This window comes from Streptomyces sp. NBC_01261, assembly GCF_036226385.1.
Lineage (GTDB): Bacteria > Actinomycetota > Actinomycetes > Streptomycetales > Streptomycetaceae > Streptomyces.
The window spans coordinates 4,238,346-4,295,357 of record NZ_CP108463.1; the positions used below are offsets into that span (position 1 = coordinate 4,238,346).

Below are 57,012 nucleotides of genomic sequence, written 5' to 3' on the forward strand. Positions count from 1 at the left end.
GAGGTACCGATCCGGGAGGCCGCCCCGGAGCGTGGCGCGGGGGTCGGGTTGAGCGGACGTTCGGCTCATTTGGTCCTCGGAAGTTGAGTCACGTCGTGCTGGCTTGGGGGGGCGGGAGTTCACGTCTGTCCGAGGTGTGGATTTCTGCGTCATTGCGTCATCAGCGTCATTCAGGCTTCCGACCTGCGCCTTTGGGTGACGCAGCGGTGTCGGGGTGCGTCATTGGTGCGTCATGGGCTGCGTCATCCGCGACGTAGCCCATGACGCAGATGACGCAGGATGACGCAGAAGCCGTCGTCTGCGTCATGGCTGTAGTCGCTGGTCAGGTGCCGTTTCCTGGCTCGCATGACGCAGATGACGCAGCGTCTTCCCTCTTAGGAAAAGAAGAGGGATGTCTGCTGTAGTTCGGTGCCGCTCAGCGCGTGAAGAAGGGGCCGCTGCGCGGCGCGTCTTGTGGGGCGGCGGCTGCGCCGAACAGCAAGAGGAGCACGCCCCCGCGGGGGTGGTGCTCCTCTTGCTTGTCCGGGTGAGCGTGCGGGTCAGAGCATCCGCTGCTGGTGTGGGAGCGGGGTGGTCAGGCGGGTCATTTCGAGGTAGCGGCCTTCGCTGGTGCGGCCGGTGTCGATGAGGACGCCCCGGGCGGCGAGGGTCGGTTGAAGGCGCTTGAGACGGTCGGAGAGCACCTTGCCGGTGGTCGGCCACCCCTTGGGCAGGGGACGGCCGTCGTCGCCGCTGTAGAGGCGGCTGAGGCAGTGCAGCCGCTCAGTGGACGTCATGCGCTGCGCCGTGCCCGGCTCGATGGTGTCGGCGTGCCTGAGGACGGTCTGTGCCAGCAGGTCGCCCTCGATGACGTCGTCGTTCAGGTCGTCCAGGCTGGCCCGGTAGGCGGGCAGCGCTCCGAGTCCGGTCGCCGCGTCGAGCTGCGCGCAGAGGTGGGCGAAGTCGGCCATGCGCAGGTCGGTGGGGGTCTCCGCCGCCACTGCGCGGACCTTGACCGTGAGGTCCAGGAGCGAGCCGAGGACGATGGGGAGAGCCTCCGCGTAGTCCGTCCACAGTTCGGCTTCGGTGCGCCGGATGCGGGGGCGTTCCAGGCGCAGCGGCAAGAGACGTTCGGCGAGGTCGGGCCGGATGACGCCGACGTCGATCCCGGTCAGGAGCAGGGGGCGGCGGTAGCCGACGCGGAAGACGTCCCCGTCGGTGAACAGGGCCCGCTTGACGCTCTCGGCTCCGGTCACGATGCAGCACATCGCGTCCGACAGGTCGGGCGTCATGTGGGAGAGGTTGTCCAGGGCGGTGACCCATCCCGCTGCCACCGCTGCGATCAGGTTCTCTTCGTCCTTGGGTGCCCGGCGTAGGTCGCCGCTCATGCCCTCGATGATCCTCACGAGCATGCGTCCGCCGGTGGACTTACCTGCGCCCTGGGGGCCGGTGAGGAACGGCGCGGGGACGGGGACGGACGGTCCGAGGCAGCCGATCAGCCACGCGATGGCCAGGCATTCGGTCTCGGCGTTGGCGAAGTTGCACAGCCGCATCAGCAGGTCGATGCCCTTGCTGTTGGTGTCCTTGACGGGCAGGGGGAGTTCCCCGGTGAGCTGGGTCCGTCGCCAGCACACCTCGCGCGGGTCGGGGATGAGGATGTCCCAGCCGGTGGGGTGGATGCGCACGGACTGTCCGTCGTCGCGGCCCAGGTCCAGCCAGGTCGCCCCGTCGAATCCGGGAGCGACGCGGATGTGCACGGGCTGCACGTCCTCGGTCAGCGCGAGCGCTTCGATCAGGTCCAACGCCTCTTTCAGCGCGCTGCCGTTGAACGCGCCGCGTCCGTCGCGGTAGAGGCCGACCATGAGTTCCTGTCGGTGGCTGCCGGTGGTGCCCTGGGAACGGATCGGGCGGGCGACGGGCTGGCCGTTCTTCTGCGCGTACACGGTCCCGTCAGGCGTACGGAAGTACCGGAAGTGGGATTGCGCGTAGTCGGTGATGACCTCGCGGGCGGGGATCTTCTCGTCCTCGGACATGGTCACAGTCCCAACGTGGTCAGTGCATTGGCCCACGCGTCCGTGCAGTGCCGGGGCGATTCGCCCTTGGCCTGCGCGGCGGTGAACAACCGGGCGACGTGCACCTCGGTGAGGCAGCCGCACCGCCCGTGCGTGGACAGCACCGCGAGGAACGTCCGGTACACGGTGGCGTGCACCGCCTCACGGGCGCCGGTGATGCGCTGTTCCGCCATGGCGATGCCACGGTCCAGGTAGGTCGGTGTGCGGTGCGGGCACTCCCCGCCCCCGGCCGGGGCGGGCACAGTGACGGCCGTCGGTCGGACTGCGGTGGCCTTCTTCACGATGAGCGCGCGCACGGCGTCCGGCAGGGCGGTCATGGTGCCGGTGCCGAATCCGAGCCAGCGGGCGTAGGCCATGGTCGACTTGATGTCCACGCCAGGGCGAACGGCGTTGGCGGACTGCATCGCACCGAGGTAGAGCCAGTGTTCGCCCCGTGTGGTGGGCACGACTTGTGTGGGCGGCAGGTTCTCGCGGGCCCACGCGATCGCGTCGGCGTTGTCCAGGTCCACCGCCGTCAGCCCCGCCCCGCCCGGGTGGTAGGCGACCGCTTCGGCTTGCAGCCAGGCGCGGCGCCAGGGGCCGGAGGTGATGACGTGTGGGTCGGTGGTCGCGGCAGCCCACGCGTGGCAGACGCCAGGGCAGGCGCACGGGCCCGGGGTCTTCATGTTGGGTCGGCCGCCACAGGAGTTGTCAGCGCAGCGGCGGCAGTTGCCGAACGGCACCTTCCCGGCTCGTAGGGGCAGCGGGGGCAGGCCGGAAGCGGCCAGGTCGAGAGCGGTTTGCAGGTGCTCTCCCCGAAGGAGGGTTGGTTGAGTCATGCTGGAGACCTCCGCAGGTCTGTTGAGGACTGGAGACAAGGGCGGCCCGGCTTTGGCGAGACGGGGCCGCCCTTGACGTTCGCGGGAGTGCTCAGGCCGCTTGCTGGCCCGGCAGGAGACGGCCGTCGGGGGTCCGGTGCAGGGCTCCGCTCTCGGTGAGGGTCTTGATCTCGCGGGAGACGGTGCCCTTGTTGAGGCCGGTCGTGTCGACCACGTCCTTGGCGGTGCGGGCCCCGGACTGCACGGCAGCAAGCACCTTGTCCCGGTTGGTTGCCGCCCCGGCGGGTGCGGGCGTGTTCTTGACCAGGTGCAGCGGCGTGCGCGGAACCTGTCCGCCCGTGGACTGGGCCGGAGACCAGATCGACTTGGGCAGGGCGCGTACGCCTGCGTCGTCGAGGGTCCAGGTGCGGAGCATGCGCGGTCCGTAGCCCTTGAGGTAGCCGTGGCCTCGGTATTCGCGGCCGTCGGGGATCTGGTGCGGTGCGTAGTGCGCGCAGTCGTCGAGGGCGACCTGTGCCTGTGTCGTGCCGGCCACCCGCAGCGAGAACCGGGTGAGGAGGTTGGGTGCGATCAGCTTGTGCACGCCCGGCGCCCCGCCGTCGGTCAGCGGGTACTGCGTGGCCCACCACAGGACGACCCCGCGCGAGCGGCCGAGCGAGGACAGCTCGATCAGGCGCTGTAGCCGGTCTTTGTCCTTGGTGATCAGGGCGAGGATCACCTGTCCCTCGTCGACGACGACGGTGAGCTGCCGGCCGTCCCACACGCTGATGCCGCGCGTCTTCATGTCGGTCTTGCGGCGGGTCATCTCCGCGTGCGCCTGGTCCACGGCGTCGGTGATGTCGTCGCGTTCCACGGCGACACGGCAGACCGGCTCCCAGATGTTGGCCTCTTCGCCCTTGCCGTCGATGAGCAGCAGGTCGCCGCGCAGGTGGGCGGTGGCCATGAGGGGGCGGAACGACCAGGACTTGCCGGTGCCGGACGCGCCGGAGACCAGCAGCCGCTCGTCGAACGGGATCAGGACCTCATCGCCGGTCTCGGTGTCCAGACCGAGGTTCATCATCAGCGGGTCGGACGGGATGCGGTCCGCAGTCCACAGGGAGGGGACGCCCGCGGCTGCCGAGCGGGTGGCGAGGGTGAGGACGGCCCAGCCGCCGCGCGAGGCGGAGGTGATCCGTATGCGCAGCGCGGTGCGGGCACCGAGCAGCGCACGGACGGAGTCGGCCTTGTCCGCGAGCGTCTTGACCGTCCACGTGCCGTCCAGCCGGATCTCACAGCGGATGCCGCCCGGCTCCATCGCGGGAGGCGTGGTGACCGTGCCCGACAGACCACGGTCACCGGCGTGCTCGACCCAGTAGGAGGGGTCGAGGCGTTCCATGAGCTGACGCTCTTCCACCGACACCGACTCATCCACCGGCACCCGCAGCTTGCGCCGACCGAGCGCGAGAGCGGCCACGTTCGCCCCGATCAGCACGGCGGATGTGGTGGCCGGCCAGAGGGTGAGGTGCGCGGTGGACATGAGCGCGGACGCGATCGTGCTGGGCACGGCGTGCATCGAATGCGTTTGGATCGCGCGGGCCTTGAGGGTGGTGGGGTAGTTCACCCGCGCGGCCTTGAGCTTGGCGCGGGTGTCGCGCTCGTGGCTCAGGGCTGCCTTGGCCGCGACACGGGCAGCGCGGCGACCGGCCGCGAACGGATTGTTCGACGCGGCCCGCGCGGCGTGCTGCTGCGACTTGGCGGTGGCGTGCGTGGAGCGCGCGGCGTTGTGCTCCTTCTGCGCTGCCATGAGCGCCTTCAAGTGCTCGGGGGTGCGCAGCTTGTTGCGCCGCTCGGCTTCAAGGTCCCAGCGGGCCGCGAACGGAGCGCACACCGGGGCGAGTGAATCGAGTGCCGTGGTGGTGGTGGTGTTGGTGGTGGTCGACCATGCTTGCTTCCAGTCCACGTAAGGGTCCTCCAAGACCGTGGATGAGGGCCGGTGCGCCGTTGCGTGGCGTCACCGGCCCGTCGGGTTGCAGGGGGGTGGTGCTGTCGGTTGCGTCGACAGCACGGGTTGAACCCCCTGCAACCGCATCTGACCTGCGATGTTGCAGAGTTGAGCGGTGGGGAGGGGTGGGGGCTCTACGCGCCCGCGCGCGGGGAGCGGCGGAAAAACCAGCCGTGCAACCCCTTCACGGGGCCCTCAGCGACCGTTCACGGCCCGGGGGATGTGCACCCACACGCGAGAGGGGTCGAGGGCTGTGCGGGCCGCCTACGCCCTCCGCCCGTTTCAGGTTCGGGTGGGGGACGTTCAGTGCTTGGGGCGGGCGAGCTTGAGGGTGATGCCGCCGACACTGATGGGGCCGGTCGTCTGCGCGATGACGGTGACCGCGTGGGCGGCGGTGTCGAGCAGCGCGCACAGGGCGGCGACCAGTCCCCAGCAACCCATGGCGGCGGCTCCGGCGATGACGAGCGGGAACAGGTAGTGGCGCAGCGGGCGCCCGTCCTGGTCGGTGGCGTGGACGATGACGACGACCGGCTGCCCGGTGGCCTCGGCGCGGCGGTAGACGTCGGCGGGAATGTGCGGGGCGATGATCCCCGGCGGGTCACGATGTGCCATCAGGGCTCTCGCTTAGGTCAGTTGGAGTCGGCGCACGGCACGCACGCGCCGAGCGAGGCGAGGGAGGGCGAGGCGCCACCGATACACCGGCAGCGAGCCACTCACGTGCGCGGTAGCCATCAGCGGCCGGTACCGGCGAGATCGACCGGAACGCCGTTGACCGCGCCGCGCAGCTCGGCGTAGCGGGTCGAGACCCAGCCCACCGACCAGCCGCACAACTCTGCAGCCGTGCGCACCGACATGCCCTCCGCATGAGCGGCGGCAACGATCGCGCGGGCGTCATCCTCGGACAGCTTCTCCGTGGCGGGGCCGGCGGACAGCAGCGCGGCCCGTTCACGCGCGGCCCGCTCCTCCCGTTGGCTCTGTTCACGACGCTCTCGCTCAACGCGCTCGGTCTGCTCGCGTTGAGCGTGTTCGGCGGCTTCACGTTCACGGCGTTCACGCTCCCGCTCACGCTGTTCACGCTCACGGTCCGCGCGTTCACGCTGCTCGCGCTCGGCACGCTCCCGGGCCTCTTCCCGCTCGCGTTCCTCGCGCCGTGCGGCTGCTTCCCGCTCGGCCTGTTCACGGGCCATGAGGGCTTCGTGCTCTCGCTGTTCACGGGTGAGCGCCGCCGCGTGCTCGCGTTCCTCACGGGTCCGCCGTGCGGCCTCGTCGCGCCGCTCGATCGCGGCCTGTTCGCGGGCTTCCCGCTCGGCCTGCTCCTTGGCTTCCAGCGCCAGCACAGCGGCGGTGATCGCGCGCCGGTAGGCGAGTCCGGTCTCTGCCGTGACGATCAGCAGCAGCGGGGCGACCGCGTGCACGGCCACGCCCACCAGGTCGTTCTTCAGCGCGGAGTCGGCGACGTTGAGGGCGAGGGTCATACAGCCGGTCATCCACCGCAGCGCGATGGGCCACCGTCCGCCGTTGCCCCCGAGCCGGGCGAGCACCGCGTCGAGGCGGACCACGATGACCACGGCGGCATCCACCACCAGGGGCAGGATGGGTGCGGTCCAGGCCCACTGGGCGGGGGTGTGGGCGGAGGCGAGCGGGGTGACGGTGAGGATCGAGTAGAGCATCGCGCCCGCCACGATCAGCCACGTGCCGGCCGACAACGCCCGCTCCGCTGAACGGATGTGAGCGGCGTTCATACGCTCACCCCCGACCATGAACGCACCCGGATCGCGGCGATCAGTACGACCGGGGAGGCGGGGTCGTCGGGGGTCTCGCTGTCCTCGGTCCATTCCCACTCGGCGCCCGGTACCGGCTCGAAGCCGAGCAGGCTGAGCGCGTCCGTACGGTCCGTGAACGTCGGGACGGTGCGCGTGAACCGATAGTCGGGCCACCGCTCGGTGGTGTTCATCAAGGCCACGTACAGGCGCCAGTGGCCGGCGCTGACGGACATCTGGGCGGTGAACTCCCGCACGTCGTTCTGTCCGTTCACGCCGCACCGCCCCGGTGGGCGATCGCGGCCTGGCCCGCCAGTGCGGTCAGCAGTCGGCGGCGGGCCCGGCGGATACGCCGGACGTCCAGCTCGGTGAGGGTGCGGTTCATGGTGATGATCTGTGCGTCCAGGAGGTCGACGTCCGCGAGGATCGCGGGCATCTCCAGCTCGATGGCGTCCAGCTCGGCGTCCGTCGGGTCCATGAAGTCGGCGAACGCGGTAACAGCATCTTGAAGAGTGACGATGTGGTCCATTGGGTCGTGTGTCCTTCCACAGGTGAACGGCCCGAACAGCGGTCCCGGTGTTCGCGCACCGGGGCCGCGCGCCGTTGAAGTCGGGTTTCCGGCTCCCCTCAGCGCCGCTCGTGCGAGACGAGCAGCGGAGGCAACCGGCCGCAGAGAACTGCGGTGGATGAGTGGTCTCTTTCGGGGACGCGGCTGCCGGATCAGGTACAGCTCGCTAGGGCCCCGTTGTAGGCAGAGACCTGACCTTTCGGTCTGCCATCCGGACTGCCAAGGGATCGCCTGCCGTGAGGCAGACGACTGTCCGGTGCCCTCCCCCCGTCCACTGCGGGGCTCCTGGGTGTGCTGTTCTTGCAGGTCAAGCAGGCGGGACGCATCCTCCCTACGTCGCTTAGGGGGGGTTGCGCTCTTTCCTGATAGGTACCGTAAGCAAACGGGAGGGGTGCGCGCAACCCCCTCTAGCGATAGAGTTCGCTAGCCCCCCTAGACGAGGAGTGGAGAGCTGTGCACGACGACATGAAGCGGGTCTCTGAGATTGCGGCCCCGGTCGACCGGGCCAAAGCAGCGATCGACCTGATGGCGACCTATCAGGGATGGGTGCTTGAGCTGTCCCGCATCCGCCGCGAGGCCATCGAAGAAGCGCAGGCGTCCGGCATGACTCAGACCGAAATCGCCACGCAACTCGGGGTGAGTCGAGGTCGCGTAGGGCAGCTGGCGTCTGCCGGGCCGCCCCCGGAGCGCGCATTCTTCGGCACAAACCTGGTGACGGTGTCGCTCGGTGGCAAGCCCGAGGCAGGCAAGGGCCCTGACCAGAACCCGAGTGAGGTTGTGACCAGGGAAGACCTCAAAAACTTCGACCACCTGCGCAAGCTGCTGGGTGGGATGAAGCTTGAGGCCGAGTACGAGGTGATCCCGACGACGGGGATCGTCAACCTCAACCGCGACAACCACGTGGTCGTCTGTGGACCGCGACTGTCACCCATCGTCGCCCAGGTGCTCGAAGGGGACGACAACCTGCGCTTCGAGAAAGACCGAGCCTGGCACCTGGTGGACCAGAAAGCCGGCACGGAGTACCGATCGCCGATGGATGAAGACGGCACGGCCGGCGACTTCGGCTACCTGGGCCGACTCCCCCGACTGGACGGCCGTGGCACGTTCTTGTACATCGCCGGAATCCACGCCATAGGCGCCAACGGGGTCGTGCACTACCTGGAGAACAACCTCGCCGAGCTGTACCGGGAGGTTCGCACCCGCCGGTTCTCGACGCTCATTTCCTGTCGCTACGACCCCAAGACGCTCGACGTACAGGAGAGCCGCCGCGTCACCCCGCTGTACCGACACGAGGGATGATCATGCGCGTCTGTATGGACACACAGCCGGGGGGAGCCAACCCCAATGAGGACTGGGCGGCAGGGACACCCACGCTCGCTGTCGTGCTGGACGGACTTAGTACGGCAGGCCTCAGCACGGGATGCCGGCACGGCGTCCCGTGGTACGTCGCGCACCTCGGCGGTCAGCTTCTTGCGGCCCTCGCAGACCCGGACCGCCAACTCTCAGATGGTTTGGCGGATGCTCTCGAACGTGTTGCAGGGCTGCATCCCGAGTGCGACCTCAAGAATCCGGGGACGCCGTCCTCCACGGTCGCGGTCTTGCGGCATCGAGACAGCGACCTGGACCATCTCGTCCTCGCAGACTCCCCCATCGTGTTTGAGGGGCCGCAGGGCTACTCGGTGATCACTGATCTCCGGGTGGACGACATCTTGCCCGAGATGAGAGCTGAGGTTGAGCAGTACGAGACTCACACCTCGGAGCACAGGGAGGCCGTGCAACGATTCGTGCTCGCGCAGCGGCAAGTACGCAACACGGCAGAGGGGTACTGGGTGGCTGCGGCAGACCCAGAAGCAGCAGAGCACACCCTGACCGGCACTACATCACTCAGAGAAGTGCACGCTGCCGCCGTGATGTCTGACGGCGTATCAAGGCTCGTGAGCGAGTACGAGATGGCAACCTGGTCGGAAGCGTTCGCCACGCTCCGGGCCGGAGGTCCCCGTGAACTGATCGACACCGTACGCAGGGTTGAGGCCACGGACCCCACTGGGCGCCGGTGGCCGCGGTACAAGTCCGGGGATGATGCCGCAGTGTCCTTCTGCCAATGGTGACTTGACCAGCGAAAAGTGCACGACGTTCTGACATCAATGACCGATGTGGACGAGCACGAATTGCGTGACCGTTGACAAATGTGGACGATCACGTAATTCCCCAGGGGCTGTGGTCACGTAATTCCCCAGCCCCTGGTCTGGGTTCTGCGCACTGTAGTGATCTTGCTGAGCGGATTCTCCGGTGCTGAGCCTTCGGGCTCGGCGAAGAACCTCAGACGCGTGTGCGAGAGGTTTGTCGGATGCTGGAACCCGCCAGGTCCCCGGGCGTGAAGACAGCCGCGGCAATGCGGAGATGAGGCGGCAGCGCCGACCACAGCTCGTCGAGGAGGTCGCTGTGGGTCTCGGCAGTGGTGCGGATCTCCGTGAACGGGGCGCCGGTGGCGACCTCCTGCCCGGACGAGTGGTAGGTCGTCATGAGCACTCCCTCGCTGGGAGGCAGGTCGCTGATGTGCAGGGCGAGCCGGTTGGAGGCGGTGCGGTCCCCGGCGCTGTGCCGGGCGGCGCCGAACCAGGCTTGGCCGCCTTCGTTGTCCGCGATCACGGTCAGGCGGGAGGTGAAGATCGGCGGGTCGGGTTCGTAGTCCAGTCCGTCCAGGGCCAGGAGCGGAGCTTGTCCGGAGATGAGTCGGTCGGCCACGGTGGAGACCTGCTCTCCGTTGCCGAAGACCAGCCAGTTCGGACTCTGACGGGCGGCGACGTAGTGCCGGAGGCGGTCGTGTTCGCGCGCGTCGGAGGGAGTGACGATCAGTTCACCTCTGGAGGTGCGGTGCAGGGTGCGGGCCTGGGAGGCGGGGCTGCGCCCGGTGAGGAAGTAGGCGCCGAGCGTGGTGCCGTCGCCGGTTGTACACCACAGCACGCCGCGGCCAGGGTAGTCGTTGTCGGCCAGTACGTTTTTCAGCAAGTCCACTGTGGTTGCGCCCCTTTGCATGATTGCTTCGCGTCGCGAAGCCGGCGGTGATATCCAAGCGGATCAGGGCGCATCAAGCCCGCCCGTCGCATGGTGTCCCGATCCCCGCGTCTCGCGCGGGGATCGTTGCGGAGCCGGATCCCGAGCCTGCTCTAAAGGGAAGATCCGACAGCGGCTCAAACCACCCGAAACATAGAAATTTATGCTAGTTCGAGCGCGGTCACGGACACCATCAAGGGTCAGCGTCCCCTTGGGGAGTGGTGACCGCCAGGGTGGGGAATTACGTGACGCTGATCATGCACATCGTGGGGAATTACTTGACCGCTGACAACAAACGTGGAACGTCACGTATCGTGACCGCCCACACTGCGATGAACGTCGGATTTCTATACGGAGTTGTGTAAGCCGCGTACGACCAGCGGCACGGATAGCCCGGTCCGCCGAAAACTGGCCCTCTACCGCGTGGGTGGGCGGAAGGTGCCGATGCGTGAACCCAGGGGCCTCGTCTCGGCCGCATGGACGAAGGGAAGGGGCGCCGCCGGCGAAGGAAGTGGGGGAAGGGTCCACGGTAGGGCTGTGGTGAGCAGCGGGCCTGCCACGATGTCGGCGGTGAGGTGTCCGCCGATGCGGTCACCGACGGCTTCAAGGGCTCCGAGGACAGCTGGAACGCTGTGGTGGTCGGCCCGGTGGCGTTCGACCGTGTCCCAGAGCGGGTGGACGTCGGCAGCCTGCAGAGAGGATTCCTGTCCTGGTTCGAAGCGCTCGCGTGGCTGTCCGTCCACCCAGTGTTCCAGGGTGTGCAGCGCGTTGGCTCCGTGGTTGACGGCGACTGTCTGGGTGTCCTGGGAGAGTGCTGCGAGGACTGCAGGCATGATTCCTTGAACGCCAAGAGTCTCACAGCAGAAGGTCCATTCCCGGATGGATCCGACCCTGAGGATGGAGCTGTCCGGGCCCGGCTGGAGGAGTTCGTAAACCTGCGGGAAGGCGATGCTGCTGGCTTGGGAGGGGTCGGCTCCGTAGCGTCGGAGAACGGCCTCGGGGGTCACGCCGTGGGTGAAGGTGAGGCACATGCCCCCGTAGCCGCCACGCAGCATCCAGTCCCAGTTCGGGGACGACTCGGTCATCCGTACTCCTGTTAGTTCACTTCGGACCCGGCTGTCCCCGGGTTCTTCCCCGGGGACAGCCGGGTAAGGGACTCAGCTTGTGATTACGACCTCGTACTTCTCAAGATCGATGATGCGCTCCGTCTGGCTGTTACTGCCCACCTTGCCGCCGGCCGCCGAGTTTTGAGTCAGGGGCACGTGACCGCGAACGCATGGTTCATTGTGGGTGACCGCAGGGGCGTTGGGATCCTGGTAGAACTGCCAGACACCGTTCTGGAGCAGGGGAACGACGTCCGCGCACGCGGCGCCGTTTGTGCCTCCCTGGTAGGACGCAGCGAAGGGATACTCGTCGCAGCTGTCGTCGGGGACGTTGGCTGGAAGCGTCACGAAGGGCCTGGTCGCTCCCGCTCCGCATGTGTTCCTGCGGTTCGCTGTCTGTGTGGGTTCGTCGGCGAGACGTTGGATCGGGTTGGCTGTGGATCCCCAGTGGTCGATGAGGTTGGCTTCGGCCCAGCCGTAGGTAGCGGCAGCGGCGCCGTACGAGGACAACGGCAGAATGAGCTGAGCGCGGACGCTGGAGATGACACAGCCGGTGCTGGTGTTGCCGGCGAACATGGTGTCGCAGCGCACCTGACGGGGATTGCTCCAGATGGCGTCAATGTTGATGGGGGTGGTTCCGGGCTGATCCACCCGCAGGTCGTATTTGGTCGTGATGTCGCTGACCAGGCCCGCACCTGGCGTGGAGAGAAAGGTGACGTTGCCGGTTGCCGACTGGCCAAGTGTCAGCAGCCGACTGCCGGCCCACGGGTTGGGCACGGTGGCGGTGCACGCGGCGGTGCAACTGGCCGTGAGGGTCACTCCCAGCTCCTTAACCGTGCCCGTGGCCTCGGAGAAGGTGGCTGTCTGAGATTCCTGCCACTGGCCGCTGGACGCCGACAGGGTGGCGTTGGCACTGACCAACACGACTCCTGTGCCGAGGATTTCGCCTTCCTCGCTCCAGTTGGTGAGAGTGGCTTTGAAACTGTTAAGGCAGTAGCTGTGCCGATCGTAAGAATACGAAGCTGGTGTGGTGCTGCATGTCACGGCAGCCGGCTGCACGCTCGCCAGCTGACTGCCGTGCACCGGGTCGCTGCTGTCGGACGCCCCTGCCAGTTGGATGCACGCGGTGGCTGCTCCGGCCTTCCGAGCTGCTGAACCTGCGGGCAGCTGTGCGCAGTGCCTGGCCGACGACTTCAGGGCGCTCGTCAGGTGTGAGGCCGACTGCGGGGCGAGATCCTGCGGGTTGAAGGAGCCAAGCAGTCTTCCGTGGGCGGGAGGGGCGTCTGCGTGGGCTCCTGGCGCGGTCACGAGAGTTACGGCGGCTGCGGCAGCGAGGGATAAGAGGGCGGAGAGTATGCGATTTCTACGGACCTGCATGAAGATCCTTTCGGGTGACCTGGTTCGTGGCGCTGTCAACTTCCCGGGATGCGGCGTGATCGTATAAGCGACCTCGATCAACTCACCAGGCGCAGCGGACTCGTTGGCCTGATGTCACTCAGGTGATCAGCTGTTCAAGGAGAGTTGGCCGAGATGAATGCACGGTGCAGCGGCTGCTGGTGGCGAGGAGTCGGGAAACACCGCCGAGGATGCGGGCGACGGCGGATGCGGCTTCGTCCAATGGTTGCTGGGCGGCGCGGTTGACGACGGGGAGATGGCAAGTGGCCGTCATGATCAGTGCTCTGGAACTCGTCGGCGCCCGAGGTCAGAACGACAGCAGCTCTCTCCGCGCTGACGTGCACCCGATGACATGCACATCGATCCCGGGAAGCAACACGTCCTCGATCGCCACGGCCCCCGTACCTGGGCAATCCCCACGAGAAACGTTCCCGCAGGCGCACGACGATCAGGAGTTCACGGAATCACGGCCAGGACCAATTAAATGACCGTCGACAACAGAGTCGTGTCATCGGGGTTGTCCTGCATCAGGGCCTCGTCCACTCCGCAATCAGCACGCGCGCCAGAATGCGCACCAGCGCAGTGTCCGGCTCGACGAGGTCAGCATGCTCGCGGTGCGCCCACACATCTCGCCCCGGTCCGCTCATGCTCTCTTCGTGCCAGAGGTGAACTACGTCGTCAGGATCGGTGATCGGCTCGTCGCAGTAGCGGCAGAAGCGCAGAGTCATGACGTCCCTGCCACACGCGTGTGGCAGGGACAGGGACAGCGTCGTACCAGGACCAGGCTGGCCCCGTGTGGCAGTGGGATGTCCTTGGTCCGGCGGCATTCGTGGTGCAGTTCCTGGTAGCCGTCCTGCGCAGCCAGCGCGCACTCGGCGGAGCGCATCGAGGTGTCGTCGACGGCCGCAGTCACGGGCGCTCGCCGAGGTTCTCGTAGTGGTCGCACAAAGCCTTCAAGGTGCGTGCCAGGCGTCGGGCATAGCCGACTTCTACGCCGAATCTGCGGATCGGCTCGGCACTGAGCTTTCCCCGTGCCTCGCCTACACAGGCGAGCGCGCAGTACCGGGGGATGCTGTCCTTCTTCAACCGCCTGGCGGACTGCTCGACCTCGGGGATGAGCAACTCCAGATGGCCCCGAATCATCCGCGTCAACGTCTCTAGCTCATCAGCGGTTGGGGGCAGCTCCACGGAGTCTGGGTCCAGCAGAATTCCCACGGTCTCGCGCATGACGGTGATGTCAGGGCGATCGGCTTGCCGGCGCTCAGTGCCTTCGGATGCTGCGGTGGTGCGGTTCGCCATGTCGGCCCCTGCCCAGTCGGCCACGCCCGGGGACGTTCGCGTGGTCGCCGGGTCTCGTCGTGCCTCTCGAAGCTAGGAGTGCGATGGACGCCAATGCCAACAATGTGCAGATCTTTGCATTCATGCCAACCAGCCTTGTTGCTTGGCGAGTTCATCCTCTTGACCAGCTACGCCATCTGCCGGAGCGTGTCGCAAAGAACTGCACATCTCATGGATGGAGACAGTCATGTCGCTACGGTTCATCGGGATCGACCCCGACACCAAGACCGCGGACTCACCGACCGTGTGGGTCGACCAGGAGAAGGGCGAACTCGTCTTTCAGGGATGGAAGCCCGACCCTCAACTCGAAGCAGAGTGCGCCGCGTTCGAAGTACCAGGTCATGCCGTCGGCATTCCGGTGGACGAGGCCGTCGTCCGCGTCCCTGCCAGGATGGTGCACATGATCAGGGAGGCGTGCGATGTCCTCGATCGTTCCGACGATCGCTGAACTCATGGACGAGTGCACACACTCCGCTGTGCACCTCGAGATGCGAGACCACTACGGGGTGGCCGCAGAGGCTGATGACTTCCGGACATGGCTGGAGACCGGCCGTCTCGACACCGACCCCGGATCGCCGGACTGGGCACCCTGGGTGGACCTGGTCTCCCGTGCCGTGGCGCGCGGCGTCGTGGTGCGGCGCGCCCGGATCGTGTCCGAACCCGTCTCGGACTACATCCGCTACGAACACGCCTCCACCGGCGTCAACGTGCACGCCGGGGAACAGGTGCGCTGGTTGCCCCGCCGCAGCGCCTCGAACATCGCCCTGCCGGCCAACGACTTCTGGCTCTTCGACGACCAGGTGATCCGGTGGGGCTACTTCTCCGGCGACGGGGCCATGATCGGGCACGAGGTCTCTGAGGACCCCGCCGGCGCGAAGCTGTGCGCTGAGTCCTTCGAGGCCGTATGGGCGCGCGCGATCCCGCACGGCCAGTACCAGATCCACTGACCAGAAAGCACCGGCAGCCATCCCATGCCCGCGTCGCCCTCCTCCTCCGCCCAGGCCGCACGTGAAGCCGTCGCCCATCGGTTGCGCGACCTCCGCAAGGAAGCCGGCCTGACGGTCGTGCAGTTGGCTGCCGCGTGCGGCTGGCACTACTCCAAAACCTCACGCATCGAGAACGCCCTCACCGGGCCGTCCGCGAACGACATCCGACGCTGGTGCACCGCGACCGGGTCGGACGGACAAGCGCAGGATCTCGTCGTGCAGTCCATCAACGCGGAGTCGATGTACCGGCAATGGCGCGACCAGGTCCGCGCCGGACTGCGCCACATCCAGGACAGCAGGATGCAGGCGTCCCGCGAAACCCAGAACTTCCGGATCTACTCCTCCAGCATCGTCCCCGGGCTCTTGCAGACAGAGGGCTACGCGCTCGCCGTCCTCGGCATCGCCGCAGACATCCACGACCTAGACATCGACGACAGCGCGGAAGCTGCGCGCGCTCGGCTCGAACGCTCCCGCATCATCCACGAACACGGACACCGCTTCATCGTCGTGATCGAGGAGGCCGCCCTGCACTCCCAGGTGGCCGACCCTGACGCGATGGCAGCACAACTCGGCTACCTCCTCACCGCCGGCGCCCTCCCAGCCGTCTCCCTCGGCGTCATCCCCATGACCATCCGCCGGACACACTGGCCTGAAGAGACCTTTCACATCTACGACGACAAGCACGTCTCCGTCGAGCTGGTGTCCGCAGAGGTGAACGTCACCCAGCCCTCCGAGATCGCCCTGTACGTGAAGGCGTTCGAGCGGTTGCGCAGCATGGCCGTGTACGGCGCGGACGCTCGCGCTCTGATCGTGAAGGCCATCGAAGCCCTGCGCTGAGCCCAGACTTTGCCCAATTCTGTGTTCGATATCTACATCCAACCTTCGGTTGCCCCTTGTCGTCGTCCCTGCATCCGTAGGCCTTGCCGTTCCCCGAGCCGCATCCCCGGGTCCGTCTCTGCGGCATCTTAGGATCCAGGTCATGGCAGACATCCCCGACGAATTGATCAAGCTGGAACGTTCCTCCGAAGACGCCCGTCAACAACTCACCGGTCTTGATCGTGAGGAGTACGAGGCACAGTGGAAGGCGTGGCGTACGGCGGCCGAAGACTTCCAGGCCGCTGTGACCGCATACGCGACGCGCGACGACGTGACCATGTCGCGGTATGAAGTGGAGCAGGCGGCGAAGCGGGCTGTACGGCACCCCGAGCCTGCTGATGCCTGACCTACGAGCCGTCGGGCCAGCTCGCCGACGGCCGTCTGTTCGACCCGGGCGACCCATGCGCCCGGCATCTTGCGGACCGCTTCCGCCCTGAAGTCCGGTCGGTCTTTCAAGTCGTCGCTGCGCAGAGGCTCTCAGCCCAGCGAGTTACAACTTTCTCTACTGGTTCAAGGCGGCTCGCTCCGCTCCCCGCGCGCGGCCCGGCCCCCGGCCGGGCCTGCGCTCCTGTCTCCGCCCCGCTCCAGCCCGGCCGGCGCCCGGGCCGCGCTCGTAGTTATCGGCGGCCACCTGAGGCCAGGCGAAGGAGATGCGACGTGGTTGTATCCACCGCTCCTGGCCGCCACCTGAGCGCAGTCGTCGTGACCCCAGCATCGCGCTTTGCCAGGTCGGGCTACGGACTGCTCAACGCGCCAGAGGATCAAATCGGCAGCGGGGAGGACAGGTGATCGAGATCAATTTCCTCTGAGTTTCGGAACTTCTCGAAGGAAAAATCCTCCGTCGACATTACCTCAGACTCAATGGTTCCCCCTTCCACGGCGTTCAGCACCTGTGGAGTCGAGTTCGGGGGCGCCACACATAGCCCGGCCCAAGCCTCACTTAGCGCACTCCACAACCAGTACCTATCGGCGGTAGTCAGGGAGACATCAGTCTCCCGCTGTAGGAGCTCTGCAATCTCTCCATGTTTGCGCGCCAGACTGGATCCATCGGCGGCATATAGCCACGCGGAAATCTTCACAGAAGGCCGCGGAACATCAAGATTCGCCGGGAAAGATGGTAGAACCCCGGGTTCTAGCACAATGCAGAGAGTCAGAGGATAAGGGGCATTGTCCCAGTCAGCCTCGCATAGGAGACGAAGAGAGGCGACTTGCTGGAACGCCCAACCAATGGGACTCGAATCTTTCAGAGCTCTGCTTTCTGCGAGAGATTGCAGCGGACGCAGCCAGGGAACTACTTCGTCAGGAAAAGCAAACCTGCTGAAACGGCGCCCCACCCGCTGACCGAATTTGCGAATATCACCGATATCCTTGACACCTGCGATTCGCGCAGAATCAACGACTATCGATTTATCGATGGTCGCCACATACGTTAGATCCGCAAAAAAGCAGTCACCCAAAGCTGGAAGAGGCACCAAGTGCGGACGCCGTCCACTTCGGTTTGCCTTTGCATCATTGGTTGAAAGTTCCACCACGGGGGCCAGGTGAGCAGTCAAACGGTCCGGCAATACCAAGTCGCACGTCTGCGTGATCATCGCCGCGCCTAGTGGAGTCTCGATCCTGGCGACGACTCCCGGCGCCATTTCGCATGGAATACTTTCCACACGAAGAACATCACCTTGGCGGTACTCTCGAATGCGCTCCGCCCATACAGGTTTCGCTTTTACAGCCGTCTCCTGTTCGGGGGGACTAGCAGACAAATCCCCGGAAGACGACTCCACAGACTCCCCCAACCCTGACGGTCAGCCAGCTTCCGCACCCAGCAGTTCACTTGAAGTATAGCCAGTGCCCTGAAGAGGAGTGCCAGTCTTCCTGAACTGGGCCCGGAACTCCTCCATCGGGCTCAGTGCACCGGGCTCCGATGCATGTAGCCAAGTGCGCACCAAAGTTGGTTCACGTACCGGTGCAGAGCGCACTAGCTGAGCAAGACGCGTGATCATTTCGCTATGGCGGGCATTGATGCGACCACCTGAAGCCCAGAGATGCACTGAACGGCGACTCACGTTGAGGGCCTTACTCAACTGCTCCCACGTCAAGCCACTTTCATCGTGAATCATCTTCACGAGACCGGATGACTCAAGGGGCAAGTCGGCCTGACGTGTATCCGTCGAATCCGCTAGACCTTCCGCGCCGAGATCCGATGTAATCGGTGCGGTAGTTTGCTCCGTCAGCGATGTCGCGTTAGCTACCGAAACCCCAGCAAAGGTGGAGGTAGCCAAAGTCGCTGCACAAAGAAATCCCGCGACCCACAGGCGCGGCCTAGGAGGAGTGGCCACATCGAAAGATCCAATGTTGGCCTGAGACGGTTTTGAATCTGTACGAATCTGGTACAGCGAGTTTTCCTGACTGTACAATGTAGCGCTCATACATCGCCCCCAAAGTGAGTCAGGAATTCATCCTTCACGGCCCATCGGAAGAACCGATATGCCGATCCTGCCAACGATTCCGCTTTCATGCGCACTTGTTCAGAGTCGGCGCTCACTTCTTGCGCCTGATAGAAAGCATCTAGATCCAACACCCAACTACGCTGCTGCAACGCGGGGAGAGACGGGTCATACGAACCTCCTGGAGGCATCTCTCCCCACTGCACCAAGAGTCCAGTGGTCTCATCGATGGCAAACGCAGCCTGAGCTAGAGAATGCTGCAATTCTACGTTTCGCCCCAACTCGACTCCGGAAACCCCCAAAATCTCTGAGCGAATATATTTCGAGAGATCCTGAAGGACGGACTGATCCGTTACGCGATTAGTGTACCTATATCCCAGGCGAGTAAATGCGGGAACATATGTTACTTTTTTGAGCGCTTCCACTAGAACTGAAAGCTCGCCACAAAAAGCCGCGTTACCGCGATATGCGGTGGTTTCCAACGAGAGACTCCCGTTGGTAAGGGAAACCGTCGTCACACGATCCGGCGAGCGATAGCGCCAGACCGATGTCTGCCCCATCTGTGGGGACACCTGGCTTGGCCCAATGATCATGCTGAACTCCGTACCTTTTTCGAGGTACGGGTAGATATGACCGATTTCTTCAGCGAAGAGAGGGGCGGCGTTCGGGGCGTCGAGCGCGGCCAGCGGCTCGAATCGAAGCTGCACCAAGACGCGCGCCAACGGCGCATTCGACAGGGGCACGTCAACGCACGGGTCATCACCAAACGGAGTCTCGGGCTGGCGCGGAGTCATACTTCACACACTACTTCACACCCGATGTCGCGTCACCTAGGAGTCGTTCGCCTTAAGCCGCGTTTAGGATTTTTTAAGTTGCTGGAACATGCGGATACGACACCCAGTCGGCGACGAACAACCGGATCATCACAGCGTGTGAAAGATCCGTCGGCCCTGGTTGAGCCCTCACCCGAGTTTTGGGACGAAGCGGTCCTCGCGCAAGTCGCCCCCCATGCGCTTCCGCCGTAGCGTCTTGCTCTTGTCGACGATCGACAACGTGGCTGAGATCGGCGGGGGCCCAGCGAAGCACACGCGCGCGTACACAGTCGACTGACTCGCCATCGTGGCTGACTGTCGTCGATTGAGGCTCAGACACTCTGGCCCCCCCCTCCGCCAAGGAACGTGCGAGGCGAAGAGACCGTGCCATTCGAGTGCCAGGTCGTGCGGGGAACCACGGGGAGCAACGGTGACTCGTCACGGGTACGACCACGCTCCGCACCATTCCGCCGCAGGTCAGCACAGCATCCGCAGCCAAGGAACTCAAGCTTCCCAAGCTCAGAACTTCCGGGATGCGGAGGGCCGGCAGGCTCCAGCCACTTGAGGATGGACCTGATCTTGCTGCCAACTATCTCGTCTTGAATTCGACCCTTCCGGTGCTCATGCGGAAGTTCCCGTTCGAGTAGAGGGTGGGGCGGGCCTCGACGTGGTTGCCGCTGTACTTCTCGACGTGCCGGATCTGGGCACCGCCGGGAACGGTGAAGTCGATCAAGGCGATGGCGACCCAGTAGGACAAGTTGCGGTTGTTGAACAGTGGCACCGACACCGTGGAACCCCGCCCGTCGGTGACGACTGCCCGAGCACCGTAGGACTTGAACGAACCGGCCCCGTTTTCCACCGCGCTGTAGGCACAGAGAAGGACGTAGCCCTGGAGGTCGGGGCGACGGATCGTAATCGTCTCGCGGCCCGGCGCCCGAGCGTCGCCATCCAGGGCGATGTAGGGCGGCGCGAAGGGCGATCCCAGCTGGCGGTAGTAGACGACCTGATCTGACTTGTTTGGGCGCTTGCCAGGCAGAGTGACAAGACTTCCAGGGACATAGAGGGCGTACAGGTCGAGGTCGGCGCCAGCTTGTCTTCGGGCTGCGCTTCCGCCGTTCCATTCGAGTGTGGCCGTCACGACGAGGCTCGGGTCGTCCTTGCGCATGTCAATAGTCGCGTGGCCGGCCTTGGTGAGGGCGACTTTGCCCAGCGGGACGAGAGGGCGAGTCGGTGTCGTCGTCAGCGGGACTGGTGCACCCCCCGGTGAGGCATTCGGTGCGTAGGTGGGTCGTGGCGGCGCAGCAGTCGTGTTCCGGGCCTCGGCGGCAGTCGCCGCAGCCGGAGATTGCGCCATGGCCGGCCCGGGGTCATCCACAACGATGCCGAAGTCCGAGGCCAGACCCGCCAGTCCCGTGTCCCACCCCTGGCCTACTGCTCTTGCCTTCCAAACGCCTGCCCGTCGGTAGAGCTCAACGAGGATGACCACCGTCTCCCGATGCGTGAGCGGCGGCGGCGCAAACGTGATCCGTGCGCTCCCACACTCGACGACTGCATGAGGGGTGTTGCTCGCGTCGAAGTGAGTAGCCCTCAGCTCAGGGTCAATGCTGGCGACGATTGCAACACGGTCCACTGTCGCAGGGAGCGCGACCAGATTCGCGGCGATCGTCTGCCCGTTCAGTACGATCCCGTCCTGCGAGGAGTGGTTGTAGAAGACCAGATCGTCATCACTCCGCACCTTGCCGTCCTGCCCGAGCAGAACAGCAGATACGTCGATGCCCGTAGTGAGCGAGGAAAGGGTGACGCGGCAGACCGCTGCGGACAAGACAGCGTTGCCGCCTTTGGCAAGGGTGGTAGTCATGGGTGCCCTCTCACGATGGTGCGTACATCGTGGTGCCCTGAGTCAGTCCGTGTAGGACAAACAGTGATTTCCTGCGGTGAAACACCTCCAAGGTGATCATGTTCCTGAGAGGGCAAGGTGCGTCGGCGGTGCGGCCGCCCGTCTCAGTTTCCGTCTCATTCAGCCCCGTTCACGGCCGTTCAGGCCAGACCCGGAGCCGTCCCCAGTCCAGCACGCAGCCGCCCATGAACGCAGATGAACGCCTCCGAACGACACCTCAGCCCCCACCACCACAGTTGGAAAGCGTGTTGGAGGTGCACCGATTCATGGGCGGATTGGAGGCAGCTTCCGGCGCCTCCAACCGCGGCGACTGCTACGGACCGTGTCTCGGCCACACGCCACCAGGATGAAGCCGACCACGCTGATTGCAGCAGAGCAGGTGGCAAGGACATCGCCAAGCGGCTGGCGGTCTCCGGTCGAGGAACCTGCGGCGCGTATCAACTGCCCTACTCCGAGGGCCAGTACGCCCCAGCTCGCCAGGGTACTGGCGTGTCGGCGGTGTTGCCGCCAGACAAGCCACACGCCAAGAGCTAGGCAGATAGCACCGCTACTGCCGAAAGTGACTGCGCTGAACATTTCCCGCCTCCGGACGGAAGCGTACCGATCCAGGAGAGTTGAGGAGCCGATGTGTTGATGGCAACGACGACACAGAGACCGAAGCCACGAGCGTCAGCGATCAGCTCACAGGCGGCCGAAGCCAGTGCCCAACGAGTTGCCCGAACCTATGGACAGACGCTCAGACTGTGGTGCGAAGTCCGCGCACCACAACCGCACCAGATCCAGCGGGGAACAGCGGGGAACCACGGGGAAAGCAGCCCAGCCCGACGAGGCCGTACCCGAACCGTTCGCCCAGGTCAGCGCCCGGCCCAGCCCCAAATGCCCGCAGCTTCCCAAGCTGATGTCCGGAGACGAGCCGGGCATTGCCACGGCGGCCTCGCCGGGCCGTCTGTGGGCCGTCCGAGGCTGGCCGACAATGACCAGCAACGACCAACGACGGCCGCAACCACGCAGCTCGTCGGCGGAGTGGAGGGTAACCCCGCACCCCGCCAACGACCACGATCAATACCAGCGCTACTGAGCACCACGAGACGCCCGCACACGCCCCCAACCGGCCGCACGCGCCCTCTTGTTGACCCGTGCTTTACCTGCAACTCTGAGAGTCCCCCCACTTGTGAATTTGTGAATCCGGTAACTAGCGGGCCCACGGCCCGTGAACCACGCGGATTCCACTAGGAGGTGGCCTCAGCCCATGCTGCATCCAACGCCGCAACGCACACCGCGATCCACTCCACAGTCCACGCTGGTCCGCGACGCCATGAGCACGGTGGTCCTCACCATCGGCCCCGCCCACACCCTCCGCCAAGCGGCCGCCCTGATGGCCTCGCGCCGCGTCGGCGCGGCCGTGGTCCTCGATCCGGACGCCGGCGGCATCGGCATCCTCACCGAACGCGACATCCTCAACTCCCTCGGCCGGGGCCAGAACCCGGACACCGAGCGCGCCCACGCGCACACCACCACCGACGTCGTCTTCGCCACCCCGGCCTGGACCCTGGAGGACGCGGCCAGCGCGATGGCCCACGGCGGCTTCCGCCACCTCATCGTCCTCGACCGCGCCGAGCCCGCCGGCATCGTCTCGGTCCGCGACATCATCCGCTGCTGGGCACCGGCACGACAGCAGGTACCGGCCTGACGGCGGGCGGGGCCCAGCCGGAACCTGGGCCACAGCCCGAATCCGAGCCGGAATTCGACTTGGACTCGATCCAAGTCCAGCCACTCTCCAAAGTCACACCTATTCGGGAACTGGTCACCCTGCTGTTAAGCTGGGCCGCATGAGTGACCTTCTGGAGCGGCTGCGCGGACGCGGATGGCGGATGACCGCACAGCGGCGCGTCGTGGCCGAAGTCCTCGACGGCGACCACGTCCACCTGACCGCCGACGAGGTCCACTCCCGCGCCGTGACCAAGCTCCCCGAGATCTCCCGGGCGACGGTCTACAACACGCTGGGCGAGCTGGTCTCGCTCGGCGAGGTCCTCGAAGTCTCCACCGACAAGCGGGCCAAGCGCTACGACCCGAACGCGCACCGCCCGCACCACCACCTGGTCTGCGCCCAGTGCGGCCAGATCCGCGACGTCCACCCGGGCGGCAACCCCCTCGCCGACCTCCCCGACTCGGAGCGCTTCGGCTTCACGGTCTCGGACGTAGAGGTGACGTACCGCGGGCTGTGCCCGAACTGCGCGAGCGCGTAGCAACTCCCTTCGCAGGCCCCGGCATCCGTGCGACACGGACGCCGGGGCTTTGTGATGCGTACGGGCTTCCCGAATCTGACGGTCCGTCATATCGTCGTGCGGCACCCCCCACCCGTACCGACAGACGCACCGCCCTCCGCAAGGAGCAACCGTGGGAGACCCGCACCCAAAACTCCACGCCACCCAACTGACCCGCGCCTTCGGCCGCCCCCCGCACCGGGTGGACGCCCTCGGCCCCCTCGAACTCACCGTCGCCCCCGGCGAGTTCGTCTGCCTGGTGGGCCCGTCGGGTTGCGGCAAGTCCACCCTCCTCCGCATAGCCGCGGGCCTGCTGCGCCCCACCACAGGCACCCTGGAGATCCGCACGTCGCCGCCATCCGATACGCGACTCCGCCGCGTGGCCCACCCGGCGGCCATGATCTTCCAGGACTACGGCATCTACGACTGGAAGTCGGTCAGGGCGAACGTCCGCTTCGGCCTGGACATCCAGCGCGTCCCGCGTCGCGAGGCGAACGCCCGCGCCACCGAGTGGCTGACCCGCCTGGGCCTCGCCGACTTCGCGCACGCCTACCCGGCGACCCTCTCGGGCGGCATGCGCCAGCGCGTCGCCATCGCCCGCGCACTCGCCGTAGAACCCGAACTCCTGCTGATGGACGAGCCGTTCGCGGCGCTGGACGCCCAGCTCCGCACCATCCTCCAGGACGAACTCCTCGATCTCACGCAGTCGTTGCGCACCACCACCCTCTTCATCACGCACAGCCTGGAGGAGGCGTTGGTCCTCGGCGACCGTGTCCTGGTGATGTCCGCCCGCCCGGGCCGGATCATCGCCGAACACCGCCCGCCGTTCCCTCGCCCGCGCACCGGTGACATCCGTGACGCCCCTGAATTCACCGCCCTGAAAAGCGAGTTGTGGGAGCTGCTCCGGAAGGAGGCGGTGCCGGCGTGACCACCATCGTCCCCGACCACCAGGAGTCGGTCCTGGTCCGCCGTCCCGGCCCCCACGAACTCGACCCCCTGCGCACCCACCGCCGCCGACGCGCCCTGGAACTCAACCTCGCCGCAGCCGTCCCCCTGGCCCTGATCCTCTGGTGGCAACTGGCCGCCACGCAGGGCTGGATAGACCCCCGCGTCTACCCGTCCCCCTCCACGATCCTCTCCGACGGCTGGTCCCGAGCCGCTGCGGGCGACCTGTGGCCGGACGTCTGGGCCACCACCAAACGCGTCCTCGGCGGCTACGCGATCGGCACGGCGACCGGCTACGCCCTGGGCCTCCTGATGGGCTCTCTGTCCCTGGTCCGGGCCGCCCTGGAACCACTGCTGGACGCCCTGTACGTCGTACCGAAACTGGCCCTTCTCCCCATCTTCCTGAACATGTTCGGCCTGGGAGAAGGCCCACAGATAGCCCTGGTCGCGACCACGGTCTTCTTCTTCGTCTGGATCTCGACGATGTCGGCGGTGGTGGCGATCCCCGCCGGCCACCGGGACGCGGGCCAGGTCTTCGGCGCCACGCCCTGGCAGATGTTCCGCCACGTCCTCCTCCCGGCCTCCCTCCCGTCGGTCCTGGTGGGCGCACGGATAGCGGCCGGCGTGGCGGTCCTGGTCATCGTCGCCTCGGAACAGATCGCGGCGACGAACGGCCTGGGCCACCTGATCTTCGACTCCCGTGCCCTGTTCGAGAACGACGTGATGTTCGTCGGCATCGTGTGCGTGGCGGTCCTGGGCGTCGTCTTCTCCGAACTGGTGCGTATTGCAGGCCGGTTGCTCACACCGTGGGCACCGAGGGACCGAGGACGGGGCCAGTCATGAGAAGGCGTGCGTACGGTACGGCGGTTGTCGTGGCGGCCCTGCTGGCGTCGGCGGGCTGCTCGTCCAAGTACGCGGGCGACAACGGGACTTCGGGCACGACCGCCGCGGGCCACCGCACGGTCACACCGGTGGACGGCTGCGGCAGGTTCTCCTGGACGGACCCGGCGGACCGCTCCCCCACCCGCGTCCCGGCCCGTTGCGAGCCCCTCGCCCCTTCCCCCCAACCCCTTCCCAAAACAAGGAAGTTGACGATCGTGACGGGAACGCTGAGCGCGGAGTACGTAGCCCCGCTCGAAGTAGCCGTCGACAAGGGCGAGTTCAAGAAGGAGGGCCTGGACGTAACACTCAAGGTCCTCCCGACTCCCGACGCACTGCCCCTGCTGGCCAAGGGAGACATAGACGCGATGTGGGCGGCCCCGGAGGCGGCCGTCATGAACGGCGTCAAGGGCGGCTTCGACATCAAGTGGGTGGCCGGCAACTTCTCCCCCGATCCCAAGTCGAAGAGTGGCCTCTGGGTGAAGCTGAAGAAGGGCGAGGCGGCGGCCGACATCAGGATGGCGGGCCGCAGGATGGGCACGATGATCGGCAAGGGCTCGGTGATCGCGTACCCCATGGAGAAGGCCCTGGCCACCCACGGTGGCGGCCTCGACAGGATCCAGTACCAGCAACTCGGCTCGGCCGACGTCCTCACCGCCCTCCAGAACGGCGGCGTCGACTCGGCCTGGCTCCTGGACCCGGTCTGGCGCAAGGTCGACGACAACCCCCGGTACGCCTTCCTGGGCGGCCAGCCGCCGGGCGAGCCCCTGGGAGGCATGCTGTACGGCCCCAGCCTCCTGAGCGACGACGTGGACGCCGGCGTGGCCCTCCTCCGCGCCTACATCCGCACGGTGAACACGTACTTCGCCGGCGACTACAAGGCGGACCCGTCCTTCGTCGCCTACCTGGCGAAACTCCTGAAGACGGACGAGTCGGTCCTGAAGTCGACCCCGTCACTGATCATGGACTGGGAGATCCGCGTGGGCACGACGACCCGACTTCAGTCGGCGTACCAGGCGGCGGGCGTATCGAAGGGCCCGGCACTCCCGGAATCCAGAACGGTGGACCGTTCCCTGTACGAGGAGGCGGTGGGCCACCAGCCGTAGAAACACCGAGGGCCGGAACCCTTTCGGATTCCGGCCCTCGGCCTTTAGTAGCGGGGACAGGATTTGAACCTGCGACCTCTGGGTTATGAGCCCAGCGAGCTACCGAGCTGCTCCACCCCGCGCCGTTGTGATTGCAACGCTACGTCAGACGACCGGACAGAAGCAAATCGTTTAACACCGCAGGCCGGAGCCACTCCGTGCGGACCGGCGAAATCAGCTGATGGGACGGGTAGGGGCGACGGGGGCGAGAACCTACGCCGTCAGCTCCTGCCGCAACGCATCCCGCAACCGAGCCGCCCGCTCGGAGACCTCCCGAGGCCCCAGCGTCACCGCCCGATCGGCCCACCGCTGCCCCTCGGCCAGCTCCCCCCGACGCGCGTACACCAGAGCCAGCCGCAACGCGGCCCGCCCATGCCCGGCATCCGCAGCCCGAGCCCACCACACAGCGGCCTCAGGCTCGCTGCCCTCCCGCGCGAGCAACAGCCCAAGATTGAACGCCCCGTTACGAGACCCGGCCTCGGCAGCCTCCCGGTACCACCGAGCCGCCTCGACGACATCGCCCCGCGCGGCGGCCAGCATCCCGACCCGGACCTGCGCCCGCCGATGCCCCTGGGAAGCCGCCCGCTCGTACCACTCCTCGCACTCGGTCTTCTCGTGCACCTGCTCACCCAGCTCGTGGGCGGGCGCAGGCGGGCGCCGAGCGTCAAGCACCGAGGCCAACCGGTAAGCGGCCTCCGCACTCCCCCCGCCGGCCGCGCACCGCAGATGCCGCTCGGCCTCCCGCTCGTCCCCGTCCCGCAGCCGGGCGATCCCGACCTGCAACGCCGCTTCCGTGTGCCCGGCGGCAGCGGCCCGCTCGTACCAGGGCAGCGCGACGCCTTCGTCGCCCCGCCCGGCGAAGAGAATCCCGAGGTTGAACGCGGCGTCCACGCTCCCGGCCTCGGCGGCCTTGGAGAACCACGGCTCGGCCCCGGTCGCGTCGCCGCCCTGGAGCAGCAGCACGGCCAGCGCGTTGGCGGCCTCCCGGTGCCCGGCGTAGGCGGCCCGCCGGTACCACTGCTCGGCCTGCGCGGTGCGCGCCTGCTCGGCGCAGAGGAGCCCGAGGTTGTACGCGCCGTTCACGTCCCCGGCGTCCATCGCGGCCCGGTACCACCGCTCGGCGGTCTGCGTCTCACCGCGCTCGGCGTGCAGCGCGCCCAGCGCGTTGGCCGCGTTGCCGTCACCGTCCTGGGCGGCCCGGAGCCACCACACGGCGGCGCTCTCGGTGTCGCCGGCGTCGCGCAGCAGGAACCCGAGCGCGCAGGCGGCCCGCGCCTCCCCGTCCTTCGCGGACGTCAGATACCAGCGCCCGGCCTCCTTGAGCTCGCCCCGCTTCTCCAGGATCGCCCCGAGCTGCAGCGCGGCCCGCTGATGCCCACGCGCGGCGGCCTGCCGGTACCACTGCTCGGCCTCGTCACCCGGGGCACCAGAGGCTCCTGGGGCCGGTGCGACACCGTTGTCGCCCTCAGCGCCACGCCCGTTCCCCACCGCGCGCCCGTCCCCGTACTCACGCTCGTCCTCGTGCGGCGCCTGCCGATCGAGCGCCCGCGCCAGCCGGTACGCGGCCTCACGGTGCCCGCGCTCGGCGGCCGACCGCATCCACCGCTCGGCAGCGGCGTCCCCGCGGTGCTCCAGCAGATCGGCGAGCGCGTACGCGCCCAGCGCGTGACCCTGTTCGGCGGACTGGCGCAGCCAGTACTCGGCAGCCGGCTCGTCACCGCGCTCGCGGTGGTACCGGCCGAGCGCGTGCGCGGCGGCAGCGGACCCCGCCACGGCCGCGATCCGCCACCAGCCGGCGGCGTCGTCGGTGTATCCGCGCTGGTGAAGGAGGACGCCGAGGTTGTTGGCCGCGGCCCGGTCACCCTCGGCGGTGGCGGCACGCAGCAGGGGCTCGGCTCCGTCGAGATCACCGCGGCGCAGCAGCATCGCTCCGAGGACACTCGTCGCCTCGACGTCGCCGGCCTGTGCGGCGAGCCGTGTGCGTGCCTCGTCGACAGCCTCCCCGTCACCGGACTCGTCCCGGTCGGAAGGCTGCACAAAACGCCCTGTATCCAACAGAGTTGCCTTGTCCCCCATAACGTCCATCGTCGCACCACCTGCAACCTGGGTACACCTGGTATACCGCAGCCAGTGAGGTCTCTACAGCGTTTTGTCGACATGCCCACAGAGAGACAACACAAACACGGTTTCGCCAAGTCCCCCCGGCGGCACGGCCGTCACCCTCGTCGGCACATGCGTTCGCACAGCGCGAAGGCCCGGATCCTTAGAGGATCCGGGCCTTCGCGATCAGTAGCGGGGACAGGATTTGAACCTGCGACCTCTGGGTTATGAGCCCAGCGAGCTACCGAGCTGCTCCACCCCGCGCCGTTGTGTTGCAACCGTACCACGGCGTGAGGTGGGCTTTTCCCTACCCGCTACTGGGGCTGCTGCTCGGACTCGGACTACTGGTGCTCTTGCCACTGCTGCCGCTGCCGGTCTTGCTCTTGTCGGCCGCGGCCTGCGCGTCCTCGGCCCGCTGCAGCGCGGACTGGAGATCCTTCTGCGCCTGCCCGTACGCCTCCCAGTCGCCCTTCTTCAACGCCTGTTGCCCGGCGTCGAAGGCCTTCTGGGCGTCGGTCAACGCAGCCTGGACCGTGGGGTTGCTGGACGTCGGTGGAGTGGTGGTGTCCGGTGGCGGGGTCGTGGTGCTCTCCGCCCCGAAGACCTTGTTCAACCCCTCGTCCAGGGTGTCCTCGAAGGCGGTCTTGTTGCCGTAGGCCACCAACACCTTGCGCAGGAGCGGGTACTTGAGTCCACCACCGCGTACGTAGACGGGCTCCACGTACAGCAGTCCCCCGTCGAGCGGCACCGTCAGCAGGTTGCCGTACTCGATGTCGGAGTCGCCGCCCTTGAGCAGCTTGATGGATTCGGCGATGTCCTGTTGGGAGTTGAAGGCGCTCTGCACCTGTTTAGGCCCGCCGACGGTCGTACTGGTCGGCAGCTTCAGGATTCTGATCTTGCCGTAGTCCGGTGTGCCGGCCTCCGAGTCGACGGCCATGAAGGCGCTGAGGTTGTCTCTGCCGTTCGGTGTGAACGTCGTCGTCAACGAGAAGGCCTGCGCGGACTGGTCCGGCATCTTCATGCTCAAGTAGTACGGCGGCACCGCACTGTTGGACTGGTTCGTCGGGTCGTTCGGGACCTGCCACACCTCGCTGCCGCTGAGGAACGTCTGCGCGTCCGTCACGTGGTAGCGGGTGAGGAGTTCGCGCTGGACCTTGAACAGGTCCTGCGGGTACCGGAGATGGGCCATCAGGGAGGACGAGATGTCCTTCTTGGGCTCGACCGTGTTCGGGAACGCCTTCATCCAGGTCTTCAGGACCGGGTCCTCGGTGTCCCACTGGTAGAGCTTGACGGCACCGGTGTACGCGTCGACGGTCGCCTTCACCGAGTTGCGGATGTAGTTGACCTGGTTCTGCTGGGCCACCACCGCGCGGTTGTTGTTCGTCGCCGTCAGCGAGTCGGCCGTGGTGTCGCCGAGGGTCGTACGCGAGGCGTACGGATATCCGTTGCTCGTCGTGTACGCGTCGACGATCCACTGGATATGGCCGTCCACGACCGCCGGGTAGGCGTCACCGTCGATGGTCAGCCAGGGCGCGACCGCCTCGACGCGCTCCTTGGGCGTGCGGTTGTACAGGATCCGCGAACCCTCGCCGATCGCACCGGAGTACAGGATCTGCGGCTCGTTGAACGCCACCGCGTACGCGGCCCGGTTGAGCGGGTTGGAGAGGTTGACCCCGCTCTTGCCGGTGTAGCTGGTGGTCTTCTCGCCGCTGTCGTCGGAGTAGTCGATCTCCTTCTGGGGACCGCCGACGATCGAGTACGTGGTGGTCTTCTCGCCGTAGTAGATCTGCTGCTTGTACGTCCCGAGGTCACCCGTGGACGGCAGATCGGACTCGGTGAAGACGGGGCGGCCCTCGGAGTCGACCTCGGTGCCCTTGGCGGCGACCACTCCGTAGCCGTGCGTGTAGCGGAAGTGGTCGTTGATCCAGTTGTTCTTCGGAATGCCGTTGAGGTTCAGCTCACGCAGACCGATGACCGTGTCCTGGTCCTTGCCGTCCTCGCTGTAGCGGTCGACATCCAGGTTGGTCGGGAACGCGTAGTAGTTCCTGATCTGCTGGAGCTGCTGGAACGTGGGCGACACGACGTTCGGGTCCACGATCCGGATGCTCGCCGTGGAGTCGACGTCCGCGCGCAGCTTGGTCTTGTCCTTCGTGGTGCTCGTCCCCGAGTACTCCGTGACCTTGGTGTCGTCGATGCCGTAGGCCTCGCGCGTCGCCTTGAGGTTCTTCTGGACGTACGGGGCTTCCTTGGCCTGCTCGTTCGGCTGGACCGTGAACTTCTGGACGATCGCCGGGTACAGGCCGCCGATGAGGATCGCGGAGAGCACCATCAGGCCGAAGCCGATGACGGGCAGCTGCCAGGTGCGACGCCACAGGGTGGCGAAGAACAGCAGCGCGCAGATGACGGCGATGCAGAAGAGGATCGTCTTGGCCGGCAGATACGCGTTCGCGTCGACGTATCTGAGGCCCGTCCAGTCGCCCGTCGCCTTGAAGTCGCTGGACTTCACGGCGAGTCCGTACCGGTCGAGCCAGTAGGCCACCGCCTTGAGCGCGACGAAGATGCCGAGCAGCACGGACAGGTGTCCGGTGGCCGCGGCCGTGGCGCGCGCGCCCGGGCTGGTGATGCGCAGGCCGCCGTACAGGTAGTGCGTCAGCGCGGCGGCGAGCAGCGAGAGGATCGCGGCGGCGAAGCCGAAGCCGAGCAGGAAGCGGTACCAGGGCAGGTCGAACGCGTAGAAGGACACGTCGAGGTGGAACTGCGGGTCCTTCTGGTGGAAGGGCACGCCGTTGACCCACATCAGCCAGACCCGCCACTGACTGGACGCCGAGGCGCCCGCGATCAGCCCCACCAGGGCGGTGATCGCCAGAAGCAGCCACTTCTTGTACGGCGCGATGCCCATCCGGTAGCGGTCGAGGCTCTGCTGCTCCATCGACATCGCGCTGAGCGGCGGGCGCAGGCGGTGCGCCAGCCAGATGTTCACGCCCACCGCGGCCGCCATCAGCAGGCCGAAGACGAAGAAGAGCCCGATCTTCGTCGAGAGGGTGGTGGTGAACACGGACGAGTAATGCACCGACCGGTACCAGAGCCAGTCCGTCCAGAAGCCCGCGAACATCGTGAACGCCATGCCGAGTACGGCAAGGACGCCCAGTGTCATGAGCAAAGTCCGGACGCGCCGGGACGGGCGGCCCACTCTGATCCGCGGCCCTGTCGGGCCTCCGCCGCGGTCCGGCATCTGGAAAGCCAAGGTGCGCACCTCGAAGTTCGCTGTTGGTCGCTGTCGTTGCGTCAGGTCCCCGGTTTCGCGGACCCTCCGTAGCCCCGCGTGATCGCGGGCCCACACCTATGCAACTTACTCACCGTTTACTCGGTTCCCGATTCCGGCCATGAACGAGGCAGGATTGTGACCATGTCCAACACTCCCATGGCAGCGAACCCCCTCACCCGGGCCGTACTAGAGATCGACGAGTACGCGTCCGGGCTCGGCTGGGACCAGTCCGCTCGCCTTTTCGCCCTGGTAGACACCGCGCGGCTGCGGGCCCAGGAACCCGGCCTCGCGGCCCAACTCGGCCTGCGGGACGAGCCCGAGACCACTGGTCTCACCCCGATCGAGCAGGAGGAGATTCCGGCCGGAAAGCCGCTGGACGAGTTCCTCGGCACGATCGCCTGGCCCGACGCGGTGGTCGGCTGCGCGCTCACCGTCGAGCGCCTGATGCTGCCGCCGTCCGCCGAGGCCTCCGTCCCGGAGGGCCTGAGCGAGAAGAAGCTCACCCAGTGGGTCGCCCAGCACCCGGACCGTCAGGAGGTCCGCATGACGGTCGCGGTCCTGCGCGACGGCACCCGCGACTCGGCCCTGCGCCTGCGCGAGAAGGACTCCCCCACGGAGGTCCTCACGGGCGGCGCCCTGGTCCCCGGCCTCGCGGAGGCCCTGTCGGCGACCTTCGAGGACTGACCTCGTCCGCTACGACTCCGGTTCCTTGCCTACGACTCCGGGGGCGCCCTCTGCTTGAGGGCGCCCCCGGAGTCGTAGCGAGGTCTTCTGAGTCGTACGCGAGGTCTTCTTAAGAAGAGGCTTGCTCAGCCCTTGGCACTGCACTTCGGCAGGTCGTCGGTCTTGCCGCTCTTGATCAGCTTCAGGGAGCTGATCGCGTCCTTGATGGTGTTGACCTTGACCAGCTTCAGGCCGCCCGGGGTGTCCTTGGCGGCCTCCGCGCAGTTGTCGGCGGGGGTCAGGAAGTACTGGGCGCCCTTGCTGCGCGCGCCGACCGTCTTCATCGAGATGCCGCCGATCGGGCCTACCTTGCCGGTGTCGTCGATCGTGCCGGTGCCCGCGACGAACTTGCCGCCGGTGAGGTCGCCCGGGGTGAGCTTGTCGTAGATACCGAGCGCGAACATCAGGCCGGCGCTGGGGCCGCCGACGTCGGCGAGCTTGATGTCGATGGTGAACGGGAAAGTGTGATCGGTTCCGGCGGAGATACCCACGATGGCGCGCTTCGTGCCGGTGTCGTCGGAGGTCGCCGTGGTGATCGTGATGTTCTTCGTCGTGGTCGCCGTCCTGTTCGCCTTCACGGCGGCGGCCTGCTCCTTGGCGGGCACGATCGTGAACACGACGTTCTCGCCGGGCTTGTGCTTGGTGACCAGCTTCGCGACGTCGTCGGGCTGCTTCACCGTCGTGCCGTCGACGGCCTTGATGACGTCACCGGCGTGCAGCTTGCCCTCGGACGGGGTGTCCTTGACGACCGTCGAGACGATCACCCAGGACTTCACCGGGACGCCCAGCTGCTCCAGGGCGGCGACCTTGGCGCTCTCCTGGGACTGGCTGAACTCCTCGGCGTTCTCCTGCGTCGACTGCTGCTCCGTCTTGCCGTCCGGGTACAGCGTGTCGTGCGGGACGATCTTGTCGTCGTGGGCGAGCCAGCCGTACACGGCCTCGATGAGGTTCATGTTGTAGTCGGCGCTGGTGACGCGGACCGTCGTCATGTTCAGGTGACCGGTCGTCGCGTAGGTCTTGCGCCCGGTGATCTGCAGCACCGGCTCGCCGTCGTGGTCCCCGAGCGTGTTCACCGTCGGGCCCGGCGACATCTCCGCGTACGGAACGTTGATGAGGACTCCCGCGCACAGGAGCGCGATCAGCATCAGGGTGGAGGCGAGCATCGTCGCGGTGCGGCGTGGCATGGCACGACAGTACGGGACGCGTCTGTCAGCGCACCGTCAGGGCCGCCTTCCGATCATGTGCCGGAGTGGGACTTCTCCATGGCCTCTCGGAACCGGGCATAGCCGTCCAGTTCCGGGCCGTCGCTCCGCGTCCTGCGGGTCCGGTTGGCCCAACTGCCCCACACGCCGGCACCTATCGCAGCCGCCAACGGAATCAACAACCAGGCGAGTGCCGCCATGCCGACCTCCCAACCCCGGATGAGTGACCTCAACTGACTGATCAGCAGATTAGCCAGCCCCACTGACAACGCTCATGCCCGGGGGGCGGTTACGCAACCGGAGGGCGGACGAGAAGCGCGTGATCGTGCGTCAACAGGCGCCGACCCACTCCTCGGTGCCGTCGGAGAACTTCTGGTGCTTCCAGATCGGCACCTCGTGCTTCAGGTCGTCGATCAGCTTCCGGCACGCTTCGAAGGCCTCGCCCCGGTGCGGACACGACACGCCGACGACGACCGCCAGGTCCCCGATGCCGAGATCCCCCACACGGTGGACGGCGGCCAGCGCCCGTACCGGATACTCCGCGACGACCTTTTCGGCGACGCGCCGCATCTCGGCCTCGGCGCTGGGGTGGCAGGAGTACCCCAGCTCGTCGACGTCGGTCCCGCCGTCGTGGTTGCGGACGGTCCCTACGAAGAGGGCGATCCCGCCGGCGGCGTCGTCCCCCACGGCCCGGAAGACCTCGTCCACGGAGAGCGGCGTCTCCCGGATCCCGATCAGCTTGATGGGATCCTGCGCGGCCTGCTCACCGGGATGGTCGATCGTGGGTGCCATGCCTCCATCGTGCCCCACCCCGCCGACGGCGAGGAATAGCACTTTCACCAGGCACACGCGCGTGGGGACTTGGAGCCTTCTACAGGGGCACGATGCCTGGGAGCCAGGCCGGGGTGTCCTGGACCGGCCTGCCCGTCAGATCCGCCGCCGGGCCTTCCGCGCCCGTCGTACGACCGCCGCCGCGCCCAGCAGCGCGACCGTCGCGCCCGCGGCACCCGCCGCCGTCGCGTCCTTGCGGCCGAGCCGTCGTCCGACGACCGTGTGCCGCCCGGAGACCTCCTCCAGCAGTTCCGCGAGCACTTCCTCGTTGGTCCACTGCGGCCGCCAGCCCGCGTCGTGCAGCCGGCTCCCGCTCACCACCCAGGGATACATCGTGTAGGCGAGGTCACCGGCCGGGGACGGGGTGAGCCCGATCCGGTGCAGGCGGGCCGCCGCGCCGAGCGCGACCGCGGAGGGCAGCTCCATGCGGCGGATGCCACTGAGCTCCTCGACCTCCTCCTGCTCCAGCCATCCGTCGCAGCCGACGGCCAGCTCGCCCTCGACCTTCTCCAGGACGGCGTACTCCAGGGCGCTGCACAGGTCCTCGACGTGGCAGAACTGCCAGGCGGGCCGCGACCCGGCGACCACCAGCAGCCGAGGTGACTCGAAGTACCTGGTCAGCGCGGTGTCGGTGCCGCCGACGAGCACTCCGGGACGGACGACGGTGACGTTGAGCCCGGGGTGCGCCCGGGGCGCGCGCCGTGCGAGCCGCTCGACCTCCAGCAGGTCGCCGACGCCGGTGGCCTCCGCGGTGGCACGCAGTTCGGCGTCCTCCGAGAGCGGCAGTTCGTTGTCGGGCAGCGCTCCGTAGACCATCGCCGAGGTGCACAGCACGACCCGGTGGACACCGGCGGCCGCGGCGGCGGTGAGCACGGTCTGCGTCCCCCGCACGTTGTACGCCGAACGGGCGGCCGGGTCGGTCTCCAGATCGAGATCGAGCGCCAGATGGACGACGACGTCCGCGCCGCGCAGCTTCTCCGCGATGGCCGGATCCCGTACGTCGAGGATGTGCCACTGCGCCGCGGCGCACTCACCGCGCCGCTCGTCGATGGCGATGACCTGCTTGATCTCCTCGGAGGCGGCGAGCCGCTCGGTCAGCAGCGCCCCGACCCCGGACGCGGCGCCGGTGACCGCGACGACGGGCCCGCGCACGGCGGGACTGGTTGAGTGGTTTCGCGCTGCGCGAACCTGCGGATCTGGGGAACTCACCGGGCGTCTCCAGCGGTTGTCTTCAGTACGGATGCGCGTGACGCGTCCGGACCAGGTGGCATCCATCCTGCCGCAGGCCGGGTCTCGGCGAAGCACCGAGGCTCGATCGGCCCGCGGTGTCTACGCTGGGTGGTGTTGAAGGGCAGTCGCGCCGTCGGAGAGAACCGGCGGCCTTAACAGCCGAGGAATCCCGTGAGTGACACCCCATTCGGATTCGGCCTTCCGCCGGAGGAGCCGGACGACGGCGACGAGGGCAAGAAGAAGGACCAGGAGAGCGGTGGTGGTCAGGGACCGGCCAACCCGTTCGGTTTTGGCGGCCTGCCAGGTGCCGGGGGCTTTGGCGGCCCGGGCGCGGACAATCCGCTCGCAGCCATGTTCGGCTCGCTGAACCCCAATGACCTGGGCGCCGCGTTCCAGCAGCTGGGCCAGATGCTCTCGTACGAGGGCGGCCCGGTGAACTGGGACATGGCCAAGCAGATCGCCCGCCAGACGGTCTCCCAGGGCACGCAGGACGGCGTCAAGGACGCGAGCATCGGCCCCGCCGACCGCAGCGCGGTCGAGGAGGCCGTCCGGCTCGCGGACCTGTGGCTGGACGACGCGACGTCGCTGCCGTCCGGCGCCGGCACTGCCGTGGCGTGGTCCCGCGCGGAGTGGGTCGAGGCGACCCTGCCCGCCTGGAAGGAGCTCGTGGACCCGGTCGCCGAGCGCGTCGGCGCGGCCATGGGTGACGTCCTGCCGGAGGAGATGCAGGCCATGGCGGGCCCGCTGATCGGCATGATGCGCTCGATGGGCGGCGCCATGTTCGGCACGCAGATCGGGCAGGCCGTGGGCGTCCTCGCGGGCGAGGTCGTCGGCTCGACCGACATCGGCCTGCCGCTCGGGCCGGTCGGCAAGGCCGCGCTGCTGCCGCTGAACATCCAGGCGTTCGGCAAGGACCTGGGCGTCCCGCAGGAGGAGGTGCGGCTCTACCTCGCCCTGCGCGAGGCGGCCCACCAGCGCCTGTTCGCGCACGTGCCGTGGCTGCGCTCGCACCTGTACGGCGCGGTCGACGGGTACGCGCGCGGGATCAAGGTCGACACCGCCAAGCTGGAGGACGTGGTCGGCCAGTTCGACCCGGCGAACCCGGAGCAGTTGCAGGACGCCCTCCAGCAGGGCATGTTCCAGCCGGAGGACACCCCGGAGCAGAAGGCCGCCCTGGCCCGTCTGGAGACGGCTCTGGCGCTCGTCGAGGGCTGGGTCGACGCGGTGGTCCACGCGGCCGCGAAGCCCCGTCTGACGTCCGCCGACGCGCTCCGCGAGACCCTGCGGCGCCGTCGCGCGACGGGCGGTCCCGCCGAGCAGACGTTCGCCACGCTGATCGGCCTGGAGCTGCGCCCGCGCCGGCTGCGCGACGCCTCCCGCCTGTGGGCCTCGCTCACGGACGCGCGCGGTGTCGACGGCCGGGACGGTCTGTGGGCCCACCCGGACATGCTGCCGACGGCCTCCGACCTGGACGACCCGGACGGCTTCGTGCACCGCGAGCAGATGGACTTCTCCGAGCTGGACAAGATGCTCGGCGAGGCGGCGAGCGGCACCGCGGAGAAGCCGAACCTGAAGAAGGACGAGGACTCCAAGGACGACGACACCGAGTGAGCCTGTACGACGACGCGGTCCTCGTACTCAAGAGCTACGAGGACCAGACGGACCTGCGCCAGGCCTACCTGGACCACCTGGCCGCCCACCCGGACGGCATGTGGAAGTCCTGCCACGCCGGGCACGTGACGGCGAGTGCCCTGGTGATCGACCCGGAGCAGGGCCGCGTGCTGCTGACCCTGCACAAGAAGCTGCGGATGTGGCTCCAGATGGGCGGCCACTGCGAGCCGGAGGACACCTCCCTGGAGGAGGCAGCCCTGCGCGAGGCCACGGAGGAGTCCGGCATCACCGGACTGACCCTGCTCCCGGGCGGCCCGGTCCGCCTGGACCGGCACCCGATCCCCCCGCCGTGCCACTGCCACTACGACGTCCAGTACGCGGTGCTGGCACCCCCCGGCGCCGTCCAGGAGATCAGCGACGAGTCCCTCGACCTGCGCTGGTTCCCCTACGACGAGGTACCGGCCGTGGCGGACGAGTCGGTCCTGCGGCTGCTGAAGGCGACGCGCGCCAGGCTCTGAGCGGGCGGGGTTTGGCAGGCGCCGAACGTGTAAGAGGCGCCCGCAGTTGCGGGCGCCCCTTACGTTGGTTTTCCGGACGGTCAGCTCCAGGCGTTGCCCTGGTTCTGGGCGTGTGCGCCGTGCTGGCCCATGCCGAACTGGGCGGCGACGCCCTGGCCGATCGCGGCGTTCTGCGGGGGCAGGAGTTCGCTGGGCTGGACGAGCGCGTAGCCGCTGCCCATGAAGCTCAGCTCCCAGCCCTCACCCGTGTTGCCGCGGCGCCGCCACACCCCGGAGGAGTGCGTCTGGGCCTGCATCTGGACGCGCAGGCCGGTGGACCAGGCGACGATCGCGTCGGCGTCGCAGTTGACGTACTTGTCGGGCGTGACCTGCATCATCAGGGGCGCGCCCGAGGTCATCAGGGCGACCTTGCCGCGGCCAGTGATGTTGAGCTGGTACTTCCCGGAGCCGGAGATGCCGTACTGGCTGTCCACGGCGATGACCTCGTGGTGCAGCGAGGAGTCCATCGCGAGGACGTAGCTGCTGTCGACGGTCAGGCCGTCCTGTTCCACATCCACTACGTGGACGTGCTGGGCGAGGTTGGCGAGGAAGACCGTGCCCTGCCCGTGGCAGCGCATCAGGCTGAGGCCCTCGCCGGTCGCCGCACGCGCGTAGGCCTGCTGGGTGTTCTGGTACTCGGCGTCGAACTCGACGAGCCCCTGGTAGGCGACCATGGTGCCCTTGCGGGCGAGGATGTCGTCGTGGCCCTCCAGGACGATGCGCAGCATCTGCTTGTTCTGGAGGCTGTAGCGATCCTGGGACTGCGAGTCGTTGAACGCGAAAAGCGGGCTCTGCATGGTGTCGTGTTCCCCCCTCAGCCCCGGAACCGGAGACGGTCGGTGCTGTCCTCGCTGGGCTGGACGACGACGATGCCCGTCCCGGAGAAGGCCATCTGGTAGGCCTCGCCGCTGCCGCGGCCGATCAGCGACTGCGCCTTGAAGCTGCGCTTGCCCTTCACCTTGAGGTTCGGGGACCAGGCGACGAGCGCGTCCGGGTCGACGTACGTCTCGTCCTCGCCGCCGCCGCAGTCGACGACGATCGGCTTGCCGCGGGAGGTCAGCGCGACCCAGCCCTGGCCGGTGATCTTGGTGTTCCACAGGCCCTGTCCGGCGAACTTTGCCAGCCCCTTGACCCGCTCCACGCCCCAGGTGAGGTGGGCGTCGAAGGCGAGCAGGTTGGTGGCGTTGACGGAGATCCCGTCGCCGTTGAGGTTGATCACGACGACGTCCGCGCCGTAGTCGGCGAGGTAGAGCAGTCCGTCGCCGGAGCACTTCATCAGGGGCGCGCCCTCTCCGGTCATCCAGTCGCGCGCGATCTGGCGCACGGCCGGCGGGTTGGGCTCGTACTGGATGAAGCCCTCGTAGGCGATCATCGAGCCCACGCGCGCGAAGAGGTCGCTTCCGGTCTGCATGGCGACCTTCAGCATGTTGTTGCCGTGGTTCTCCATGCGGGCGGAGACGGGTGCGGGGGCATAGCCCGCGAGCGGCTGGTTCATGACGGGCTCCCTCAGACCTCGTACGGCTGGACGACGATGAAGTTGCCGGGCGCGGCCCGGAACTGCAGGTTGACGCTCTCCCCGGTGTCGCCCGGATAGGCGTTGCGGCGCATCCGGACCTGGCTGGAGACGATCACCTGGGCGGCTGCGGACCAGGCGACGACCGCGTTGCAGTCGGCGAACGTGGTCGGCGTGACCGGCAGGACGACGGGCTCGCCGTGGGTCTTCACGACGACGGTGCCGGTCCCCTGGAACTGCATCGTGAACAGCGCGCCCCCGGGGATGCCGTGTCCCTCGATGCGCCGGACCTCGTACTGGAGGCTCTCGTCGAAGGCGAGGACGTTCTCGGCGGAGACGCAGATCGCGTCCCCCTGGAGCTCGACGGGGTGCAGGTTGGTCGAGTTCTCGGCGAGGAACACCTGGCCCTGGCCCGTGCAGCGCATCAGCTGCATCTCCTGGCCGGTCGCGTTGCCCACGATCCGGCCGGCGAATCCGGCGCCCTTGTAGCCGAAGTCGACCTTGCCCTGGTAGAGCACCATGCTGCCCTGGCGGGCCAGCACGGGCTGGCCGCCGATGCCGAGGTCGACGCGGACGAGCTTCTTGTTCTGCTGCGTCCAGCGCTGCCCGGTGGGCGTCTCCTTGAACTTCTCCAGCGCGGCCGACACACCGGCGCCCTGGGGAGATCCCTGGGGCACTCCGTAGCCGGCGGCCTGGCCGGGGATCTGCCCGAAGGGAGGCTGTTGCTGCCCGTAGCCGGGAGGCGCGGGCGGCTGGCCGTAGCCAGGGGGCGGAGTCGACTGGCCGTAGCCGGGCGGCGGGCCCGGCGCGTGCGGGGCCTGGGGCTGCGCGTATCCGGGCGGCGGAGGCGGGCTCTGGCCGGGGGCCTGCTGTCCGTACGGCGCCTGCGGCTGGCCGTAGGGCGCGGGCACGGGACCCGGGGGCGGCACGGTGCCCGCCCCGGGCGGGATCATGGGCGCGATGATGGTCGGCGCGGCATGCACGGAGGGCGAGGGCGGGGGTGTGTATCCCTGCGCGACGGGCTGGGGGGCGGGTGCCGGGGCCGCGGGGGCGCCGAACGCGGGCGGGGCGAAGCCGGGGGCGGCACCGGACTGCGGTGGCGCGGGCTGTGCCTGCTGCGGCTCGGGCGTCTCCTCCTCGGCGACCTCGCCGCCGAAGTTCTTCAGCAGCGCTTCCAGGCCACCGTCGAAGCCCTGGCCGACGGCCGCGAACCGCCAGACGTCCTTCAGGTAGAAGTCACCCAGCATCACGGCCCGCTCGGTGGTGAACTCCGAACCGTTGAACGAGTAGCGGGCCACCTCCTCACCGCCCGCGACGATCCGGACGTACCCGGGGGCGATCTGCGACATCTGCCCCGCGCCGTCGAGCGTCGCCGTGAACGCCAGCTTGTGGATCTGCGGCGGGATCTTGTCGAGCGTGACCCGGAAGGACTCCGAGTCGCCCGCCTGGGCACCCAGGAGCTGGATGGACTCCTCGGGGGACTTCGGCTGGTTGAAGAAGACGAAGTACCGGTCGTCCGAGAGCCGTTCCTCGGCGTCGAGGCCGAAGCAGCTGATGTCGAACGTCAGTCCGGGGCCCGTGATCTGCACACCTACGTACAGATCCGTGCCCGCGGTGAGGTCACTGATCTTGGCCTTGTGGCCGCGTTGGAATTCCCTGGCCATGCGTAACGACCGTCCCCCATCCCGATGCAAGTGAGTCGCGCCAGGCTAACGGCAATCACTGACACCGGAGGAAGTCGGTACAGACCCGGTACACAATCCCCCACAAGAGGGCCTCACTCGTCGCGGGCACCCGGCGGATGGGGCAGCCGCTCAGCCGCGACCACGCCTTCGAGGTAGCCCTTGGCCCGCTCGGTGCGCGGATACGCCTCCAGGAGCCGCCAGAACCGCGGCCCGTGTCCGGGCACCAGGAGATGCGCCAGCTCGTGCAGCAGCACGTAGTCGACGACGTACTCGGGCATTCCCTGCAGCCGGTGGGAGAGGCGGATGCTGCCCTCGGAGGGCGTGCAGGAGCCCCAGCGCGTGTTCTGGTTGGTCACCCAGCGCACGGAGGTGGGCCGGGCGCGGCCGTCGAAGTACTGGGCCGACAGTCGCTCGGCGCGCTCGGACAGCTCGGCGTCACCCAGCACGCGTTTGCTTTCCTGGGCGGCCAGCTTGTCGAGCATGACGGTGACCCAGCGCTTCTCCTCCGCCTCGGACATGCGGGCGGGGATGAGCACGACGGTGCGATCGCCCTCGCGGTACGCGGAGACAGTTCTGCGCCGACGCGCACTCCTGCGGACCTCGATCGCGCTCGCCCCCGAGCCGCTTGGCGGCTGGCTCGTCGTACTGCGCTGTGGTTTTCCGGCGCTGTGCAGTGGGTCGGCGGGCACGGCACGACGTTACCCTCTGCACACGCGGGAAGTCCCGACTCCGGGGCGGTTTCGGTATCGATCCGCCACCAAGCGTTTGATTTGTACGACGAATCCCACAGCCTGTGGACAACTTTCCGCACCCGACGCCCGGGCCGGGCAGGCTGGCATCGCAGGCGGAGCACCGACCGGTTCCGCCGGCACACGGGACGTACTTCCTAGGGCTACGGGGGCCTGTCATGCATCCGATGGTGAAGCCCGCGCTGCGGCGCGGCTGGCGCGATCTCCACACCGTGCAGTTCGGGATGACACCGGCGCACGCCATGACGTTGGGCCCGATGGACACGGCGACGGGCAGTTTCCTGGACCTGCTCAACGGCACACGCGGACTGCCCCTCCTGCGTGAGGAGGGACACCGGAGGGATCTGCCCGAGGGCCAGGTGGACCGGTTGGTGGAGGGGCTGACGCACGCGGGTCTGCTCGACGACGCGCGGGGTGGCGGGCCCGCGGCCGATGCCCTCCGTGCCAAGAAGGACGTCCTCGACCGGCTGCGCCCGGACCTCGCGTCGCTCTGTCTGATCACCGGCGAGCCGGGCGAGTCGATGGGCCGTCTGGCGGCGCGTCGCGAGCTGCGGGTGCAGGTGAGAGGCGCGGGCCGGGTGGGCGCGGTGCTGGCCGCGCTGTTGTCGGGCGCGGGGATCGGCGAGGTCGACGTGCGCGACGGCGGTCACACCGAGCCCTGGGACGTCGCTCCGGGCGGGCTGCCCGCGGAGGCGGTCGGTGAGCGCCGGGACGAGGCGGCGCGCCGCGCGGTTCGTCGGGCGGCGCCGGACCGCCCGCCTCGCCGGACCTCGCGGGCCACGGCGGAGGAGAGCGACCCGGGTTTCTCGCTGGTGATCCTCGCCCCGCGCGACGATGTCGCCGTGCACGCGCCCGACCCGGCCGCCGCCACCGGCCTGATCGTCTCGGGGACCCCTCATCTGTACGCCGGTGTGGTGGAGGGCACGGGAGTCGTGGGCCCGCTGGTCCTGCCCGGCGAGACGTCCTGTGCGGGCTGCCTGCACCACGCGCGCACCGACCGTGATCCGACCTGGCCGCGTCTGGTCGCGCAGTGGCGCTCCGGCAAACAGCCGCAGGTACGGCCGTGCGACCTGACGCTGGCCACGACCGTCGCCGGGCTGGCGGCCGCGCACGCGCTGACCTTCCTGGACGGGCGGTCGCCGTCGAGCGCGGGCGCTCGGTGGGAGGTCTCGCTGCCCGGTCTGGACTGGCACGCGCGACCGGTCTGGGCGCATTCCGCCTGCCCGTGCGGAGCCGCGGAGAAGGCTACGAAGAAAGGTAAGGAGGGACACACCTCTACGGACGAGGATCGACACGCGACAATGGCAGGGGACCGGCCGTCGAGGGATGTGCGCCGTAAGGCAGACTCGGCCCGGCCGGCCGGGACTTGGAGGGCGCATGTCTGATCTTCCCCGCAAGGCGGTCACCCGCACCGCCAAGCTCGCCGCGCTCCCGCTCGGCTTCGCCGGGAGAGCGACGTGGGGGCTCGGGAAACGGATCGTGGGCGAGTCCGCGGAGATCGTCGGCCGCGAGCTGCAACAGCGCACGGCGGAGCAGCTGTTCAAGGTGCTCGGCGAGCTCAAGGGCGGTGCGATGAAGTTCGGGCAGGCGCTGTCCGTCTTCGAGTCGGCGTTGCCCGAGGAGGTCGCCGGCCCCTACCGTGCCGCGCTGACCAAGCTCCAGGAGGCGGCGCCGCCGATGCCGACACGCACCGTGCACGGGGTGCTGACGGAGCGGCTCGGCGAGGACTGGCGGGAGCTGTTCCTGGAGTTCGAGGACAAGCCCGCGGCGGCCGCGTCGATCGGCCAGGTGCACCGGGCGGTGTGGCACGACGGCCGCGAGGTCGCGGTCAAGGTGCAGTACCCCGGCGCCGGCGAGGCCCTCCTCTCCGACCTGACCCAACTGAGCCGATTCGCCCGCCTGTTGGGCCCCCTCATCCCGGGGATGGACATCAAGCCCCTCATCGCGGAGCTCCGCGACCGGGTCTCCGAGGAGCTGGACTACGGCCTGGAGGCGCAGGCCCAGCAGGCGCACGCGGAGGAGTTCGAGGGCGACCCGGACGTCGTGGTGCCCGCCGTGGTCCACCAGTGCGACCAGGTCCTGGTCACGGAGTGGATCGACGGGATCCCGCTGTCCGAGGTGATCGCCGACGGCACCCAGGAGCAGCGCGACCGAGCAGGCCAGCTCCTGGCCCGCTTCCTCTTCTCCGGCCCGGCCCGCACGGGTCTCCTCCACGCGGACCCGCATCCGGGCAACTTCCGTCTGCTGCCCGCCGATCCGGACGGCAAGGGCGACTGGCGGCTGGGTGTCCTGGACTTCGGCACAGTCGACCGCCTTCCCGGTGGTCTGCCGACGCCCATCGGCGACTCGCTGCGCATGACGCTGGACGGCGACGCCGAGGGGGTCTACGAGCTGCTGCGCACGGAGGGCTTCGTCAAGGACTCGATAGAGCTGGACCCCGACGCCGTCCTCGACTATCTCGTGCCGATCATCGAGCCGGCGCAGGTCGACGCGTTCACCTTCAGCCGCGGCTGGATGCGCAGCCAGGCGGCCCGTATCGCCGATCCCCGGTCCCCCGCCCACCAGCTGGGCAAGCAGCTCAACCTGCCCCCGGCGTATCTCCTGATACACCGAGTGACATTGAGCACAATCGGCGTGCTGTGCCAGTTGGGCGCGACGGTACGGCTGCGCGACGAGCTGGAGGAGTGGCTGCCGGGGTTCGTACCGGAGGATCCGGACGAGTACGAGGAGTACCTGGACGAGGAGGACCCCGCGGCGGAGGCGTGAGCCGGGCCGCAGATGACGCGAGTCGGGCCGCTGACGGCGCGAGTCGGGCCGCTGACGGCGCGAGTCGGGTAGTGGGTGGTGCGAGTGCGGTCTACCACCAGGCCGAGTCGAGCCGTCCCTCGATCGCCCAGAGGTTCTCTCTGGCGCAGGAGTCGCAGAAGTAGTGCCGGGTTCCGTGCTCCAGGGAGCAGGTCCAGGTGGGCTGTGGGCCTTCGGACCGGGTGCCGCAGCGGGCGCACACGAGGAGTTGGGGCTTCGCGGTGGAGGCGCCGGTGTCGCTGCCTCCGGGAGGACTCGTCACGCGGTGACGATATCTCCGCGGCCGGGGATCGGCGGGCGGAACGCACCGCGGGGCCGGTCCGTTCGGACGGACCGGCCCCGCGGGGGAGCTTTCGCCTCCCGGGGTCGGGAGGCCACCGCTTCAGGTGTGATCGGTTACTGCATGACGGCCATGGCGAGCGCACGGCGGGCGCGCATCGAGGCGCGCTCGGCCCTGCGCTGCATCCGGCGGGCGGTCACCAGGCGCACGGCCCGGCGTTCCCGCTCGGCCTCGTGCAGGCGCTCGTGCATATGCGCACGAGCCAGAGCTTCTGGGATGAGTTGCATCTCTCGGGTCCTGTTCTGGCGCGACTCGGTCGCACCCGGGGTGGTGAAGTCTGGGATCGCGGAGCCCACGGGCTCGCTGGGAGTGGACGGCTTCATCGGGGCCTGCTTCTTGGGGTCGTGCGTGAGGGGGCGGTCGATCGTTCCGAGGGTGATGTTCATGCCGTGACCGGGTTCTTGCGCGGACGGCCACGCGGCCGCTTGCGGGCCACGACGACACCCTGGACGAAGAGCTCGCCACCCCAGACGCCCCAGGGCTCACGCCGCTCCTTGGCGCCGGCGAGGCAGGCCTCGATCAGCGGGCAGGTGCGGCAGAGGGACTTGGCGTACTCGACATCGGCCGGCGACTCGGCGAAGAAGACCTCCGGGTCGTAGGAACGGCAGGGGACGGGCACGCCCAGGTTCTCGATGGCGTCGTCGAGCGCGGTGAGCGTAGTGAGCGGAGTCAAGGTGGAGTCCTCCGTGAGGCCGGGCGGGGGGATCGTGTCGGAAGGCGGTACGGACGGGGCGTGCGCTTCGAGTTGCACGGTTGTTCTTCCTCGTCTGGTCGGTCCGGCCCTGTTGGGCCGGTTGTCGGCTTGGTACCGGGTTCTTTTCTTGTCCCGAGGCCCCTTCGCTCCGTCGTCCCCGTTCGGGGAAAACAGAAGGGCCGCGGATCCCGGATGGGGTTCCGCGGCCCTGAAGGCGCCGGCCTGATCGATCAGGCTGGATCACTCCAGGGTTCTGGCCCACGGAAGGCCCACATCTGGTGGTGCTGCGTCGTCTGCTTCCGGCTTCCGGCACCGGGCGCAAAGGCATAGGCCTGCGCCTGTGCCCCTACTGCTTCCAGTGCCTTGGTCGGTCGCTCATTGCGCTCACGGACGGGAAGGACCGCGAGAGACAGGGCGGACGTCGGACGGGCGGCAGAAATGCCGGACAGACCGGTGCCCAGGTTCGAAACGCCGAGGATGCACAGGGAGACGACCGAGGGATCGGTCATTTTCACGGTGCTGCTGGAGCGGGTGTTGATGCTGATCACTGGAATCGCCTCCTCTCGGCGTCTCGGGGGACCGGGGGTGAGACCGGTCCTTCGGTTAGGCAAGTACAGCACGGAATCAGGGCCTTCGAGAAGGCCCCCTGTTCCCGTGCCTAAGAACCTATGGGGATTGCTGGGGCATGCGCAAACTATTTTCTCGACGAGTTTGAATCAGTCCTCCGCGACACCCTCCGCAGGCTCCTGACCGCCGCAGATGGCCAGGACATCGGCCCCGTAGCGGTTGAGCTTGCGGACGCCGACGCCGGGGATCCGCGCGAGTTCGCCGTCGTCGTCGGGGACGGTCTCGGCGATCGCCATCAGCGTCTTGTCGGTGAAGACGCAGAAGGCGGGCTGACCGCTGCGCTGCGCCTGGATCTCCCGCCACTCACGCAACCGCTCGTAGAGGCCCTCGTCCATGTCCGAGGGGCAGTCCTCGCAGCGCATCAGCTTCATCTCACCGGCCTCGGTGAGGGTGCGGCCGCAGACCCGGCAGCGGGCCACCGTGCGCTGCGTCCGGCGCGGTACGGCCTTGGGCGTGCCCGCGTAGCCGCGCTCGATGCCTCCGGGGGCCATCGTGCCGGGTCTGCCCGCGGCGCCGGTGGAGCCGGGGCGCAGACCGTCCAGGAAGCGGCTGGGGCGGCGGTTGGGGCGGCCTCCGGGTGAGCGGGAGAGGGCCCAGGAGACGTGGAGCCGCTCTCTGGCGCGGGTGACGCCGACGTAGAGGAGGCGGCGCTCCTCCTCGATCTGTTCGTCGGTCTTCGCGTAGGTGATGGGCATCATGCCCTCGGCGACGCCGACCAGGAAGACGACGTCCCACTCCAGGCCCTTGGCCGAGTGCAGGGAGGCGAGGGTGACGCCCTGGACGGTCGGGGCGTGCTGGGCGTTGGCCCGCTCGTCGAGTTCGGCGACCAGGTCGGCGAGGGTGGCCCCGGGTTTCGCCGTGGTGAAGTCCTGGGCGAGGTTGACCAGGGCCGCCAGCGACTCCCAGCGCTCTCTGACGGCGCCGGAGCCGGCCGGGGGCTCGGTGGTCCAGCCCTCGCCCGAGAGGACGGCACGGACCTGGGAGGGCAGGTCGACGACGTCGTCCAGGAGGGAGTCGTTGCCGCCGAAGCGGGCCGCGCCGCGCAGGGCGATGCCGGCCTTGCGGACCTCGGGGCGGTCGAAGAACCGCTCGGCGCCGCGCAGTTGGTAGGGCACTCCGGCGTCGGCGAGGGCCTGTTCGTAGGTCTCGGACTGGGAGTTCGTACGGACCAGGATCGCGATCTCGCTCGCCGGGACGCCCGCGTCCATGAGGTCGCGGATGCGGCGGGCGGCGCCCTCGGCCTCGGCGGGCTCGTCGGTGTACTCGGCGTAGACAGGCTCGGGGCCCGCGGTGCGCTGGGAGATCAGTTCAAGCCGGTGGTCGGCGGCCCGGCCGCGGGCCTGGGAGAGCAGGCCGTTGGCGAGGTGGACGACCTGGGGTGTGGAGCGGTAGTCGCGGACCAGCTTGACGACGGTGGCGCCGGGGTGGCGGGTGCGGAAGTCGAGCAGATGGTCCGGCGTCGCTCCGGTGAAGGAGTAGATCGTCTGGCTGGCGTCGCCGACGACGCACAGGTTGTCGCGGTCGCCCAGCCACAGCTCCAGGAGGCGCTGCTGGAGCGGACTGACGTCCTGGTACTCGTCGACCACGAAGTGCTGGTACTGCGAGCGGACCTGTTCGGCGATGTCGTGCCGGTCCTGGAGGACGGCGACGGTCAGCAGCAGGACGTCCTCGAAGTCGATGACCGCGCGGTCGCGCTTGACGTCTTCGTAGGTGGCGTAGAGCTGGGCGATCTCGGCGGGGGCACGGGGGACGTCGCGGCCCGCCTTGGCCGCCGCGGCCGCGTAGTCGGAGGGCACGGTCTGGGTGACCTTGGACCACTCGATCTCGGCGGTGACGTCCCGCAGTTCGCCGCGGTCGAGGCGGATACGGCAGGCGGCCGCCGCGTCGGCGACGAGCTGGATCTTGCGGTCGACGAGCCGGGGGATGCTGCCGCCGATCGCTTTCGGCCAGAAGTACTGGAGCTGGCGCAGCGCGGCCGAGTGGAACGTCCGTGCCTGGACTCCGGTGGCGCCGAGCTGACGCAGCCGTCCGCGCATCTCGCCGGCGGCGCGGTTGGTGAAGGTGACGGCCAGCACGCTGGAGGACTGCAGGACCCCTGCGCGCACTCCGTAGGCGATCCGGTGGGTGATCGCCCGTGTCTTGCCCGTGCCGGCGCCCGCCAGCACGCACACCGGGCCGCGCAGGGCGGTGGCCACCTCGCGTTGCTCGGGGTCGAGTCCTTCGAGCACCGCGTCGGCCGAGTCCGGTACCTGCGGGAAGAGGGAGGAGTGCGTTGCTGCTGTCACACGGCCATGCTGCCAGGTCGCCGGAGGCACGTGAGTCGGTTGTCCACAGGGAGGCACCCGCGGTCGTACTAATGCGGCAGGCGTCACGTGCCGCGGGATACCCCCGGCGGGAATGGCGGGTGCGTCGCGTACGTTCACCTTTCCGCGAGGACCCATCCCCCGAGCTGTTGAGGAGCGCGAGAAGATGTCGGGCACTGTGACGATGTACAGCACCACGTGGTGCGGTTACTGCCGTCGGCTGAAGAGCCAGATGGACCGCGAGGGCATCGCGTACAACGAGATCAACATCGAGCAGGACCCGGCTTCGGCGGCGTTCGTCGAGAAGGCGAATGGCGGGAATCAGACGGTGCCGACCGTTCTGGTAATTCCCTCCCAGGGTGGCTCCGAGGTCGTCATGACGAACCCGAGCCTCGCCCAGGTGAAGCAGGCGCTCGGCGCCTGAACGACGGTCGACGCACACAGCTCCGAAGAGGGCGGCCCCTGATCTCAGGGGCCGCCCTCTTTGTCGTCCTCAGGCGCCGGACGGCCTCGCGTGCCACTCGCCAGCACATGGCCGAGTCCTCGACCGGCATGCCGACGGGGCCGAGTTTCCCGCCGTGCCGTAGCGCCAGGAACCGGCTCACGGGCACGGGTCGGACATCCGCACCCCACTGCCCGGAGTCGCCTCAGACGAAGGTGCGCGTCGGCAGCGGCTTGCCGTACCAGAGTTCGATCAGGCGGGCCGCGATCGAGATGCCGTACGGGGGCAGTACTTCTTCGGACTCGAAGGCCGCGCGCAGTTCCTCGCGGGAGAACCAGCGGGCTTCGTGGATCTCGTCGCCGTCGACGTTGATGTCGGTCGAGGTGGCGCGGGCCATGAAGCCGAGCATGAGGCTGGACGGGAAGGGCCAGGGCTGGCTGGCGACGTACTCGACGTGGCCGACGGTGATTCCGGCCTCCTCGAAGACCTCGCGGCGCACCGACTGCTCGATGGACTCGCCGGGCTCGACGAAGCCGGCGAGCGTCGAGAAGCGGCCCTCGGGCCAGTGGACCTGGCGGCCGAGCAGGATGCGGTCCTCCTCGTCGGTGACGGCCATGATCACCGCGGGGTCGGTGCGCGGGTAGTGCTCGGCGCCGCAGGCGGGGCAACGGCGGATGTGGCCGGCCGCGGCGATCACCGTGCGCTCGCCGCAGCGGGAGCAGAAGCGGTGCAGGCGCTGCCAGTTCTCCAGGGCGACCGCGTGCACCATGAGGCCCACGTCCCGGGGTGACAGCAGCAGGCCCGCCTCGCGCAGGCCGGCGGGTCGCGCCGACTGGTCGATACGGCCGGGCAGGGCGTCCTTCTGGAGGGCGAAGTAGCTGACGCCGTCGTCGTCGGTGCCCAGGAAGTAGCGGTGTGCCTCGGTGAGGGGGGCCTCGAAGGAGGGCGTCATGACGAGTTCGGTCTTGCCGTCGGGTGTCTCGTCGATGAGGACCTGGCCGCCGGAGACCACGAAGCAGCGGGTGGTGGGGTGGCTCCACGCCGCGGCGAGCCAGGCCTCGTCGAGCCGGTGGTGGGCGGCTCGGTCGATGCCGCTCGGGGCGGTGAGCGAGATGGGTCGGTCGGCTGTGTGGTCGGTCCAGGTGGTCACGGGTGCTTCCAACTCCCCCGGCAATGCGGATTGTTTCGGCGGGCGGTTCAGCGGGACGTACGGCAGGAGGCGACCGGGTCCGGCGGGGACGGGGTGTGCGGGGCGGTTCTTCCAGTGTGCCTCGCGCGCGGAGCCGTTCCGGATCGCGCGGATTCGTCAGGGCGCGCGGCGCCAGGTGTCGGCGAGGTCTCCCCACAGGTGGGCGGTGGTTTCGACGCCCTTCAGGAGGAGGTCGAGTTCGACCTTCTCGTTCGGGGCGTGCCAGCCGTCGGAGGGGACGGAGATGCCCAGGAAGAGGACGGGTGCCCCGAGGACTTCCTGGAGGTCGGCGGCCGGTCCCGAGCCGCCTTCGCGGGTGAAGAGGACCGGTTTCTCGAAGGCGCGGGCCATGGCGCGGACGACGGACTGCAGGGCCGGGTGGTCCAGGGGCGTCAGGCACGGGCGCGTGGCCGCGCTGAAGGTGATCTCCGTCCGGATTCCGTCGGGCACCTGCTGGGCGGCCCAGGCTCGGACGGCCTTCTCGATGTGGTCGGGGTCCTGGCCGGCGACCAGCCGGAAGGACAGCTTCACCATGGCCGAGGACGGGATGATCGTCTTGCTGCCCGGGCCCTGGTAGCCGCCGCCGATGCCGTTGACCTCGGCGGTGGGGCGGGCCCAGATGCGCTCCAGGGTGGTGTGTCCGGCCTCGCCGTGGGTGGCGTGCGACTTGGCGGTGCGCAGCCATTCCTTCTCGTCGAAGGGCAGCTCGGCGAGGAGTGCGCGCTCCTGGTCGGTGAGTTCGACGATGCCGTCGTAGAAGCCGGGGACGGCCACGCGTGCATGCTCGTCGTGCAGGGCGGCGACGAGGCGGGCGGCAGCGGTCGCCGGGTTGGGTACGGCGCCGCCGAAGGAGCCGGAGTGGATGTCCTGGTCGGGGCCGTGCAGCCGGATCTCGCACTCGGCGAGGCCACGCATGCCGGTGCACACCGTGGGGGTGCCCTCGGACCACATGCCGGTGTCGGAGACGATCACGGCGTCGGCGGCGAGCCGGTCGGCGTGCTCCTCGACGAGTGCCCGGAAGTGCGGGGAGCCGGACTCCTCCTCGCCCTCGATCAGGAGCTTCAGGTGGACGGCGGGGGCGGTGCGGCCGGTGGCGGCGAGGTGGGCGCGGACGCCGAGTGTGTGGAAGAACACCTGGCCCTTGTCGTCGGCCGCCCCGCGCGCGTAGAGGCGGTTCTCGCGGACGACGGGCTCGAAGGGCTCGCTGTCCCAGCCGTCCTCGCGGGCGGCGGGCTGGACGTCGTGATGGCCGTAGACGAGGACCGTGGGTGCCTCGGGGTCGTCGGAGGGCCAGGCGGCGAAGACGGCGGGGGCGCCCGGGGTCGGCCAGACCTCGACGGTCGGGAAGCCGGTCTCCCGGAGTGCGGCGGCGAGCCAGTCCGCGCTGCGCCGGACGTCGGGCGCGTGGTCGGGCTGCGCCGACACGGACGGGATGCGCAGCCACTCGGCGAGGTCGTCGAGGAAAACTGCGCGGTGCTGCTCGATGTACGTGCGGACCGCGCTGACGGCACTGTCAACGGTGTGGCTCATGGTCACGAGCCTATCGGCCCGCACTGACATCCTCGGTGGGCGGTTCCTCACAGTTTGCTTGCGCGCCCGGCTCCTCCAGCAACAGCCGCTCCAGCGCGGCCCGGTCCGGAAGGTTCTCCGGGCGTACGACCTCGCCGCCGCGCACGTACAGGAACGCGGCCGTGACCGTCTCCAGGGGCACGCCCTGCCGCTCGGCCCAGGCCAGCCGGTAGATGGCGAGCTGGAGCGGGTCGGCGGTACGGGTGCGGCTGGTCTTCCAGTCGAGGATCTCGTACGTCGCCTCGTCGCCGTCGCCCTGTTTGTAGACGGCGTCGATACGGCCCCGTACGACGCGGCCGGCGATCGCTAGCTGGAAGGGGGCCTCGACGCGGTAGGGCGTGCGCCGGGCGTACTCGGTGCGCTCGAAGGCTTCCTTGAGGGCCTCCAGGTCGCGTTCGTCGGCGATCTCTGCCTCGCTGCCGGGCAGTTCGTCCGGTTCCAGCATGGGCAGGGTCAGCTCTTCGAAGCGTGATTCCACCCAGGCGTGGAAGCGGGTGCCCCGGCGGGCGGCGGGTTGCGGCGGGCGGGGCAGCGGGCGCGCGAGTTCCTGCGCGAGGGCGTCCGGGTCGGCTGCCAGGAGCATCAGCTGGGTGGCCGTGAGGGAGGCCGGGAGAGGGACGTCGGTGACTCCCCGCCGGGCGCGCAGGAGTTCGCCGGTGAGGGCGTCGAGGTCGCGGTCCCAGGAGGCGATGGCGCGGGCCTCCTCGGGGGTGAGGCGCGTGCCGGGCGGTTCCGTGGGGTGCGGGCGTGCGCCCCCTGGCGCACTGGAGTGTTCGGCGGCGTGCGGGGCTGTCGCCTGGTGCGGGACGGTCGGGCGGTCCGTGGTCCAGGCGTCCCAGTCGGCGGGGTCGTCCTCCGGGAGGGCGTCTTCGGCCTGAACGTCCGTCTCGGGGAGCGATTCCTCGTAGGGAGGCTCCCCGAAGGGGCGCTCGTCGTCAGGCGGTTCGTCGTCCTCCGGGGGCGGGGGCCAGTCCGGGTCGTCGTGGGCGTTCGGGTCGTGGGTGGCCGCGGGGTGGCCCTCGTCGTGGGAGGCGAGGTACTCCAAGTGGTTCATGACCAGCTGGGCGGCTTTGTGGCGGTGGGCCATCGCCGCGTCGTCAAGTGGCAGCGGCCAGGCCTGGTCGGCGGTGGCCGTGTGCAGGGCGGGGTTCTCCTCGCCCTCCTCGGGCTGGTCCGCCCAGGCCTCGATCTCGCCGTATCCGGCCGCGCAGTGGTCGTACAGGGCTTGCAGGAAGTCGGAGGGGCCGCGGGGCTTCTTCTGGGTGGGGCCCCACCAGTGGCCGGAGCCGAGCAGCAGGGAGCGGGGGCGGGTGAAGGTGACGTAGCCGAGGCGGAGTTCCTCGGTGTGCTGGTGGTCCTTCATGTCCCCTTGGAAGGCCTTCAGGCCCTTGGCGTCCCAGGAGGCCACGTCGGGCAGGGTGGCGGTGTCGCCACGCAGCGCGTGCGGCAGGACCTTGCCCTGGGCGGTCCACTTCTCGCGGCCCTGGCTGCTGGGGAAGGTCCCGGTGACCAGGCCGGGGACGGCCACGACGTCCCACTCCAGGCCCTTGGACTTGTGCGCGGTGAGGACCTTGACGGTGTTCTCGCCACCGGGCAGGGCGTTGTCGAGGCCCTTCTCGTACTGGGCGGCGGTGCGCAGGAAGCCGAGGAACGCGAGCAGGGTCGCCTCGCCGTCGCCCGCGGCGAAGGAGGCGGCGACGTCCAGGAAGTTCGACAGGGTCTCGCGGCGGCGGGCGGCCAGGGCGTGCGGGGACGCCGCGAGTTCGACCTCCAGGCCGGTGACGGCGAGGACGCGGTGCAGGACGTCCATGAGGGGGTCGGACAGGGAGCGGCGCAGGTCGCGCAGTTCGGTGGCGAGGTGGGCGAAGCGCGCGCGCGCGTCCGGTGAGAAGGGCAGCCCGTCGTCGTCCCCGGTGCGGTCGGCACCGTAGAAAGGTGTCTCCAGGAACGTGTCGAGGGCGTCGGCGAGCGATATCACCTCGGAGGGGTCGACCCCCTCGACTGCCTCGGCGAGTCGGCGGTCCGGGTCGTCGTCGTCCCCCACGCGCGTGTGGGACACGAGGAACCGGGCGCGTCGGCCCAGGAGGGCGAGGTCGCGCGGGCCGATGCGCCAGCGCGGGCCGGTCAGCAGTCGGACCAGGGAGGCGTTGGCGCCCGGGTCCTGGAGGACCTCGCAGACGGCGACGAGGTCGGCGACCTCGGGCAGGTGCAGCAGCCCGGAGAGCCCGACGACCTCGACCGGGACGTCGCGGGCGACGAGGGCGCCCTGGATCTCGGCGAAGTCGGTGGCCGTGCGGCACAGGACGGCGATCTCGCCGGGCTCCTTCCCGGTCCGTACGAGGTGGGCGATGGAGTCGGCGAGCCAGTCGATCTCCTCGGTGTGGGTGGGCAGCAGCGCGCAGCGGACCGTGCCGTCGCGCTCGGCGCCGGGGGCCGGGCGGAGGGCCTCCACGCCCGCGTGCATGGCGCGCAGGGGTTCCGCGAGGTTGTTGGCAAGGTCGAGGAGGCGCCCGCCGCTGCGGCGGTTCTCGCTGAGCGACTGGCGGGCGGCGAGGCGGCCGTCGGCGTGCGCGAAGTGCTCCGGGAAGTCGTCGAGGTTGGCGACGGACGCGCCGCGCCAGCCGTAGATCGCCTGGCAGGGGTCGCCGACGGCGGTCACCGGGTGACCCGTGCCGGCGCCGAACAGGCCTGCCAGGAGGATGCGTTGGGCGACCGAGGTGTCCTGGTACTCGTCGAGCAGCACGACCCGGAACTCGTCGCGCAGGATGTCGCCGACCTCGGGGCGGGTGCGGGCCAGGGTCGCGGAGAGGGCGATCTGGTCACCGAAGTCGAGCAGGTCGCGCTCGCGTTTGGCGGTCCGGTAGCGGCTCACCAGCTCGCTGAGTTCACGCCGGGCGGCGGCCGCCTCGGGGACCTTGCGCAGCTCGGCGTTGCTGAGCTTGCGGCCCTCCAACGCGCGCAGCAGCTCGGCGTCGTAGGCGCGCAACTCCTCGGGGCGTACGAGGTGTTCGGACAGCTCGCCGTCGAGGGTGAGGAGGTCGCTGACGAGGTCCGGGAAGGAGCGTGTGAGCGCCGGGTAGGGGCCGGGGGCCTCACGTAGCACGCGCGCGGCGAGCTGGAAGCGGGTGGCGTCGGCGAGCAGCCGGGATGTCGGTTCGAGGCCGATGCGCAGGCCGTGGTCGGTCAGGAGACGGCCCGCGAAGGCGTGGTACGTCGAGATCACGGGCTCGCCCGGGGGGTTGTCCGGATCGATGACGTCGGGGTCGGTGACACCCGCCTTGATGAGCGCTTTGCGGACGCGCTCGGCGAGTTCACCGGCGGCCTTGTTGGTGAAGGTCAGGCCGAGAACCTGCTCGGGGGCGACCTGGCCGGTGCCGACCAGCCACACCACGCGGGCGGCCATCACCGTCGTCTTGCCCGACCCGGCTCCGGCCACGATCACCTGCGGGGCGGGCGGCGCGACGATGCAGGCCGTCTGCTCCGGGGTGAAGGGGATGCCGAGGAGCTCTTTGAGCTGATCGGGATCGGTGATACGGGCGGGCATGTCGGAGAGGCTAGCGGCGGCCACTGACAGTCGAGGACCAATCGCCCTCAGGGGTAGAAGAAGCGCAGGTCAACACATGTGGTGCGATAGGTCACGCGAGTTACTCGACGACGTGTCGTCCCTCGGGCCGCGCGCTGCACGAGGCCCGGAACGCGCAGTGCGCGCACTGCTGTCCGGCCGTGGGCGTGAACCGTTCGTCCAGGACCTTGCCCGCGGCCGTGGCCAGCAGTTCACCGGCCCACTCCCCCTCCAGGGGCTCCTGGGCCTGCACCTTGGGCAGGGTCTCGCCGCCGTCCCGTTGCGCGGCGCCCTGGCGCAGCTGGACGAGTTCGGCGCCGCCCGGTTCGGGGCGCACTCCGTCGAAGGCCTCGTCGACGGCGCCCTCGCGGACCGCGAGCTGGTAGACGGCGAGTTGGGGGTGTCGCTCCACCTCGCGGGCGGTCGGTGTGGCCTTGCCGGTCTTGAAGTCGACCACGTAGGCGCGTCCTTCGCCGTCCGACTCGACGCGGTCCATGGAGCCGCGGATGCGCACTTCGTAGTCGCCCGCTTCGAGGGTGACGTCGAAGTCGTGCTCGCTGGCGACCGGTGTACGGCCCGTACGGACACTGTTGGAGTCGACGTGCCACTTCAGGAAGCGTTCGAGCGCCACGCGCGCGTTGTCCTTCTCCTGTACCGACTTCCAGGGCGCGTCGAAGGCGAGCGCGTTCCACACGGTGTCGAGGCGCTCCATGAGGGCGTCGAGGTCGGCGGGCGTGCGTCCGGAGGCGACCTCGTCGGCGAGGACGTGCACCACGTTCCCGAAGCCCTGGGCGGCGGTCGAGGGCGCGTCGGCCTTCACCTCGCGGCCCAGGAACCATTGCAGGGCACAGGTGTTGGCGAGCTGGTCGAGGGCGCTTCCGGAGAGCACGACGGGCTGGTCGCGGTCGCGCAGCGGCACCTTGCTCTCGGTCGGGTCGTACATGCCCCACCAGCGGTACGGGTGCGCGGACGGGACCAGCGCGCGGCCCTCCTCGTCGGCGAGCGCGGCCAGCTTGGCCAGTCGGCGTGCGGCGGCCTCCCTGAGGGTCTCGGACACGCGCGGGTCGACGGTCGTGGCGCGCAGCTCGGCGACCAGTGCGGCGACCGACAGCGGGCGGCGCGGGCGGCCGGTGACGTCCTTGGGCTCGACGCCGAGTTCGGTGAGGAAGCGGGACGGCTGGTCGCCGTCGTCCGCGGGTGCCTTCACGGCGGTGACGACGAGGCGTTCACGCGCCCGTGTGGCGGCGACGTAGAACAGGCGGCGTTCCTCGGCGAGCAGGGCCCCCGGGGTGAGTGGTTCGGCGAGTCCGTCGCGGCCGATGCGGTCGGCCTCCAGGAGGGAGCCGCGTCGGCGCAGGTCCGGCCACAGGCCCTCCTGGACGCCTGCTACGACGACCAGGTTCCACTCCAGGCCCTTGGAGCGGTGTGCGGTCATCAGGCGTACGGCGTCGGGGCGTACGGCACGCCGGGTGAGCGTGTCGGCGGCGATGTCCTCGGCGTCGATCTCCTCCAGGAAGTTGAGGGCGCCCCGGCCCCCGGTGCGCTCCTCCGCACGGGCGGCGGTCGCGAACAGCGCGCAGACGGCGTCCAGGTCGCGGTCCGCGTTGCGTCCGGCCGCGCCGCCGCGCAGTGCGGCCCGCTCCAGGCGCCCGGGCCAGGGTGTGCCCTGCCAGAGGTCCCACAGCGCCTCCTCGGCCGTACC

The 57,012-nt window shown here is 68.7% G+C and carries 53 protein-coding genes and 2 tRNA genes (2 of these 55 running past the window's edge); 17 read left to right on the forward strand and 38 right to left on the reverse strand.

The window, feature by feature from the left end; translation table 11 throughout:
• From OG226_RS18235 to OG226_RS18270, 8 genes are all read right to left on the reverse strand, one after another.
• Window positions 1-69: the 5' end (the start) of a helix-turn-helix transcriptional regulator gene (locus OG226_RS18235; protein WP_329349470.1), read on the reverse strand. Its footprint begins 174 nt before the window's first position; 69 of the gene's 243 nt are visible here — the first part of the coding sequence; it begins with the start codon at window positions 67-69; the stop codon falls past the left edge of the window.
• Window positions 70-539: 470 nt separating this feature from the next.
• A complete protein-coding gene (locus tag OG226_RS18240; RefSeq protein WP_329353429.1) occupies window positions 540-2,012 on the reverse strand; it encodes an ATP-binding protein in 1,473 nt (490 codons plus the stop codon).
• 2 nt (window positions 2,013-2,014) lie between these two features.
• On the reverse strand, window positions 2,015-2,869 hold the full coding sequence (locus tag OG226_RS18245; RefSeq protein ID WP_329349471.1) for a DNA primase: 855 nt from the start codon (window positions 2,867-2,869) through the stop codon (window positions 2,015-2,017).
• Window positions 2,870-2,960: 91 nt separating this feature from the next.
• Window positions 2,961-4,808 carry a type IV secretory system conjugative DNA transfer family protein gene (locus tag OG226_RS18250; protein ID WP_329349472.1) on the reverse strand — a complete coding sequence of 616 codons (1,848 nt, stop codon included), beginning with the start codon at window positions 4,806-4,808 and terminating at the stop codon, window positions 2,961-2,963.
• Window positions 4,809-5,153: 345 nt separating this feature from the next.
• Complete coding sequence (locus OG226_RS18255; protein WP_329349473.1) at window positions 5,154-5,462, reverse strand: hypothetical protein; 309 nt, start codon at window positions 5,460-5,462, stop codon at window positions 5,154-5,156.
• 119 nt (window positions 5,463-5,581) lie between these two features.
• Entirely contained in the window at window positions 5,582-6,592 is a 1,011-nt protein-coding gene (locus OG226_RS18260) for a DUF2637 domain-containing protein (protein ID WP_329349474.1), read from the reverse strand.
• Window positions 6,589-6,885 (reverse strand): DUF6303 family protein, encoded by a 297-nt coding sequence (locus tag OG226_RS18265; RefSeq protein WP_329349475.1) that lies wholly within the window; start codon window positions 6,883-6,885, stop codon window positions 6,589-6,591. The genes OG226_RS18260 and OG226_RS18265 overlap by 4 nt, the downstream gene beginning before the upstream one ends.
• Window positions 6,882-7,139 carry a DUF6284 family protein gene (locus OG226_RS18270; protein WP_329349476.1) on the reverse strand — a complete coding sequence of 86 codons (258 nt, stop codon included), beginning with the start codon at window positions 7,137-7,139 and terminating at the stop codon, window positions 6,882-6,884. Before OG226_RS18270 ends, OG226_RS18265 begins: the two co-directional genes overlap by 4 nt.
• A gap of 492 nt (window positions 7,140-7,631) precedes the next feature.
• On the opposite strand from OG226_RS18270, the gene OG226_RS18275 reads away from it, so the two are divergent.
• Together OG226_RS18275 and OG226_RS18280 are read left to right on the forward strand one after the other, a co-directional pair.
• The gene (locus OG226_RS18275; RefSeq protein ID WP_329349477.1) at window positions 7,632-8,477 is read left to right on the forward strand and encodes a sigma factor-like helix-turn-helix DNA-binding protein; all 846 of its coding nucleotides are present in this window, start codon (window positions 7,632-7,634) and stop codon (window positions 8,475-8,477) included.
• Between the two features lie 83 nt (window positions 8,478-8,560).
• On the forward strand, window positions 8,561-9,286 hold the full coding sequence (locus OG226_RS18280) for a hypothetical protein (RefSeq protein WP_329349478.1): 726 nt from the start codon (window positions 8,561-8,563) through the stop codon (window positions 9,284-9,286).
• A 211-nt stretch (window positions 9,287-9,497) separates the two neighbouring features.
• Here OG226_RS18280 and OG226_RS18285 read toward each other — a convergent pair whose 3' ends face one another.
• From OG226_RS18285 to OG226_RS18310, 6 genes are all read right to left on the reverse strand, one after another.
• Window positions 9,498-10,193 carry an IMP cyclohydrolase gene (locus tag OG226_RS18285; protein WP_329349479.1) on the reverse strand — a complete coding sequence of 232 codons (696 nt, stop codon included), beginning with the start codon at window positions 10,191-10,193 and terminating at the stop codon, window positions 9,498-9,500.
• 455 nt (window positions 10,194-10,648) lie between these two features.
• A complete protein-coding gene (locus tag OG226_RS18290) occupies window positions 10,649-11,317 on the reverse strand; it encodes a DUF6461 domain-containing protein (protein WP_329349480.1) in 669 nt (222 codons plus the stop codon).
• A gap of 72 nt (window positions 11,318-11,389) precedes the next feature.
• Complete coding sequence (locus OG226_RS18295) at window positions 11,390-12,418, reverse strand: NucA/NucB deoxyribonuclease domain-containing protein (RefSeq protein ID WP_329349481.1); 1,029 nt, start codon at window positions 12,416-12,418, stop codon at window positions 11,390-11,392.
• Window positions 12,419-12,830: 412 nt separating this feature from the next.
• Complete coding sequence (locus tag OG226_RS18300; RefSeq protein ID WP_329349482.1) at window positions 12,831-13,004, reverse strand: hypothetical protein; 174 nt, start codon at window positions 13,002-13,004, stop codon at window positions 12,831-12,833.
• A gap of 253 nt (window positions 13,005-13,257) precedes the next feature.
• Window positions 13,258-13,458, reverse strand: a complete 201-nt coding sequence (locus OG226_RS18305; protein ID WP_329349483.1) for a hypothetical protein — start codon at window positions 13,456-13,458, stop codon at window positions 13,258-13,260.
• A gap of 181 nt (window positions 13,459-13,639) precedes the next feature.
• Window positions 13,640-14,029, reverse strand: a complete 390-nt coding sequence (locus tag OG226_RS18310) for a DUF6415 family natural product biosynthesis protein (RefSeq protein WP_329349484.1) — start codon at window positions 14,027-14,029, stop codon at window positions 13,640-13,642.
• 226 nt (window positions 14,030-14,255) lie between these two features.
• Here OG226_RS18310 and OG226_RS18315 point away from each other — a divergent pair, with 226 nt between their 5' ends.
• The 4 genes from OG226_RS18315 (at window position 14,256) to OG226_RS18330 (ending at window position 16,276) form a co-directional block, all read left to right on the forward strand.
• Window positions 14,256-14,516, forward strand: coding sequence for a hypothetical protein (locus OG226_RS18315; protein ID WP_329349485.1), 261 nt, complete (start codon window positions 14,256-14,258; stop codon window positions 14,514-14,516).
• Window positions 14,488-15,015: a DUF6879 family protein gene (locus OG226_RS18320; protein WP_329349486.1), complete on the forward strand. Its 528-nt coding sequence runs from the start codon at window positions 14,488-14,490 to the stop codon at window positions 15,013-15,015. Before OG226_RS18315 ends, OG226_RS18320 begins: the two co-directional genes overlap by 29 nt.
• 24 nt (window positions 15,016-15,039) lie before the next feature.
• Window positions 15,040-15,891, forward strand: coding sequence for a helix-turn-helix domain-containing protein (locus OG226_RS18325; protein WP_329349487.1), 852 nt, complete (start codon window positions 15,040-15,042; stop codon window positions 15,889-15,891).
• Window positions 15,892-16,033: 142 nt separating this feature from the next.
• A complete protein-coding gene (locus OG226_RS18330) occupies window positions 16,034-16,276 on the forward strand; it encodes a hypothetical protein (RefSeq protein WP_328829209.1) in 243 nt (80 codons plus the stop codon).
• A 415-nt stretch (window positions 16,277-16,691) separates the two neighbouring features.
• On the opposite strand, the gene OG226_RS18335 is transcribed toward OG226_RS18330, so the two are convergent.
• From OG226_RS18335 to OG226_RS18345, 3 genes are all read right to left on the reverse strand, one after another.
• Complete coding sequence (locus OG226_RS18335) at window positions 16,692-17,522, reverse strand: hypothetical protein (protein WP_329349488.1); 831 nt, start codon at window positions 17,520-17,522, stop codon at window positions 16,692-16,694.
• A gap of 827 nt (window positions 17,523-18,349) precedes the next feature.
• Window positions 18,350-19,165, reverse strand: a complete 816-nt coding sequence (locus OG226_RS18340; RefSeq protein ID WP_329349489.1) for a TIGR04255 family protein — start codon at window positions 19,163-19,165, stop codon at window positions 18,350-18,352.
• Window positions 19,166-19,772: 607 nt separating this feature from the next.
• Window positions 19,773-21,041, reverse strand: coding sequence for a TerD family protein (locus OG226_RS18345; RefSeq protein ID WP_329349490.1), 1,269 nt, complete (start codon window positions 21,039-21,041; stop codon window positions 19,773-19,775).
• Between the two features lie 1,288 nt (window positions 21,042-22,329).
• Between OG226_RS18345 and OG226_RS18350 the strand changes: the two genes are divergently transcribed.
• From OG226_RS18350 to OG226_RS18370, 5 genes are all read left to right on the forward strand, one after another.
• Window positions 22,330-22,770 carry a CBS domain-containing protein gene (locus OG226_RS18350; RefSeq protein ID WP_329349491.1) on the forward strand — a complete coding sequence of 147 codons (441 nt, stop codon included), beginning with the start codon at window positions 22,330-22,332 and terminating at the stop codon, window positions 22,768-22,770.
• Between the two features lie 139 nt (window positions 22,771-22,909).
• On the forward strand, window positions 22,910-23,326 hold the full coding sequence (locus OG226_RS18355; RefSeq protein WP_328679190.1) for a Fur family transcriptional regulator: 417 nt from the start codon (window positions 22,910-22,912) through the stop codon (window positions 23,324-23,326).
• Between the two features lie 151 nt (window positions 23,327-23,477).
• Window positions 23,478-24,272 (forward strand): ABC transporter ATP-binding protein, encoded by a 795-nt coding sequence (locus OG226_RS18360; protein ID WP_328679191.1) that lies wholly within the window; start codon window positions 23,478-23,480, stop codon window positions 24,270-24,272.
• On the forward strand, window positions 24,269-25,132 hold the full coding sequence (locus OG226_RS18365; RefSeq protein WP_329349492.1) for an ABC transporter permease: 864 nt from the start codon (window positions 24,269-24,271) through the stop codon (window positions 25,130-25,132). Before OG226_RS18360 ends, OG226_RS18365 begins: the two co-directional genes overlap by 4 nt.
• Window positions 25,129-26,274: an ABC transporter substrate-binding protein gene (locus OG226_RS18370; protein WP_329349493.1), complete on the forward strand. Its 1,146-nt coding sequence runs from the start codon at window positions 25,129-25,131 to the stop codon at window positions 26,272-26,274. The genes OG226_RS18365 and OG226_RS18370 overlap by 4 nt, the downstream gene beginning before the upstream one ends.
• Window positions 26,275-26,322: 48 nt before the next feature.
• Here OG226_RS18370 and OG226_RS18375 read toward each other — a convergent pair.
• The 4 genes from OG226_RS18375 to OG226_RS18390 form a co-directional block, all read right to left on the reverse strand.
• Window positions 26,323-26,396 (reverse strand) — tRNA-Met (locus tag OG226_RS18375).
• Window positions 26,397-26,526: 130 nt separating this feature from the next.
• Complete coding sequence (locus tag OG226_RS18380; protein WP_328679194.1) at window positions 26,527-28,398, reverse strand: tetratricopeptide repeat protein; 1,872 nt, start codon at window positions 28,396-28,398, stop codon at window positions 26,527-26,529.
• Window positions 28,399-28,603: 205 nt separating this feature from the next.
• A tRNA-Met gene (locus tag OG226_RS18385) sits at window positions 28,604-28,677 on the reverse strand.
• Window positions 28,678-28,720: 43 nt separating this feature from the next.
• Window positions 28,721-31,645, reverse strand: coding sequence for a UPF0182 family membrane protein (locus tag OG226_RS18390; protein WP_328686351.1), 2,925 nt, complete (start codon window positions 31,643-31,645; stop codon window positions 28,721-28,723).
• A gap of 174 nt (window positions 31,646-31,819) precedes the next feature.
• On the opposite strand from OG226_RS18390, the gene OG226_RS18395 reads away from it, so the two are divergent.
• Window positions 31,820-32,362 (forward strand): PPA1309 family protein, encoded by a 543-nt coding sequence (locus OG226_RS18395; protein WP_328679195.1) that lies wholly within the window; start codon window positions 31,820-31,822, stop codon window positions 32,360-32,362.
• A gap of 125 nt (window positions 32,363-32,487) precedes the next feature.
• Here OG226_RS18395 and OG226_RS18400 read toward each other — a convergent pair whose 3' ends face one another.
• The 4 genes from OG226_RS18400 to OG226_RS18415 all read right to left on the reverse strand — a co-directional run bounded on the left by OG226_RS18400 (window position 32,488) and on the right by OG226_RS18415 (window position 35,643).
• Complete coding sequence (locus OG226_RS18400; RefSeq protein WP_329349494.1) at window positions 32,488-33,585, reverse strand: YlbL family protein; 1,098 nt, start codon at window positions 33,583-33,585, stop codon at window positions 32,488-32,490.
• 53 nt (window positions 33,586-33,638) lie between these two features.
• Entirely contained in the window at window positions 33,639-33,803 is a 165-nt protein-coding gene (locus tag OG226_RS18405) for a hypothetical protein (RefSeq protein ID WP_328679197.1), read from the reverse strand.
• Between the two features lie 130 nt (window positions 33,804-33,933).
• Window positions 33,934-34,395, reverse strand: a complete 462-nt coding sequence (locus OG226_RS18410) for a molybdenum cofactor biosynthesis protein MoaE (RefSeq protein WP_328679198.1) — start codon at window positions 34,393-34,395, stop codon at window positions 33,934-33,936.
• Window positions 34,396-34,530: 135 nt separating this feature from the next.
• Entirely contained in the window at window positions 34,531-35,643 is a 1,113-nt protein-coding gene (locus tag OG226_RS18415; protein WP_033282043.1) for an SDR family oxidoreductase, read from the reverse strand.
• A 192-nt stretch (window positions 35,644-35,835) separates the two neighbouring features.
• On the opposite strand from OG226_RS18415, the gene OG226_RS18420 reads away from it, so the two are divergent.
• A complete protein-coding gene (locus tag OG226_RS18420; protein WP_328679200.1) occupies window positions 35,836-37,275 on the forward strand; it encodes a zinc-dependent metalloprotease in 1,440 nt (479 codons plus the stop codon).
• Window positions 37,272-37,793 carry an NUDIX hydrolase gene (locus tag OG226_RS18425; protein WP_329349495.1) on the forward strand — a complete coding sequence of 174 codons (522 nt, stop codon included), beginning with the start codon at window positions 37,272-37,274 and terminating at the stop codon, window positions 37,791-37,793. Before OG226_RS18420 ends, OG226_RS18425 begins: the two co-directional genes overlap by 4 nt.
• An 80-nt stretch (window positions 37,794-37,873) precedes the next feature.
• Here the strand turns inward: OG226_RS18425 and OG226_RS18430 are convergent, their stop codons facing one another.
• The 4 genes from OG226_RS18430 to OG226_RS18445 form a co-directional block, all read right to left on the reverse strand.
• Window positions 37,874-38,629 carry an AIM24 family protein gene (locus OG226_RS18430; RefSeq protein WP_328679202.1) on the reverse strand — a complete coding sequence of 252 codons (756 nt, stop codon included), beginning with the start codon at window positions 38,627-38,629 and terminating at the stop codon, window positions 37,874-37,876.
• Between the two features lie 17 nt (window positions 38,630-38,646).
• Window positions 38,647-39,327, reverse strand: a complete 681-nt coding sequence (locus OG226_RS18435) for an AIM24 family protein (protein ID WP_329349496.1) — start codon at window positions 39,325-39,327, stop codon at window positions 38,647-38,649.
• 11 nt (window positions 39,328-39,338) lie between these two features.
• On the reverse strand, window positions 39,339-41,009 hold the full coding sequence (locus tag OG226_RS18440; protein ID WP_329349497.1) for a TerD family protein: 1,671 nt from the start codon (window positions 41,007-41,009) through the stop codon (window positions 39,339-39,341).
• Between the two features lie 113 nt (window positions 41,010-41,122).
• Window positions 41,123-41,719 (reverse strand): M48 metallopeptidase family protein, encoded by a 597-nt coding sequence (locus OG226_RS18445; RefSeq protein WP_328679205.1) that lies wholly within the window; start codon window positions 41,717-41,719, stop codon window positions 41,123-41,125.
• Window positions 41,720-41,937: 218 nt separating this feature from the next.
• Between OG226_RS18445 and OG226_RS18450 the strand changes: the two genes are divergently transcribed.
• Both OG226_RS18450 and OG226_RS18455 read left to right on the forward strand, forming a co-directional pair.
• Entirely contained in the window at window positions 41,938-43,164 is a 1,227-nt protein-coding gene (locus tag OG226_RS18450) for a TOMM precursor leader peptide-binding protein (protein WP_329349498.1), read from the forward strand.
• The gene (locus tag OG226_RS18455) at window positions 43,157-44,545 is read left to right on the forward strand and encodes an ABC1 kinase family protein (protein ID WP_329349499.1); all 1,389 of its coding nucleotides are present in this window, start codon (window positions 43,157-43,159) and stop codon (window positions 44,543-44,545) included. Before OG226_RS18450 ends, OG226_RS18455 begins: the two co-directional genes overlap by 8 nt.
• A 91-nt stretch (window positions 44,546-44,636) precedes the next feature.
• On the opposite strand, the gene OG226_RS18460 is transcribed toward OG226_RS18455, so the two are convergent.
• The 5 genes from OG226_RS18460 to OG226_RS18480 all read right to left on the reverse strand — a co-directional run bounded on the left by OG226_RS18460 (window position 44,637) and on the right by OG226_RS18480 (window position 48,530).
• Complete coding sequence (locus tag OG226_RS18460) at window positions 44,637-44,846, reverse strand: hypothetical protein (protein ID WP_329349500.1); 210 nt, start codon at window positions 44,844-44,846, stop codon at window positions 44,637-44,639.
• 134 nt (window positions 44,847-44,980) lie between these two features.
• On the reverse strand, window positions 44,981-45,310 hold the full coding sequence (locus OG226_RS18465) for a hypothetical protein (protein WP_043674579.1): 330 nt from the start codon (window positions 45,308-45,310) through the stop codon (window positions 44,981-44,983).
• Entirely contained in the window at window positions 45,307-45,675 is a 369-nt protein-coding gene (locus tag OG226_RS18470; protein ID WP_327401442.1) for a WhiB family transcriptional regulator, read from the reverse strand. Before OG226_RS18470 ends, OG226_RS18465 begins: the two co-directional genes overlap by 4 nt.
• Window positions 45,676-45,848: 173 nt before the next feature.
• Window positions 45,849-46,166, reverse strand: a complete 318-nt coding sequence (locus tag OG226_RS18475) for a hypothetical protein (protein WP_328679209.1) — start codon at window positions 46,164-46,166, stop codon at window positions 45,849-45,851.
• A 168-nt stretch (window positions 46,167-46,334) separates the two neighbouring features.
• The gene (locus OG226_RS18480) at window positions 46,335-48,530 is read right to left on the reverse strand and encodes an ATP-dependent DNA helicase UvrD2 (protein WP_329349501.1); all 2,196 of its coding nucleotides are present in this window, start codon (window positions 48,528-48,530) and stop codon (window positions 46,335-46,337) included.
• A 184-nt stretch (window positions 48,531-48,714) separates the two neighbouring features.
• Between OG226_RS18480 and OG226_RS18485 the strand changes: the two genes are divergently transcribed.
• Entirely contained in the window at window positions 48,715-48,972 is a 258-nt protein-coding gene (locus OG226_RS18485; RefSeq protein WP_328679211.1) for a mycoredoxin, read from the forward strand.
• 223 nt (window positions 48,973-49,195) lie between these two features.
• Here OG226_RS18485 and nudC read toward each other — a convergent pair whose 3' ends face one another.
• The 4 genes from nudC to OG226_RS18505 form a co-directional block, all read right to left on the reverse strand.
• The gene (gene nudC / locus OG226_RS18490; protein WP_019058345.1) at window positions 49,196-50,140 is read right to left on the reverse strand and encodes an NAD(+) diphosphatase; all 945 of its coding nucleotides are present in this window, start codon (window positions 50,138-50,140) and stop codon (window positions 49,196-49,198) included.
• 156 nt (window positions 50,141-50,296) lie between these two features.
• A complete protein-coding gene (locus tag OG226_RS18495) occupies window positions 50,297-51,709 on the reverse strand; it encodes a dipeptidase (RefSeq protein WP_329349502.1) in 1,413 nt (470 codons plus the stop codon).
• Between the two features lie 10 nt (window positions 51,710-51,719).
• Window positions 51,720-55,292 (reverse strand): ATP-dependent DNA helicase, encoded by a 3,573-nt coding sequence (locus OG226_RS18500; RefSeq protein WP_329349503.1) that lies wholly within the window; start codon window positions 55,290-55,292, stop codon window positions 51,720-51,722.
• Between the two features lie 100 nt (window positions 55,293-55,392).
• Window positions 55,393-57,012: the 3' portion of an ATP-dependent helicase gene (locus OG226_RS18505; protein WP_329349504.1), read on the reverse strand. 1,791 nt of this gene lie beyond the right edge of the window; only the last 1,620 of its 3,411 coding nucleotides appear in the window; the start codon falls outside the window, past its right edge — the gene reads right to left on this strand; it ends in the stop codon at window positions 55,393-55,395.

Coding starts and splice junctions, on each gene's coding strand:
- OG226_RS18240 (WP_329353429.1), bottom strand. CDS start 2,012: ATGTCCGAGGACGAGAAGATCCCCGCCCGCGAGGTCATCACCGACTAC.
- OG226_RS18245 (WP_329349471.1), bottom strand. CDS start 2,869: ATGACTCAACCAACCCTCCTTCGGGGAGAGCACCTGCAAACCGCTCTC.
- OG226_RS18255 (WP_329349473.1), bottom strand. CDS start 5,462: ATGGCACATCGTGACCCGCCGGGGATCATCGCCCCGCACATTCCCGCC.
- OG226_RS18260 (WP_329349474.1), bottom strand. CDS start 6,592: ATGAACGCCGCTCACATCCGTTCAGCGGAGCGGGCGTTGTCGGCCGGC.
- OG226_RS18270 (WP_329349476.1), bottom strand. CDS start 7,139: ATGGACCACATCGTCACTCTTCAAGATGCTGTTACCGCGTTCGCCGAC.
- OG226_RS18290 (WP_329349480.1), bottom strand. CDS start 11,317: ATGACCGAGTCGTCCCCGAACTGGGACTGGATGCTGCGTGGCGGCTAC.
- OG226_RS18300 (WP_329349482.1), bottom strand. CDS start 13,004: ATGACGGCCACTTGCCATCTCCCCGTCGTCAACCGCGCCGCCCAGCAA.
- OG226_RS18305 (WP_329349483.1), bottom strand. CDS start 13,458: ATGACTCTGCGCTTCTGCCGCTACTGCGACGAGCCGATCACCGATCCT.
- OG226_RS18310 (WP_329349484.1), bottom strand. CDS start 14,029: ATGGCGAACCGCACCACCGCAGCATCCGAAGGCACTGAGCGCCGGCAA.
- OG226_RS18315 (WP_329349485.1), top strand. CDS start 14,256: ATGTCGCTACGGTTCATCGGGATCGACCCCGACACCAAGACCGCGGAC.
- OG226_RS18320 (WP_329349486.1), top strand. CDS start 14,488: ATGTCCTCGATCGTTCCGACGATCGCTGAACTCATGGACGAGTGCACA.
- OG226_RS18325 (WP_329349487.1), top strand. CDS start 15,040: ATGCCCGCGTCGCCCTCCTCCTCCGCCCAGGCCGCACGTGAAGCCGTC.
- OG226_RS18330 (WP_328829209.1), top strand. CDS start 16,034: ATGGCAGACATCCCCGACGAATTGATCAAGCTGGAACGTTCCTCCGAA.
- OG226_RS18335 (WP_329349488.1), bottom strand. CDS start 17,522: ATGATCACGCAGACGTGCGACTTGGTATTGCCGGACCGTTTGACTGCT.
- OG226_RS18340 (WP_329349489.1), bottom strand. CDS start 19,165: ATGACTCCGCGCCAGCCCGAGACTCCGTTTGGTGATGACCCGTGCGTT.
- OG226_RS18345 (WP_329349490.1), bottom strand. CDS start 21,041: ATGACTACCACCCTTGCCAAAGGCGGCAACGCTGTCTTGTCCGCAGCG.
- OG226_RS18350 (WP_329349491.1), top strand. CDS start 22,330: ATGCTGCATCCAACGCCGCAACGCACACCGCGATCCACTCCACAGTCC.
- OG226_RS18355 (WP_328679190.1), top strand. CDS start 22,910: ATGAGTGACCTTCTGGAGCGGCTGCGCGGACGCGGATGGCGGATGACC.
- OG226_RS18370 (WP_329349493.1), top strand. CDS start 25,129: ATGAGAAGGCGTGCGTACGGTACGGCGGTTGTCGTGGCGGCCCTGCTG.
- OG226_RS18380 (WP_328679194.1), bottom strand. CDS start 28,398: ATGGACGTTATGGGGGACAAGGCAACTCTGTTGGATACAGGGCGTTTT.
- OG226_RS18390 (WP_328686351.1), bottom strand. CDS start 31,645: ATGCCGGACCGCGGCGGAGGCCCGACAGGGCCGCGGATCAGAGTGGGC.
- OG226_RS18395 (WP_328679195.1), top strand. CDS start 31,820: ATGTCCAACACTCCCATGGCAGCGAACCCCCTCACCCGGGCCGTACTA.
- OG226_RS18400 (WP_329349494.1), bottom strand. CDS start 33,585: ATGCCACGCCGCACCGCGACGATGCTCGCCTCCACCCTGATGCTGATC.
- OG226_RS18405 (WP_328679197.1), bottom strand. CDS start 33,803: ATGGCGGCACTCGCCTGGTTGTTGATTCCGTTGGCGGCTGCGATAGGT.
- OG226_RS18410 (WP_328679198.1), bottom strand. CDS start 34,395: ATGGCACCCACGATCGACCATCCCGGTGAGCAGGCCGCGCAGGATCCC.
- OG226_RS18430 (WP_328679202.1), bottom strand. CDS start 38,629: ATGCAGAGCCCGCTTTTCGCGTTCAACGACTCGCAGTCCCAGGATCGC.
- OG226_RS18435 (WP_329349496.1), bottom strand. CDS start 39,327: ATGAACCAGCCGCTCGCGGGCTATGCCCCCGCACCCGTCTCCGCCCGC.
- OG226_RS18440 (WP_329349497.1), bottom strand. CDS start 41,009: ATGGCCAGGGAATTCCAACGCGGCCACAAGGCCAAGATCAGTGACCTC.
- OG226_RS18450 (WP_329349498.1), top strand. CDS start 41,938: ATGCATCCGATGGTGAAGCCCGCGCTGCGGCGCGGCTGGCGCGATCTC.
- OG226_RS18455 (WP_329349499.1), top strand. CDS start 43,157: ATGTCTGATCTTCCCCGCAAGGCGGTCACCCGCACCGCCAAGCTCGCC.
- OG226_RS18465 (WP_043674579.1), bottom strand. CDS start 45,310: ATGAACATCACCCTCGGAACGATCGACCGCCCCCTCACGCACGACCCC.
- OG226_RS18485 (WP_328679211.1), top strand. CDS start 48,715: ATGTCGGGCACTGTGACGATGTACAGCACCACGTGGTGCGGTTACTGC.
- OG226_RS18495 (WP_329349502.1), bottom strand. CDS start 51,709: ATGAGCCACACCGTTGACAGTGCCGTCAGCGCGGTCCGCACGTACATC.
- OG226_RS18500 (WP_329349503.1), bottom strand. CDS start 55,292: ATGCCCGCCCGTATCACCGATCCCGATCAGCTCAAAGAGCTCCTCGGC.